Annotated in this window: 58 protein-coding genes and 1 pseudogene (1 of these 59 only partly in view); 38 read left to right on the top strand and 21 right to left on the bottom strand. The window is 28.5% G+C overall.

The window, feature by feature from the left end; genetic code table 11:
* On the top strand, positions 1-559 hold the end of the coding sequence (locus JW646_RS18895) for an argininosuccinate synthase (RefSeq protein ID WP_228416009.1). The gene continues 635 nt to the left of window position 1, outside the view; the window shows 559 of its 1,194 coding nt (coding positions 636-1,194); its start codon lies beyond the left edge, outside the window; it ends in the stop codon at positions 557-559.
* A 68-nt stretch (positions 560-627) separates the two neighbouring features.
* On the opposite strand, the gene JW646_RS18890 is transcribed toward JW646_RS18895, so the two are convergent.
* Entirely contained in the window at positions 628-1,845 is a 1,218-nt protein-coding gene (locus tag JW646_RS18890; RefSeq protein ID WP_228416008.1) for a cation:proton antiporter, read from the bottom strand.
* Between the two features lie 350 nt (positions 1,846-2,195).
* On the opposite strand from JW646_RS18890, the gene JW646_RS18885 reads away from it, so the two are divergent.
* The 11 genes and pseudogenes from JW646_RS18885 (at position 2,196) to JW646_RS18840 (ending at position 11,790) form a co-directional block, all read left to right on the top strand.
* The gene (locus tag JW646_RS18885) at positions 2,196-3,245 is read left to right on the top strand and encodes a BMP family lipoprotein (protein ID WP_228416007.1); all 1,050 of its coding nucleotides are present in this window, start codon (positions 2,196-2,198) and stop codon (positions 3,243-3,245) included.
* Between the two features lie 168 nt (positions 3,246-3,413).
* Positions 3,414-4,436, top strand: coding sequence for a threonine aldolase family protein (locus JW646_RS18880; protein ID WP_228416006.1), 1,023 nt, complete (start codon positions 3,414-3,416; stop codon positions 4,434-4,436).
* Positions 4,437-4,534: 98 nt separating this feature from the next.
* Entirely contained in the window at positions 4,535-5,293 is a 759-nt protein-coding gene (locus JW646_RS18875; protein WP_074916714.1) for an ABC transporter ATP-binding protein, read from the top strand.
* Entirely contained in the window at positions 5,274-6,194 is a 921-nt protein-coding gene (locus tag JW646_RS18870) for a SufB/SufD family protein (protein WP_148556778.1), read from the top strand. The genes JW646_RS18875 and JW646_RS18870 overlap by 20 nt, the downstream gene beginning before the upstream one ends.
* 238 nt (positions 6,195-6,432) lie before the next feature.
* Entirely contained in the window at positions 6,433-6,627 is a 195-nt protein-coding gene (locus JW646_RS18865; protein ID WP_074916710.1) for a hypothetical protein, read from the top strand.
* 218 nt (positions 6,628-6,845) lie between these two features.
* A complete protein-coding gene (gene clpB, locus JW646_RS18860; protein ID WP_228416005.1) occupies positions 6,846-9,440 on the top strand; it encodes an ATP-dependent chaperone ClpB in 2,595 nt (864 codons plus the stop codon).
* A 198-nt stretch (positions 9,441-9,638) separates the two neighbouring features.
* Positions 9,639-10,184: a GNAT family N-acetyltransferase gene (locus JW646_RS18855; protein WP_228416004.1), complete on the top strand. Its 546-nt coding sequence runs from the start codon at positions 9,639-9,641 to the stop codon at positions 10,182-10,184.
* A gap of 43 nt (positions 10,185-10,227) precedes the next feature.
* On the top strand, positions 10,228-10,440 hold the full coding sequence (locus JW646_RS20260; RefSeq protein ID WP_331478040.1) for a hypothetical protein: 213 nt from the start codon (positions 10,228-10,230) through the stop codon (positions 10,438-10,440).
* Between the two features lie 12 nt (positions 10,441-10,452).
* Positions 10,453-10,917, top strand: a pseudogene (locus JW646_RS18850) (VapE domain-containing protein); the annotation flags it as partial.
* 345 nt (positions 10,918-11,262) lie between these two features.
* Positions 11,263-11,439: a hypothetical protein gene (locus JW646_RS18845; protein ID WP_228416003.1), complete on the top strand. Its 177-nt coding sequence runs from the start codon at positions 11,263-11,265 to the stop codon at positions 11,437-11,439.
* 213 nt (positions 11,440-11,652) lie between these two features.
* Complete coding sequence (locus JW646_RS18840; protein ID WP_228416002.1) at positions 11,653-11,790, top strand: hypothetical protein; 138 nt, start codon at positions 11,653-11,655, stop codon at positions 11,788-11,790.
* 212 nt (positions 11,791-12,002) lie between these two features.
* Here JW646_RS18840 and helD read toward each other — a convergent pair whose 3' ends face one another.
* The gene (helD, locus tag JW646_RS18835; protein WP_228416001.1) at positions 12,003-14,240 is read right to left on the bottom strand and encodes an RNA polymerase recycling motor HelD; all 2,238 of its coding nucleotides are present in this window, start codon (positions 14,238-14,240) and stop codon (positions 12,003-12,005) included.
* A gap of 256 nt (positions 14,241-14,496) precedes the next feature.
* On the opposite strand from helD, the gene JW646_RS18830 reads away from it, so the two are divergent.
* The 9 genes from JW646_RS18830 (at position 14,497) to JW646_RS18790 (ending at position 22,169) form a co-directional block, all read left to right on the top strand.
* Positions 14,497-15,138, top strand: coding sequence for a histidine phosphatase family protein (locus JW646_RS18830; protein WP_228416000.1), 642 nt, complete (start codon positions 14,497-14,499; stop codon positions 15,136-15,138).
* A 9-nt stretch (positions 15,139-15,147) separates the two neighbouring features.
* Entirely contained in the window at positions 15,148-16,365 is a 1,218-nt protein-coding gene (locus JW646_RS18825; protein WP_228415999.1) for a BaiN/RdsA family NAD(P)/FAD-dependent oxidoreductase, read from the top strand.
* Between the two features lie 38 nt (positions 16,366-16,403).
* Positions 16,404-17,051 (top strand): (d)CMP kinase, encoded by a 648-nt coding sequence (gene cmk / locus JW646_RS18820; RefSeq protein WP_228415998.1) that lies wholly within the window; start codon positions 16,404-16,406, stop codon positions 17,049-17,051.
* Between the two features lie 13 nt (positions 17,052-17,064).
* Positions 17,065-17,655 (top strand): lysophospholipid acyltransferase family protein, encoded by a 591-nt coding sequence (locus JW646_RS18815; protein ID WP_206923510.1) that lies wholly within the window; start codon positions 17,065-17,067, stop codon positions 17,653-17,655.
* A 10-nt stretch (positions 17,656-17,665) separates the two neighbouring features.
* A complete protein-coding gene (locus tag JW646_RS18810) occupies positions 17,666-18,508 on the top strand; it encodes a 4-hydroxy-3-methylbut-2-enyl diphosphate reductase (protein ID WP_228415996.1) in 843 nt (280 codons plus the stop codon).
* Between the two features lie 95 nt (positions 18,509-18,603).
* Entirely contained in the window at positions 18,604-19,317 is a 714-nt protein-coding gene (locus JW646_RS18805) for a DUF5131 family protein (protein ID WP_228415995.1), read from the top strand.
* 28 nt (positions 19,318-19,345) lie between these two features.
* Complete coding sequence (locus JW646_RS18800) at positions 19,346-20,368, top strand: DmpA family aminopeptidase (RefSeq protein ID WP_228415994.1); 1,023 nt, start codon at positions 19,346-19,348, stop codon at positions 20,366-20,368.
* A gap of 154 nt (positions 20,369-20,522) precedes the next feature.
* Positions 20,523-21,491, top strand: coding sequence for an alpha/beta hydrolase (locus JW646_RS18795; RefSeq protein ID WP_228415993.1), 969 nt, complete (start codon positions 20,523-20,525; stop codon positions 21,489-21,491).
* Positions 21,492-21,623: 132 nt separating this feature from the next.
* On the top strand, positions 21,624-22,169 hold the full coding sequence (locus JW646_RS18790; protein ID WP_228415992.1) for a hypothetical protein: 546 nt from the start codon (positions 21,624-21,626) through the stop codon (positions 22,167-22,169).
* A gap of 173 nt (positions 22,170-22,342) precedes the next feature.
* Here JW646_RS18790 and JW646_RS20205 read toward each other — a convergent pair whose 3' ends face one another.
* Positions 22,343-23,293, bottom strand: a complete 951-nt coding sequence (locus JW646_RS20205; RefSeq protein WP_272491853.1) for a collagen-like domain-containing protein — start codon at positions 23,291-23,293, stop codon at positions 22,343-22,345.
* 247 nt (positions 23,294-23,540) lie between these two features.
* Positions 23,541-25,112 (bottom strand): hypothetical protein, encoded by a 1,572-nt coding sequence (locus JW646_RS18780; RefSeq protein ID WP_228415991.1) that lies wholly within the window; start codon positions 25,110-25,112, stop codon positions 23,541-23,543.
* Positions 25,113-25,386: 274 nt separating this feature from the next.
* On the opposite strand from JW646_RS18780, the gene JW646_RS18775 reads away from it, so the two are divergent.
* Positions 25,387-26,265, top strand: a complete 879-nt coding sequence (locus JW646_RS18775) for a LysR family transcriptional regulator (protein ID WP_228415990.1) — start codon at positions 25,387-25,389, stop codon at positions 26,263-26,265.
* A 25-nt stretch (positions 26,266-26,290) separates the two neighbouring features.
* Here JW646_RS18775 and JW646_RS18770 read toward each other — a convergent pair whose 3' ends face one another.
* Positions 26,291-26,866, bottom strand: coding sequence for a chromate transporter (locus JW646_RS18770; protein WP_074916678.1), 576 nt, complete (start codon positions 26,864-26,866; stop codon positions 26,291-26,293).
* The gene (locus tag JW646_RS18765) at positions 26,857-27,459 is read right to left on the bottom strand and encodes a chromate transporter (protein ID WP_074916676.1); all 603 of its coding nucleotides are present in this window, start codon (positions 27,457-27,459) and stop codon (positions 26,857-26,859) included. Before JW646_RS18765 ends, JW646_RS18770 begins: the two co-directional genes overlap by 10 nt.
* Before the next feature lie 277 nt (positions 27,460-27,736).
* Here JW646_RS18765 and JW646_RS18760 point away from each other — a divergent pair, with 277 nt between their 5' ends.
* Positions 27,737-28,285, top strand: coding sequence for a hypothetical protein (locus JW646_RS18760; RefSeq protein ID WP_228415989.1), 549 nt, complete (start codon positions 27,737-27,739; stop codon positions 28,283-28,285).
* Between the two features lie 126 nt (positions 28,286-28,411).
* Here JW646_RS18760 and JW646_RS18755 read toward each other — a convergent pair whose 3' ends face one another.
* Positions 28,412-29,788 carry a peptide MFS transporter gene (locus JW646_RS18755; protein ID WP_228415988.1) on the bottom strand — a complete coding sequence of 459 codons (1,377 nt, stop codon included), beginning with the start codon at positions 29,786-29,788 and terminating at the stop codon, positions 28,412-28,414.
* 289 nt (positions 29,789-30,077) lie between these two features.
* Here JW646_RS18755 and JW646_RS18750 point away from each other — a divergent pair, with 289 nt between their 5' ends.
* Entirely contained in the window at positions 30,078-31,046 is a 969-nt protein-coding gene (locus JW646_RS18750; protein ID WP_074916670.1) for a magnesium transporter CorA family protein, read from the top strand.
* 624 nt (positions 31,047-31,670) lie between these two features.
* Here JW646_RS18750 and JW646_RS18745 read toward each other — a convergent pair.
* Positions 31,671-32,795, bottom strand: coding sequence for a tyrosine-type recombinase/integrase (locus JW646_RS18745; RefSeq protein ID WP_148556763.1), 1,125 nt, complete (start codon positions 32,793-32,795; stop codon positions 31,671-31,673).
* Between the two features lie 558 nt (positions 32,796-33,353).
* Here JW646_RS18745 and JW646_RS18740 point away from each other — a divergent pair.
* From JW646_RS18740 to JW646_RS18730, 3 genes are all read left to right on the top strand, one after another.
* Positions 33,354-33,686 (top strand): hypothetical protein, encoded by a 333-nt coding sequence (locus tag JW646_RS18740; protein WP_018590959.1) that lies wholly within the window; start codon positions 33,354-33,356, stop codon positions 33,684-33,686.
* 67 nt (positions 33,687-33,753) lie between these two features.
* On the top strand, positions 33,754-34,410 hold the full coding sequence (gene trmB / locus JW646_RS18735) for a tRNA (guanosine(46)-N7)-methyltransferase TrmB (protein WP_148556762.1): 657 nt from the start codon (positions 33,754-33,756) through the stop codon (positions 34,408-34,410).
* A gap of 132 nt (positions 34,411-34,542) precedes the next feature.
* Positions 34,543-35,280 (top strand): hypothetical protein, encoded by a 738-nt coding sequence (locus tag JW646_RS18730; RefSeq protein WP_206923524.1) that lies wholly within the window; start codon positions 34,543-34,545, stop codon positions 35,278-35,280.
* Positions 35,281-35,302: 22 nt separating this feature from the next.
* On the opposite strand, the gene JW646_RS18725 is transcribed toward JW646_RS18730, so the two are convergent.
* Complete coding sequence (locus tag JW646_RS18725; protein ID WP_018590962.1) at positions 35,303-35,569, bottom strand: hypothetical protein; 267 nt, start codon at positions 35,567-35,569, stop codon at positions 35,303-35,305.
* 215 nt (positions 35,570-35,784) lie between these two features.
* Between JW646_RS18725 and JW646_RS18720 the strand changes: the two genes are divergently transcribed.
* Positions 35,785-36,351 carry a hypothetical protein gene (locus JW646_RS18720; protein ID WP_074916662.1) on the top strand — a complete coding sequence of 189 codons (567 nt, stop codon included), beginning with the start codon at positions 35,785-35,787 and terminating at the stop codon, positions 36,349-36,351.
* Positions 36,352-36,399: 48 nt separating this feature from the next.
* Here the strand turns inward: JW646_RS18720 and JW646_RS18715 are convergent, their stop codons facing one another.
* A complete protein-coding gene (locus JW646_RS18715; protein ID WP_074916660.1) occupies positions 36,400-36,729 on the bottom strand; it encodes a PH domain-containing protein in 330 nt (109 codons plus the stop codon).
* Positions 36,730-36,988: 259 nt separating this feature from the next.
* Here JW646_RS18715 and JW646_RS18710 point away from each other — a divergent pair, with 259 nt between their 5' ends.
* From JW646_RS18710 to lexA, 3 genes are all read left to right on the top strand, one after another.
* The gene (locus tag JW646_RS18710; protein ID WP_039677848.1) at positions 36,989-37,249 is read left to right on the top strand and encodes a stage V sporulation protein S; all 261 of its coding nucleotides are present in this window, start codon (positions 36,989-36,991) and stop codon (positions 37,247-37,249) included.
* 462 nt (positions 37,250-37,711) lie between these two features.
* Positions 37,712-38,875: a tyrosine-type recombinase/integrase gene (locus tag JW646_RS18705; RefSeq protein WP_228415987.1), complete on the top strand. Its 1,164-nt coding sequence runs from the start codon at positions 37,712-37,714 to the stop codon at positions 38,873-38,875.
* A gap of 109 nt (positions 38,876-38,984) precedes the next feature.
* Positions 38,985-39,617 carry a transcriptional repressor LexA gene (gene lexA / locus JW646_RS18700; RefSeq protein WP_175487690.1) on the top strand — a complete coding sequence of 211 codons (633 nt, stop codon included), beginning with the start codon at positions 38,985-38,987 and terminating at the stop codon, positions 39,615-39,617.
* A gap of 52 nt (positions 39,618-39,669) precedes the next feature.
* Here the strand turns inward: lexA and deoD are convergent, their stop codons facing one another.
* Entirely contained in the window at positions 39,670-40,389 is a 720-nt protein-coding gene (gene deoD / locus JW646_RS18695) for a purine-nucleoside phosphorylase (RefSeq protein ID WP_148556760.1), read from the bottom strand.
* 149 nt (positions 40,390-40,538) lie between these two features.
* Positions 40,539-41,171 carry a hypothetical protein gene (locus JW646_RS18690; RefSeq protein ID WP_074916589.1) on the bottom strand — a complete coding sequence of 211 codons (633 nt, stop codon included), beginning with the start codon at positions 41,169-41,171 and terminating at the stop codon, positions 40,539-40,541.
* Between the two features lie 150 nt (positions 41,172-41,321).
* On the opposite strand from JW646_RS18690, the gene JW646_RS18685 reads away from it, so the two are divergent.
* On the top strand, positions 41,322-42,275 hold the full coding sequence (locus tag JW646_RS18685; RefSeq protein ID WP_228415986.1) for a glycosyltransferase family 2 protein: 954 nt from the start codon (positions 41,322-41,324) through the stop codon (positions 42,273-42,275).
* Between the two features lie 58 nt (positions 42,276-42,333).
* On the opposite strand, the gene JW646_RS18680 is transcribed toward JW646_RS18685, so the two are convergent.
* Positions 42,334-43,239, bottom strand: a complete 906-nt coding sequence (locus JW646_RS18680; RefSeq protein ID WP_228415985.1) for an alpha/beta hydrolase — start codon at positions 43,237-43,239, stop codon at positions 42,334-42,336.
* A 141-nt stretch (positions 43,240-43,380) separates the two neighbouring features.
* Entirely contained in the window at positions 43,381-43,683 is a 303-nt protein-coding gene (locus JW646_RS18675; protein WP_148556757.1) for a phage holin family protein, read from the bottom strand.
* Positions 43,684-43,879: 196 nt separating this feature from the next.
* Here JW646_RS18675 and JW646_RS20380 point away from each other — a divergent pair, with 196 nt between their 5' ends.
* Positions 43,880-44,173, top strand: a complete 294-nt coding sequence (locus tag JW646_RS20380; protein ID WP_074916583.1) for a DUF1540 domain-containing protein — start codon at positions 43,880-43,882, stop codon at positions 44,171-44,173.
* A gap of 251 nt (positions 44,174-44,424) precedes the next feature.
* Here JW646_RS20380 and JW646_RS18670 read toward each other — a convergent pair whose 3' ends face one another.
* Entirely contained in the window at positions 44,425-44,925 is a 501-nt protein-coding gene (locus JW646_RS18670; protein ID WP_074916581.1) for a cupin domain-containing protein, read from the bottom strand.
* Between the two features lie 315 nt (positions 44,926-45,240).
* On the opposite strand from JW646_RS18670, the gene JW646_RS18665 reads away from it, so the two are divergent.
* Complete coding sequence (locus tag JW646_RS18665; RefSeq protein WP_206923531.1) at positions 45,241-45,990, top strand: ABC transporter ATP-binding protein; 750 nt, start codon at positions 45,241-45,243, stop codon at positions 45,988-45,990.
* Entirely contained in the window at positions 45,980-46,798 is an 819-nt protein-coding gene (locus tag JW646_RS18660; RefSeq protein WP_206923532.1) for an ABC transporter permease, read from the top strand. Before JW646_RS18665 ends, JW646_RS18660 begins: the two co-directional genes overlap by 11 nt.
* 37 nt (positions 46,799-46,835) lie before the next feature.
* On the opposite strand, the gene JW646_RS18655 is transcribed toward JW646_RS18660, so the two are convergent.
* The 4 genes from JW646_RS18655 to JW646_RS18640 form a co-directional block, all read right to left on the bottom strand.
* Positions 46,836-47,795, bottom strand: coding sequence for an ABC transporter permease (locus tag JW646_RS18655; protein ID WP_228415984.1), 960 nt, complete (start codon positions 47,793-47,795; stop codon positions 46,836-46,838).
* Entirely contained in the window at positions 47,795-48,943 is a 1,149-nt protein-coding gene (locus JW646_RS18650; RefSeq protein WP_228415983.1) for an ABC transporter permease, read from the bottom strand. The genes JW646_RS18655 and JW646_RS18650 overlap by 1 nt, the downstream gene beginning before the upstream one ends.
* Entirely contained in the window at positions 48,936-50,480 is a 1,545-nt protein-coding gene (locus tag JW646_RS18645; protein ID WP_228415982.1) for an ABC transporter ATP-binding protein, read from the bottom strand. Before JW646_RS18645 ends, JW646_RS18650 begins: the two co-directional genes overlap by 8 nt.
* 131 nt (positions 50,481-50,611) lie before the next feature.
* Complete coding sequence (locus JW646_RS18640) at positions 50,612-51,691, bottom strand: BMP family lipoprotein (RefSeq protein ID WP_228415981.1); 1,080 nt, start codon at positions 51,689-51,691, stop codon at positions 50,612-50,614.
* A 238-nt stretch (positions 51,692-51,929) separates the two neighbouring features.
* Between JW646_RS18640 and JW646_RS18635 the strand changes: the two genes are divergently transcribed.
* The 3 genes from JW646_RS18635 to JW646_RS18625 all read left to right on the top strand — a co-directional run bounded on the left by JW646_RS18635 (position 51,930) and on the right by JW646_RS18625 (position 54,653).
* A complete protein-coding gene (locus JW646_RS18635; protein ID WP_228415980.1) occupies positions 51,930-52,958 on the top strand; it encodes an LCP family protein in 1,029 nt (342 codons plus the stop codon).
* A 54-nt stretch (positions 52,959-53,012) separates the two neighbouring features.
* On the top strand, positions 53,013-53,990 hold the full coding sequence (locus tag JW646_RS18630; protein ID WP_074916566.1) for an LCP family protein: 978 nt from the start codon (positions 53,013-53,015) through the stop codon (positions 53,988-53,990).
* A gap of 99 nt (positions 53,991-54,089) precedes the next feature.
* Positions 54,090-54,653 carry an ABC transporter substrate-binding protein gene (locus tag JW646_RS18625; RefSeq protein ID WP_331478039.1) on the top strand — a complete coding sequence of 188 codons (564 nt, stop codon included), beginning with the start codon at positions 54,090-54,092 and terminating at the stop codon, positions 54,651-54,653.
* Between the two features lie 509 nt (positions 54,654-55,162).
* Here the strand turns inward: JW646_RS18625 and JW646_RS18620 are convergent.
* Positions 55,163-57,463, bottom strand: a complete 2,301-nt coding sequence (locus JW646_RS18620; RefSeq protein WP_228415979.1) for a hypothetical protein — start codon at positions 57,461-57,463, stop codon at positions 55,163-55,165.
* A complete protein-coding gene (locus JW646_RS18615; RefSeq protein ID WP_228415978.1) occupies positions 57,453-57,665 on the bottom strand; it encodes a hypothetical protein in 213 nt (70 codons plus the stop codon). The genes JW646_RS18620 and JW646_RS18615 overlap by 11 nt, the downstream gene beginning before the upstream one ends.
* Between the last annotated feature and the right edge of the window lie 6 nt (positions 57,666-57,671).

Here is a 57,671-nt window from a genome sequence, read left to right as displayed (position 1 = left end):
TGATACAGCTGAGTATGTAGAGATATATTTTGACAAAGGTATACCTAAGAAAGTTAACAATAAAGAATTATCTCCAGTTGAATTATTAGAAACTTTAGACAAATTAGGATGTAAGCATGGTATAGGTATAGTAGAAATATTAGAAAATAGATTAGTTGGAATGAAATCTAGAGGAATATATGAAACTCCAGGAGGAGAACTTTTATATACTGCACATAACTACCTAGAAAGTGCCACACTAGACAAAGATTCTCTTCATCTAAAACAAAGATTGTCATTAGAGTATGCTGATTTGATATACAATGGTAAATGGTATTCAAAAGCTTGTAGTGCAATAACAGCGTTTATGGACGAAACTCAAGAGAATGTAACAGGATCAGTAAAACTTAAATTGTATAAAGGAAATATAAAACCTGCTGGAATATTTACTGAAAATGCATTATATGATGAAAGTATATCTTCATTTGGCGATAGTGAGTTATACGACCATAAAGATGCTGAAGGTTTTATAAATTTATTTACCCTTCCACTTAAAATCAATGCCATGAAAAATAAGTAATATATATTATAAACAAAAAACTCTACTTAATTTAATAAGTAGAGTTTTCATTTTATTAATCTTTTAAACTAAGATATTGCACTTAACTTCTCTTTATTTTTATTTATTTTATAATTGTATGACATCTTTAATAATATAGGTGATAATATGGTTGTAGCTATCACCACAATTAAAATAGGTGCTAAAACAGTAGTGTTAATTAATCCTGCACTAAAACCTTTATTAGCAACAATTAAAGCAACCTCTCCTCTAGATACCATCCCAAAGCCAACTTGTAATGATTCTCTATTAGAGTAATTAAACAACTTACATCCTAAACCACAACCTACTACTTTTGATAAAACAGCTACAATGGTAAGTATAACGGCAAATAATATTATCATTGGAGTCATTTTAGGTAATACTAGTTTTAAACCTATGCTAGCAAAAAATATTGGAGATAAAAGTGCATAGGATACTGTATCTAGTTTATCTTCAATATAATACTTCTTACTTAATGGTGACAAAGTAAGACCTGCTATAAAAGCACCTGTTATATCTGCCACACCAAAATATGTTTCTGATATATAGGATAAAAGCAAACAAAATGCAAATGCAGCTATTACATAACGCCTTTTATGTTTGGCATCTTTATCAAGCCAATTTTTAAATATAAAATAAAATATACTACTGGCAATTGCAGCAAATATAAAAAAGCAAAATATCTTTAACAAAACTGCAAAAATATTTACATCAGGATTTGCAAAACTAATAACTATTGTAAGTGCAACAATTCCAAGGATATCATCAATAATTGCAGCACCTAATATGGTATTTCCTACTTTTGAATTTAACTTCCCCATCTCCTTCAGTGTCTCAACAGTAATACTAACTGAAGTTGCTGTAAGAATAGTACCTATAAATATATTTTGAAGAAATGCATTTGAATTAGCTTCAAATGGTATTAATCCATTACTATTAAAATACATTGCAACAAAAAATCCACCTGCAAGTGGAACTATAATCCCTAAAATAGCTGTTACTAAAGAAGCTTTTCCAGACTGTTTTAATTCGCTTATATCTGTTTCTAACCCTGCAAAAAACATTAAGAGTATTACTCCTATCTCAGCTAACTGAGTTAAAAACTCCGTTTCATGAACAATATTTAAAACTGCTGGACCTAAAATTAAGCCTGCAAATAAGGCTCCAACTACTTGAGGCATTTGACACCTCCTAGAAATTAAGCCAAATAATTTTGTAGAAATTAGAATTAAAGCAATATCTAATATGTAACTATATGATTCCATAATACGTCCCCTTTTCTAAAATAATTAAATATTAAGTATCCCTCAATATCATCATCTTAGTATATAAAAGGTAATATATCAACATTAATAAATTTTTAACTAATTTGTGATAATTATTTAAAATAATAAACTTAATTTAAAAAATTTAAATTTGTATTTTATAAAATTAAAGTAAGTATAACTTAATTTTGTTAATAATTCTATAAGGATAAGCAAGTGAATAGAGGATTTTTTTTAGTATTATAGGAAATAATAATTTTAGAATTGTAATAAATACTTACATTATTTATAGATAAAAATTTCATATAAAATCTATACTTAATATAATTAAACATAGCGGAGGTAGATTTATGACATTAAAAAAATTAATTATAGTAACTATGGTAACATCTATGTTGACTGCCTGTATGACAGGATGTACAACTAAAAAAGACAATTCTACTACTAATAACAACTCTGAGAAAAAAGAATACACTATATCAATGATTACAGATGTTGCTGGTGTAAATGACCACTCATTTAACCAAAGCGCTTGGGAAGGATTACAAAAAGCAGAAAAAGATTTAGGTGTTAAAGTTAAATATTTGGAATCAAAACAAGATGCAGATTACTCTACGAATGTGGAGACTCTTGTAGATAATGGGACTGATTTAATAATAGGTGTTGGATCAAAACTAGCTCCAACAATTGAACAAGCCGCTAAGGATTATCCTGAACAAAAATTTGTACTTGTTGATGAAACATTTAAAGAAATACCTTCTAATGTGGAATCAATTTTATTTAAGGCTGAACAATCCGCATATTTAGTTGGTTTAATAGCTGGTAAAATGACAAAAACAAATAATGTTGGATTTATTGGTGGCATGGATATGTCTGTTATAAATACATTCAAATACGGTTATATGGCCGGTGTAAAAACAGCAAACTCAAAATGTAAATTACAAAGTCAATATGCAAACTCATTTTCTGATCAAGCAAAAGGAAAAGCAATATCAAACCAAATGATATCAAATGGTGCTGATGTAATATTTATAGCTGGCGGTGATGTGGGAACTGGTGCCATAGAAGCTATCAAAGAATCAAATAAATATGCTATTGGTGTAGATAGAGACCAAAGTGATTTAGCCCCAGACAATGTTTTAACTTCCGCTATAAAAAGAGTAGATATTGGTGTATACGAAACAGCAAAAAGATTTATAGAAAATAAATTTGAAGGCGGAAAAGAAACAACTTATGGACTTAAAGAAAATGCTGTTGGTATACCTGATTCAACATCAAAATTAGTTCCACAAGATGTTTTAGATTATGTTGATGAAGAAATTAAAAAATTAGAAAGTGGAGATGTTGTAGCTCCTAAAAATGAAACTGAGTATAATAAATATCTTAATACTTTAAAATAAATAGGAGTTCCTTAATAAAAAAGAGTAGAGAAATCTACTTTTTTTTATTTTAAAAAACTTAAAATCTATTTAAAACAAGAAATATATATCATTTAAAAAATATGTAGATACAATAAGAAATTTTGTATAATATTAATTATAAGCAATATATTAATTTTGGAGGTATTTATGTACAGTTTTACAAATGATTATAGCGAAGGTGCACACGAAAGTATACTAAAAGCACTTTTAGATAGTAACCTAAAACAAAGTTCAGGCTATGGTCTTGATGAATATAGTGAAAAAGCAAAGGATATACTAAAAAATGTGCTTAAAAATGAGAAAATAGATATTCACTTTATACCAGGTGGTACTCAAGTTAACTTAATATGTATATCTTCTTTCTTAAAACAATACGAAGCTGCCATTGCTGCAGATACAGGACATATTGCAGTACACGAAACGGGAGCAATAGAAGCTTGCGGTCACAAAGTTATTACAGCACCTAGTAATGATGGAAAATTAACAGTAGACAAAATAGAAAAAATATTAAAGATACATACTGATGAGCATATGGTTAAGCCAAAACTAGTATACATATCTAACGCAACAGAGATTGGAACAATATACAAAAAACAAGAATTAATAGATTTATATGCATATTGTAGAGAAAAGAATTTGTTATTCTTTATAGATGGAGCTAGAATGGGTTCAGCAATAACTAGTGAAGAAAATGATTTACAACTTTGTGATTTAGTTAACCTTTGTGATGCATTTTACATAGGTGCAACTAAGAATGGAGCATTATTTGGTGAAGCCCTTGTTATTTGCAATGACTCACTAAAAGAAGATTTTAGATATAATATAAAACAAAAAGGTGCTTTACTTGCAAAGGGAAGACTTCTTGGAATTCAGTTTGTAGAATTGTTTAAAGATGATTTATTCTTCAATTTAGCAAAACATGCCAATGAAATGGCAGCTTTAATTCAAGATGCATTAATTGAAGAAAACTATAAATTATTAATTAAATCACCTACTAATCAAATATTCCCTATACTACCTAATTCATCTATAGAAAAATTAAGAGAGAAGTATTCATTTAATACATGGGAAGAATACGATGAAAATCATACAGTTATCAGACTTGTTACATCATGGGCAACAGAGAAAGATAAAGTATTAGATTTTATAAATGACTTAAAAATTCGATAAACTCATATCGCCAACGAGATGCCTTTGTTACCACTTCAGGCAACTCCGTTGCTCAAAAACTTATAATAATAATCTTAGATTAGAAAGGAATGTTTACAATGCTTGAACTAAAGAATATATCTTTTAAAGTTAAAGCTTTAGATAGTAATGAAGAAATTACCATTTTAGATAATGTAAGCTTTAAAGTTGACTTTGGGAAGATGTTAGTTATAACAGGTCCAAATGGTGGAGGAAAATCCACATTGGCAAAAATAATAATGGGAATAGAAAAACCAAGTAGTGGTCAAATTTTATTTGATGGTATTGATATAACAAATTTAAATATTACAGAAAGAGCAAAATTAGGTATAGGTTATGCCTTCCAACAACCACCTAGATTCAAAGGTGTAACTGTAGAAAAAATGTTACAATTAGCTTCTGGTAAAAATCTATCAGAAGAGTTATGTTGCGAATATTTATCTAAAGTAGGTCTTTGTTCTAGAGAATACTTAAAAAGAGATGTGGACAGCTCTTTATCTGGTGGAGAATTAAAAAGAATAGAGATAGCCTCATTAATGGCAAGAAATTCTATAATATCAATATACGATGAGCCAGAAGCAGGAATTGATTTATGGAGCTTCTCTATGCTTGTAGATACTTTTACAAATTTCAAAAAAAGCAGTAACCAAAGTGTTATCATAATATCTCATCAAGAAAGAATTATAGATTTGGCAGATGAATTAATAATAATTTCTGATGGAAAAATTCAAAATATAGGCACAAAATCTAAAGTTTTACCTTTACTACAAGGTGATATGAAAAATTGTCTATGTCAAATGAAGGAGGTAGCACTTACTCATGAGCGAGTTAATGATTAAAAACCTATTAAAAACTATAGCAGATATAACTGGAGAAGTTGATGGAGCATTCAATCTAAGAAGCAATGGATGTGGTGTAGAGAGAAGATCTAGTGAAAATATTATAATAACTCCTAAGGAAGATAAACCAGGAATTGACATAACAGTTAAACCCAACACTAAAAACGAAACTGTACATATACCTGTAATAATAACAGAAGATAATGTTAATGATTTAGTATATAACGACTTTTATATTGGAGAAAATGCAGATGTAACTATTGTGGCTGGATGTGGTATTCACAATGATGGATGCGGTACTAGTGAGCACGATGGCATACATACTTTCCATATAGGGAAAAATGCTAAAATTAAATATGGAGAAAAACACTATGGTGAGGGAAGTTCTGAGAGCAAAAGAATATTAAACCCAACAACAATAGTACATATGGATGAAGATTCTTATTGTGAAATGAATATGACTCAAATAGAAGGAGTTGATTCAACTAAAAGAGAAACAGAGGCATTTTTAGGAAAAGGAGCAAAGTTAATCATAAATGAAAAATTAATGACTCATGATGATCAAGTTGCTCATTCAAATGTGACATGTAATCTAAATGGAGAAGATTCCATATTACAAATTATATCTCGTTCTGTTGCCAAAGACGAATCTGTTCAGGTATTTCATCCAATAGCCATAGGAAATGATAACTGCAAAGCTCACGTTCAATGTGACTCTATAATTATGGATAAAGCTAAAGTAAGCTCTATTCCAGAAATTCAGGCAAATCATACTGATGCACAAATAGTTCATGAAGCTGCCATTGGTAGAATTAATAATGAACAATTGCTAAAACTTGAAACCTTCGGCTTAAGTGAAGAAGAAGCTGAAGAAGTAATAGTAAATGCATTTTTAAGTTAATATATAAAGAGAAGTAACTAGTTTGCTTCTCTTTTTTATATGATATACATATATTGATCTAATTTATAATAAAAAACTATAAAAAAGTGCTGATTTTTACAAAAAGAACAAACGTTCTTATAACTAAAAAACAGCACTTAAATAATAATATTTTAATTAACTCTCCTTTTTAAATGTAGAATACTAATTATATTTTGGGATAAATTATTAATATAGTATGGATTACAAGGAGGAAAAAATGACTAAAGATAAGCATAAAAGAGAAGACGACAAAACTAGATACAACAGAAATGATAAGAAAAATCCACACTTCAAATTAGAACTTGGTGAAGAGTTAAATTTAGAACCTAGACTTAGACCTTCGAAAACAGGATCAGTAGCTCAAAATACAGCAAAACCTATTAGCTCTCACAAAAAACATCAAGATAAATAAGAACATATTACCTTATCTAAGAAAGAAGTGAAAGCTTCTTTCTTTTTTAACTATTTTGTCATATTCATTTTTAAATGTTTACAAAAATGTATACTAAAAATACTTAAATTTAATGGAAATTTTTCTTTAATAGTTCTATAATATTTTTTGAGGTTAGCTTTATAAATATAGTTGCTTTACTCAAACTTAAATTATGCAATATCAAAGGAGGGATTTTAATGGATATTGAAAGAATGACTGTTAGAGTTCAAAAAAGTTTAAATGAGGCTTACAATGAAGCTGTTAAGCATCACAACCAAATGGTTGATGTAATTCACTTATTTTCAGCTTTAGTAAATCAAGAAGACGGTTTAATTCCTAATATTTTAGAAAAAATGAATATATCTGTTACTGCTCTTAGAAGTAGCATTAATGAAGAATTAGACAAGCTTCCTCAAATTTATGGAGAAGGAATTAATTCTCAAGGTGTAACTGCATCAAGAAATATTGAAGAAGTATTAATAAAAGCAGAAGACATTTCAAAAGACTTTAAAGATTCCTACATAAGTGTGGAACATGTAATGCTTGGTATTATGGAAATGACTTCTATTTCAAACGTAAAAAAAATATTAAATATGTACAATATAAATAAAAATGATTTTCTTCAAGTTTTATCTGCAGTAAGAGGTAGTCAAAGAGTTGAAAGTCAAGATCCAGAAGGAACTTATGATGCTCTAGCTAAATTTGGTACAAACTTAGTAGAACTTGCTAAAAAACATAAACTAGATCCAGTTATAGGTAGAGACGAAGAAATAAGAAGAGTTATAAGAATTTTGTCTAGACGTACTAAAAACAATCCAGTACTTATAGGTGAACCTGGTGTTGGTAAAACTGCTATAGTAGAAGGTTTAGCTGAGCGAATAGTTAGAGGTGACGTGCCAGAAGGACTAAAAGATAAAATAATTTTCTCACTAGATATGGGAGCCTTAATAGCTGGGGCCAAATACAGAGGTGAGTTTGAAGAAAGACTAAAAGCAGTACTCAAAGAAGTACAAAGTGCTGAAGGAAAAATAATATTATTTATAGACGAAATACACACAATAGTTGGTGCTGGCAAAACAGAAGGTTCTATGGATGCAGGTAATTTAATAAAACCTATGCTTGCTCGTGGAGAACTTAACTGTATAGGTGCTACTACTTTTGATGAATACAGAAAATATATTGAAAAGGATAAAGCACTAGAGAGACGTTTCCAACCAGTAATAGCTGATGAACCTACGGTGGAAGATACAATCTCTATCCTTAGGGGTTTAAAAGAAAGATTTGAAATACACCATGGTGTTAGAATTCATGATAGTGCAATAGTTGCTGCAGCCAAACTTTCTAATAGATATATACAAGATAGATTCTTACCAGACAAGGCCATAGACCTAATAGATGAAGCTGGCGCCATGATAAGAAGTGAAATAGATTCTCTTCCTACGGAATTAGATATGGTAAGAAGAAGATTATTTACCCTGGAAACTGAAAGAGAAGCATTATTAAAAGAAAATGATGAAAAAAGTAAGCTAAGACTAGAAGAACTTCAAAGGGAAATTGCTGAACTTAAATCTAAAGATGACGAAATGACAGCTAAATACGAAAAGGAAAAAGGTTCAATCACAGAAATTAAGAATTTAAAATCAAAGCTGGATGCTGCTAAAGGCGATGTGGAAAAATATGAGAGAGAATACGACTTTAATAAAGTTGCTGAAATAAAATACGGCATAATACCTGATTTAGAACAACAAATAAAAGAAGTAGAAGAAAAAATGAAATCAGGATATGATAATGCTCTACTAAAAGAAGAAGTAACAGAAAACGAAATTTCTGATATAGTATCAAAATGGACAGGTATACCTGTTACAAAACTTGTTGAAGGTGAAAGAGAAAAACTTCTTAAATTAGAAGATGTACTTCATGAAAGAGTAATAGGACAAGATGAAGCTGTAACTGCCGTATCCAATGCAGTAATAAGAGCAAGAGCAGGGCTAAAAGACGAAAACAAACCAATTGGTTCATTTATATTCCTTGGACCTACTGGTGTTGGTAAAACAGAACTTGCCAAAACACTAGCTAAAACTTTATTTGACAGCGAAGAAAACATTATAAGAATAGATATGTCTGAATATATGGAAAAACATTCAGTATCTAGACTTGTGGGACCTCCTCCAGGATATGTAGGTTACGAAGAAGGCGGTCAATTAACAGAAGCTGTTAGACGAGCTCCTTATTCTGTTATTCTATTTGACGAAATAGAAAAAGCTCACGAAGATGTTTTCAATATGTTTTTACAAATCCTAGATGATGGTAGACTTACTGATAACAAAGGTAAAACTGTGGACTTTAAAAATACTATAATTATTATGACATCTAATATAGGAAGTAGCTATTTATTAGAAGATGAAGGCAAAATCACAGAAGCTACTAAAGATTTAGTAATGAATGAAATGAAAAGAAGATTCAAACCAGAGTTTTTAAATAGAGTAGATGATATTATTATGTTTAAGGCTCTTGATAAAGAAGAAATAAAAGAAATAATAGATATATTCATTAAGTCTTTAGCTAATAGACTTCGTGATAAAGATATTAAAATAGAAATTACAGACAAAGCAAAAGAGATTATAGTTAAAGAAGGATATGACCCAGTGTATGGTGCAAGACCACTAAAAAGATATATTGGCAATACACTAGAGACTATGATCGCAAGAAGAATGATTGCTGGAGAAATTTATAATGGATGCACTATATTAGTTGATGGTGAAGATAATAATATAACTATAGAAGTTAAATAAAATTCATTTTAATAACTCAAACAATAGAAAGTTGAATAATTTTAATAAAGAATCCAAAGATATATTAACTATCTTTGGATTCTTTATTATGCTATAGAGTTATGACTTTACTTTGATTATAATCTAATGTAACAGCAGCTTCATTAAAATGAATTTCATAAAGAGATAAATAATTATTTTTGTGGGGGATGGTTATAGATGGGTATTTATATTGAAACTGAAAGGCTTATATTAAGAGAATTTGTTGTAAATGATGTTAAAGAGCTACACTCTATTTGCAGTGAACCTTATATATTAAAATGGATGCCTGATTGGGAAAGAACTACGGAAGAAAGAAAAGAATGGATAGGTTGGGTTCAAAATAATTATTTGAAAGCAAGTAAAAATATTGCAAGAATAATGCTTGCTGTTACTCTTAAACACAACAATAAACTTATAGGTATGGTTGGAATTGGTAATAAGGAAGAGGTAAATAATGAGATAGAACTGGCATACTTTATTTCAGAAAAATGCTGTAATCAAGGGTACATAAGTGAAGCTTCAAAAGCTATGATAGAATGGTCGTTTACTAATTTAAAAATGGATTATTTAATTGCTATTGTTGAACCTGATAATATTCCATCTCAAAGAGTAATTGAAAAGTGTGGATTTGCTAAATTGAATACCAAAATGATTTTTAATAGTGGTGACACCGAGGAAAAACAATTTTATTATTATCGCATATATAATAAGCATATTATGTAATGTACGTAAGGCTGTATCATATTAAATGATACGGCTTTTTATATTGAAGATAATTTCTATAAAAATAATTATAAAATGTTGGCTAGCTAAAACAGAGATGAATGAACAAAGTAAGATACAAAATAAGAGCATAACATATAACGATCTAAAATTTTATATAGATGTTGTTGGAATGCTGTCTTGGAAACAAGCTAAATTAGTATGGTCCGAAAGAACTTATCATCCAATAAAAGACTATTTTGGTAAATTAACTTAGGACGGAAAAAAAAGAATAGACACTCTTTTAATTGATTATTTGAGAGCTAATGATAGTGAGTTTGTAAGAGCAGTAACAAGAAAAACTCTTTGTGCAGCAGTGGCTAGAGTATATAAACCAGGAATAAAATTTGACAATATATTAGTTCTTAACGGACCTCAATGCATAGGAAAATCAACACTATTCTCAATTCTAGGAAAAGAGTGGTACTCAGACTCCTTATCTCTAACAGATATGAAAGACAAAACAGCAGCAGAGAAACTCCAAGGCTATTGGATATTGGAGCTGGGAGAACTTGCAGGAATGAAAAAAGTAGAGGTGGAAACAATTAAATCATTTGTAACACGAACAGACGATAAATTCCGCCAAGCCTATGGAATAACTGTGGAAAATCATCCAAGAAGCAATATTATCGTAGGAACAACTAATGCAGAAAGTGGGTTTCTAAGAGATATAATTTATACGGACCTCAAATAACATTTATCAGAAACAATAAGTAAAAGACTTAGTGCTCTTATATTGATAAAATTTGGAGATAAGTACAGCAAGTACAAAATAGTATCAGAAATACTGTACTTATCTGTGTAAGCACAAGCATAAGCTCAAATTTAAGCACAGGCTAAGAATTGGTAATGGACAGTATTTTAACTAATGTTGTACTTAGTGTTTCTATATAGATATAGATATACATTTAATTAATTATTATAAAAAAATATAAAAAATAGGCGCATATGTGTATGCGCGCGCGTATAGGAAATTTTGCATAAAAGCACAACACAAAAGCACTAAATATAAAATAGAAATTTGGAGGAATAATTGTAGGTGGAAATGATAGCGATTGATAAAAATAAAATATTTAAGAATTTAGATTACATAGAGTCGATGAATCAACACGGTGCTTCTCCTAATCTTGATGTATATTGGGAAGAGATTGTAGAAATACTAAGTGAAAATATTGAAGCAACAAGAAAATTTCTAAATGATGATTGTAGTGAATAGCAAATTTTCTATATAGGAGGATGCTTTGAGGAGGTATTTTATAAATTGCAAAATTATGAATTTATAAGTATTATTCAACAACTACAAAAGAAATATCCTAATATAGATATGAGTGAATACATTAAATGGACCAAATATGCAATAGAAGATTAATAAAAGCATTTACTAAAAAACATAGTAGGTGCTTTTTTTATGCTTAAATTTATATAGGAAATGGCTGGTGATAGGGGTGAAGTTCTTGACAGTTTATGTCAAGAACTTGCTAAAGGTGTTGTAGGTAGCAAGTCATGTCATTGGAATGACTTGCTACCTACAATGCCGAGAGTGTCCATAGATTTGTGTAAAATATAATACCATTTTTTCCAACTAAGTCGTCCATTGTTTTACATTTAGATAATTCTTCTTGATAATTAATATTTGGTACTTGAAATTCTTTAATAAAGATTTATTATATAAAGAAACTAATGTCTATGTCCCAGATTATAATTGATATATAGAAATATATGAAAACCTCTATCATAGTAATTCAACATATATGATAGAGGTTTTTAATTTAAAAGTTGCTATTTTAATAAAGAAGTAACTTCTCTTACATAATATAAATTTAATACATGAAGAGCTCTTGTGCAGCAAGTATACAGAAGCAATCTTTCATCTTCACTGTTATAATTTTTATTACTTACATTATATAGAAATACCACATCAAACTCAAGACCTTTAGCCAGATAGGAAGGTATTACAACTATACCATTGGTAAAACTATCATCATCTTTTGTTATAGAACTTACATCTATATCATTTGATTTTAATAATTCATACAAATCTTCAGTTTGGCGGGCTGTTTTTGTGATAATACCAATAGATTCATAATTCTTTTCTTTGTAATTATTTATCTCTTTTATAAGTTCTTTATTCATATCATCTTCATTGTCAAAATTAACAACACTAGGCTCATCACCATGTCTTCCCACATATCCATCACTTAGATTTTTTTGTAGAAGCTTTCTTGAGAATTTAGTAATTTCCTCTGTTGAACGATAAGTTTTTGTTAAGTTTATTATACAAGTATCGTCCTTTGATATATTATAAATATTATTATAACTTCCCACATTCATAAATGAATTAATTGACTGATTTATATCTCCAAGTATAGTCATTTTTGCAGATTTGAAAAGTTGATAAAAAATTTCATATTGCAGTGGAGTATAGTCTTGAGCTTCATCTATAATTACATATTTAATTTGTGAAGTAATTGGAATATCGCCAAGTGCAACTTTTAAGTATAAAAGAGCAACTTGGTCTTCATAGTAAAGATTATTTACATTTAAATTCTCCATTGTGTAAGTTTTTATATGATTTATAAAATCACTATCATATTTATAACTTAATTTATTTAAAGATTTATTTGAATACTTAAATAGATTTCTATAAATACTAACAGGATTAAAATATGTCATTCTTGAAATCTTCTCATAAACATCTTTTAAGTGTTTTCCTACAGTTTCACTACTTTTTTCTTTCATTTCCTGCTTGTCTAGATAATATCCAGTAGAAGCCAGCTCTTCATATATTTCTTTTCTCCAAGCATCTTCATAAGGTTCCATAAGGAATAATATTCTTGATTTTATTCTTTCTAATCTTTTCTTTATTGGTCTATTAGCAAAGTCTTTTAAAAATAAATTTTGTATTTCATTTGCTGAAATTATTAATTTTCCCCTTACAATAATATCTTCAAAATGTCTTTTATTTGTTTCTAAATGATTTATATATTCTTTTAAAATATCAACAAATTCAACTGAGGTTTTAAAGTTAATATTTTTAATTCTATCTTCGTAAGCTGAATTTTTATTACAACCAAGTATATATTCCATCATCTGTGAAGGTGTTTCTTTATTAAATCCATTACCTAGTTTTTCATGCATATAATCCTTAAATGTGGTTTGATACATATTTTCCTCACCAAGTTGAGGTAATACATTTGAGATATAGTCATTAAAAATATTGTTTGGTGAAAATATGATTATATTTTCACATGTTATTTTATCTCTATGTTTATATAATAAATATGCAATTCTATGAAGTGCTACAGAAGTCTTTCCACTTCCAGCAGCTCCTTGAACTACTAAATTTTTATAATCTTCATTACGTATTACTTGATTTTGCTCTTTTTGAATAGTAGTAACAATACCTTTCATTTTATCATCAGAACTTTTGCTTAACAGTTCTTGCAACATTTCATCATCAATACTTAAATTACTGTCAAACATATACTCAATTTTTCCATTATTGATTTTATATTGTCGCTTACTAGTTATTTCTCCAGATATTACACCTTGTGGGCATTCATAGTTTGCCGCTCCAATTTCATAGTCATAAAACATACTTGAAATAGGTGCCCTCCAGTCATACACAAGAAAATCGAAATCTTCATCTGTAAGATTTGATAATCCAATATAACACTTTTCAGCATCTAGTTCATTTTTTTCGAGAAAGTCAATTCGACCGAAATAAGGAGATACAAGCATTTTTTCATACTTTTCTTCAAGTTTTTTATTGAATTCATGACTTCTTTTTTGATTTTTCATAGTATCCATAGCTGATACAAACTCTGAAATTTGATCCAATCCATTTGTTATGGAAACAGATCCTAAATCATTCCATAATTCTCTTTGTGTTTCTTTTGCTTCCATTTGTAATCTATTTTTTGCTTCACGTTTTTCATCAAGTTGTTTTGTAGTCTCTTTAAGGACTTTTTCCAACCATTCATTTTCTAGATTCCATTCATAACTATTTATACTCACTCTACGTCCTCCTTGATTATACAAATCAACTTATTTTAATCTACTATATCAATTATATACAAAATGAAGTATATTCATAGTCTAAAAAAATATCTATATTTATGATATAATTACAGTGGGAAAGTAAATAATATAATTTAATTGTATATAAAAAGGTTAAAATACTAATGAAAGTGTTTTAACCTTTTTTGTCTATTTATGATATAATTAAAATTTAGAATGAATAAATTAATCTTACTTCAATGAGGAGGACAATATGACAAATACTATATATTTAGTTAGACATGGCCAAACACAGTGGAATATAAAAGGAAAAACTCAAGGTCATGGTAATTCAAAATTAACTGAAAAAGGTGTTAATCAAGCTAAAGAACTAGCTGACAGCATGGTTAAATATCCTATTGACTACATATATTCAAGTGATCTTGGTAGAGCAGTAGAAACTGCACAAATAATAAGTGATAAATTTGATTTAGATGTAATAAAAACTTCAGGTCTTAGAGAAATGGGCTTTGGAGAATGGGAAGGTCTTTTAATAAAAGAAATTCAAGAAGATTATAAAGACATATATCATACTTGGAGAAATGAGCCTCACCTTGCACAGATTCCAGGTGGAGAAACTCTTCAAATTATAAAAGAAAGAACAGATAAATTTTTAGATGAGTTAAATGAAAAATACGATGGAAAACATATCGTACTTGTAACTCATTCTGTAACAGCAAGAGTAATACTTCTTTCTGTTTTAAATTCAGGAATGGAAAATATCTATAGAATTAATCAAGGAAATACTGCACTAAATGTTATTGAATTTAGAGACTATGGCCCAGTTGTAATAAAAATGAATGATACAAGCCATATTAAAACTAATCATAAACTAGAAAATAGTGCATTAGAATAGGAGAATATAATGTCAAAAGTAATAGTAGTAGGTGGAGGTCCGTCAGGAATGATGGCAGCACTTGTAGCCTCTAAAAACTCTCATGAAGTTACCTTAATAGAGAGAAATGAGGAACTAGGAAAGAAGCTTAAGCTTACTGGTGGTGGAAGATGTAATATTACAAACAAAAGATACATTGAAGACTTTTTTGATAAAGTTGTGACTAATAAAAAGTTCTTATACAGTGCCCTTTATTCATTTACCAATGAAGACTTATTAAGCTTCTTAGATGAGAGTAACCTTGAGTACAAAGTAGAAGAACATAATGATTATAAAGTTTATACAAAAAGTGATAAGTCAACTGAGCTTATCAATAAATTTAAAGACTTACTAATACAAAATAATATAAAAGTACTATATAATAGCAAGGTAGTAGATTTAATTATAAATGAAAACAATAAAATAGACGGTGTTCTTTTAGATAATAATACAAAAGTCCTTGGAGACAAAGTAATAATATCAACAGGTGGAAAAAGTTATTCTAAAACTGGATCTGATGGCACAATGCACAAAATATTATCAAAACATGGTCATACTGTAACTAATACTTATCCTGCTTTATCTCCTTTAAAAATTAAAGAAGATTGGACAAGAAGATTACAGGGTATATCTTTAAAGGATATAGAAATATCATGTAAAATTAAAAAGAAAAAAATAAGCAAAAGAGGAGATATGCTCTTTGCTCATTTTGGAATAACAGGGCCAGTAGTACTTATTGTATCCTCTTATATTAACAAAAACTTAGAAAATGAATCTGTAGAACTAAACGTTGATGTATTGCCAGATGTAAGTAGAGAAGAAATAAGCAAAATTATAAGAGAGAATCCTAACAAAAACATTGCAAACAACTTAAAATCCATATTACCACTTAACTTTTTAAAGGAAATTTTAGATTTATTAAATCTTAGTGAAACAAAACCTAATGAATTAACTAAAGAAAATGAAAATAAAATTATTGATTATATAAAAAACATGAAGCTAACTACAAATTCAACTTTAGGAATACAAGTTTCTATGGTAACAAGTGGTGGTGTATCTGTTAAAGAAATTAATTCTTCTTCAATGGAGTCTAAAATAATAGAAGACTTATATTTTACAGGAGAAGTAATAGATGTAGATGCAGAAACTGGAGGATATAATCTCCAAATAGCTTTCTCAACAGGTTATTTAGCAGGTATAAGTTTATAGCTTATAAAATACTTTAAAAACAAAATAGGAGAAATAGCATGAATAATTTAGTAATAGCAATAGATGGACCAGCAGGAGCTGGAAAAAGTACAATAGCAAAAATAATAGCAGACAAATTAAACATAAACTACATAGATACAGGTGCTATGTATAGAGCTGTAACTTTAAAATGTTTACAAAATAAAGTAAATATAGAAAATGAGAATGAAGTAATAGAGTTAGCAAAGAAAACAGTAATTGACTTTAAGGACAATAACATCTACTTAGATGGTAAAGTAGTAAATGAAGAAATAAGAACCATAGAAGTAACTAATAACGTCTCTAACGTTGCAAAAATAAAAGAAGTTAGATACTTAATGGTAGACGTACAAAGAGAAATCGGTACAAGAAACTCTGTTATACTTGATGGTAGAGATATAGGTTCATATGTTTTTCCAAATGCCAATTATAAATTCTTCCTTATAGCTACACCAAAAGAAAGAGGAACTAGAAGATACAAAGAATTAGTAGGAAAAGGTGTTGAAGTTAAGCTTCAAGATGTAATAGATGATATAATTAAAAGAGACGAGATAGATTCTTCTAGAGAGTTTGCTCCTCTAGTTAAAGCAGAAGATGCCATAGAAATAGATACTACTGGTAAAAGCATAGACGATGTGGTTGAATCAGTTTTAAATAAAATTAAATAAGGGAGAGATGCATTTGAGTTTTTATAAATTTGTTTTAAGTTTATTTAGATTATATAGTAAAGTATTTTACAAATACGAAGTAATTGGGGCAGAAAATATTCCTGATGAAGGGAATTTAATAATTGCAGCTAATCATAAATCTAATTTAGATCCTATTTTTATAGCAGCTGCTGTGAAAAATAGAACAGTTGCACCTATAGGAAAAAAGGAATTATTCGAAAATAAAATATTAGGTAAAATATTAAGTAATTTAAATGTTATACCTATCGATAGAGAAAATCCTGGTATCTCTACAATAAAGACCATTCTAAAAAAATTAAAAGAAGGTTATGTTATTGGCATATTTCCAGAAGGAACTAGAATAAAAGGAAACGGATTTGGTGATGCCAAAGCTGGTTTAGCTTTATTTGCTGTTAAAGGAAAAGCTAATGTAGTTCCTATATCAATAATATCAAATTATAAGATATTTAATAAAGTAACAATCTACATTGACAAACCAATTTCATTTGAAGAATATTATAAGAAAAAGCTAAGTGCAGAAGATTATGAAAGATTATCTGGAGATGTACTTGAAGTAATTAAAGATAATTATTATAAAAGATAGGAGATTTGTTATGGAGGTTAGAATAGCAGAAAATGCGGGATTTTGTTTTGGTGTTAAAAGAGCTATGAACATGGCTTGGGATGAACTAGAAAACAAAACTAGTGATAATGTATATTCCCTAGGTCCCCTTATTCATAATAAACAAGCCGTAGATAAATATAAAGAAAAGGGACTAATTGAAATGGATTCATTAGATAAAATCCCTAGTGATAGTAAATTAATAATAAGATCTCATGGTGTTGGTAAAAAAATATACACAGAGTCTGAATCAAAAAACATGGATATAGTAGATACAACTTGTCCATTTGTAAAAAAAATACACGACATTGTTAAAGAGTTTTCTCATAAAGGTTATAAAATTATAATAGTCGGTAATTCCACTCATCCAGAAATAATAGGAATTAACGGTTGGTGTGATAACGAAGCAATAATAATAAATAGAGAAGAAGAAATTGATAATATAACATTTAATAATAATGATAGATACTGTGTAGTTAGCCAAACAACTGCTAACTTAGAATCTTTTGATAAAATTGTTTCTAAGTTGAAAAGTAAAATAGAAGACTTAACTGTAAATAATACAATTTGCTTTGCTACAAAGGAAAGACAACTGTCAGCTACTGATTTAGCAAAAGAAGTTGATTGTATGGTAGTTATTGGTGGTAAACATAGTTCTAACACTCAAAAACTAGTAAATATATGTAAGAACATAGTCCCTACTTTTTCCATCGAAACTAAAGAAGAATTAGAAAAAAGTAAGTTAGAAAAATTTAAAGTTGCAGGTGTAACGGCAGGAGCTTCCACACCTGATTGGATAATAGAAGAAGTAATAGAATACCTAAAAGAAATATAGTATAAATAAATCCACTAATTTATTAGTTTTAATAAATTAGTGGATTTTTCATATTATAATGAATATAAATAAGTATTTTTATGGAGGAAATTTATATGCCTATGTGGAATCCTTGGCGTGGTTGTAAAAAATGTAGCGATGGCTGTAAATATTGTTATATTCATAAAGGAGATTATAAAAAAAGTATAAATACTAATAAAATAATCAAAACTAATGATTTTTACAAACCTATAGAAAAATATAAAAATGGAAATTATAAAATAAAATCAGGTACTGTATATCTATGCTTTTCTTCTGATTTTCTAATTGAAGAAGCTGATTCATGGAGAGACGAATGTTGGAAAATGATAAAAGAAAGAAGTGATTTAAAATTCTTGTTTTTAACAAAAAGAATAGACAGGTTTAAAAATTGTATTCCAAAGGACTGGAATGATGGTTATGATAATGTGATTGTATGTTGTACCATAGAAAATCAGAAAAATGCTGATTATAAATTACCTATTTTTAAAGATTTACCCATAAAACATAAATGTATTACAGCTCAACCTTTGCTTGAAAAAATAGATATAGAAAAATATTTAAGCAATATTGAACTTGTTGTAGTAGGAGGCGAATCAGACTATAATGCAAGACCACTAAATTATGACTGGGTACTTCATATTAGAAACCAATGTATAAAATCAAATATTGGCTTTGAGTTTAGGCAGTGTGGAACATATTTTATAAAAGATAAGAAGATGTACAAACTTCAAGTTAAAGATTTGTGCAAACAAGCAAAATTAGCAAACATAAATTATACAAAGAAGTAAAGCAATAAATAATTTAAGGGGTGATTTCATGGGGATAAATAAAAATAGCAATATAAAAATAGGAAAAATTAAAAAAGGCAATAAAAATCTAATTACAGATGTTAATGGAATTAAAGTAGGTCATGTAACATTAAATTCTAAAAATATAAAAACAGGTGTCACTGCCATATTACCACATGAAAACAATATATTTAAAGAAAAAGTAATGGCAGCAAGTTATATAATAAATGGATTTGGTAAAAGTGTTGGCCTTATTCAAATAGACGAACTGGGAACTTTAGAAACGCCAATAATACTTACAAACACACTAAGTGTAGGAACATGCACTACAGCACTGATAAAATATATGTTAAAAAATAATGAGGATATTGGTGTAACTACAGGAACAGTAAACCCTGTGGTTATGGAGTGTAACGATGGATACTTAAATGATATTAGAGGACTGCATATTAAAGAAGAACATGTACAAGAAGCTTTAGAAAATGCAACTGTAGATTTTAAAGAGGGATGCGTTGGCGCTGGTATGGGTATGAGTTGCTATGAATTAAAAGGTGGAATAGGGTCTTCTTCAAGAGTCATTGAACTAGATCATAAAGAATACACAGTAGGTAGCTTAGTTCTTACAAATTTAGGTCTAAAAAAAGATTTAATTTTAGATAATAAGAATATAGGTGAAAATATAAAGATTATGGACAATTATGAAAAAGAAAAGGGCTCTATAATAATTATCATTGCTACAGATATTCCTCTTAGCGAAAGACAGTTAAAAAGAGTAGCCAAGAGAGCAAGTGTGTCTCTTGCTAGAACTGGGTCTTATTTAGGTAATGGCAGCGGAGATATTGTTCTTGCCTTTACTACTGCTAATAAAATACCTCATTATAAAAATAGTGATATTATTTCTATTAATATGATTCATGATAATGAGATAGATAAGGTGTTTAGGGCAGTTGTTGAGTCTGTAGAAGAGTCGATTATAAGTTCTATGCTGCACGCAACTACAGTTGTTGGTAGGGATGGTCATGTTAGAAAAGGCATAAATGAGTATTTATAAAGCTGAAAGGGCGTATCAAAAAAGATACACCCTTAAATTTGATTTTTACTATACAAATAGTATGATAAATCGTATTTTTCCATACAATACATAAAACCAGATGAATAAATGTAAATCAGAAAAATTTTAATTATTCATGAAGGAGGAATTCATAATGAGAGTCACACCAGATATGATAGACAAACAACTTCGTTTAAAAGGTAAAATCATGAATAAATTTGTTCATTACAATAGCCCTAAAGATTTTAAAAATACAAATAAAATAATGGAAAAGTTGTATAAAGGAAAATGCAGTAAAAAAATGATTTGTGAGGAAAAATACATTACCAAAAAAGATGGAGAAGTAATTCGAGTATGTATCTATAAACCGATTAATACTAGACCAAATGCAACAGGTCTTTTGTGGATACACGGTGGAGGATACGCCATGTGTATTCCAGAACAAAATATGTATTATTTTGAAAAATTTACTTCTGTTGCAAATTGTGTAATAGTTGCTCCTGATTATACTCATTCAGTAATAAAACCATACCCAACTGCCTTTTGTGATTGTTATGATGTTCTTTGTTGGATGAAAGCCAATGCAAGTAAACTAGGAATTAGAGATGATCAGTTGTTTGTTGGAGGAGAAAGTTGTGGAGGTGGAATTACTGCTGCCATAAGTCTTTATGCAAGAGATACTAAAGAAGTAAATATAGCTTTCCAAATGCCACTATATCCAATGCTAGATGATAGAATGAATACATATTCAGCTATAAACAACAATGATCCTATGTGGAATTCTGTAAATAACAATTTGGCATGGAGATTGTATCTAGATGATTTATTTGAAAGTAACAACGTACCAAAATATGCAGCTCCAGCTAGAGAAGTTGATTATTCTGATCTTCCTCCTACATTTTCTTTTGTTGGTGATATAGAACCTTTTCATGATGAAACTATTAACTATATTAAAAATCTTAGACAATCTGGAGTAAAAACACATTTTTCTGTGTACAAAGGTTGCTATCATGGTTTTGATACAGTTTGTCCTAAATCTAACAAAGGAAAGTCAGCTATGAATGATATGCTTAGAGTTTTTGAATTTGCAACCAGAAACTATTTTGCAAAACAAGATAATTAAATTATTACACTATACTTCTAATATAAATTAGAAATTTTTTATAAAAACTTGTCAATAAATATCGAAATATGCATATATTGTATTAAGATGTTAATCATCTAATACAAATTTTAAAAAGGAAGGTAATTATTGATGAGATATAAAAAACCAGAATGCTATGACAATGGAAGTTCATGCTGTAAAAAAAATCAAAATGTTTGTTATTATAAATGTGCTAATAAACAAGATTCTTATAATAAGTGTGAATGCATAATAAATAAAACAGAGGAATTAATTGATCAAATAGAAGAAAAAAATGACAAATTAGGAAAAAATTTAGAAGATGGAATTAATGCTGTAAAAGGTATAAGCGATATTATGCCCGATATTACTGATTTAGAGAATGCATTAAATGATATACAAACTGCATTGGATGCTGCTGTTCCAGCATTACAAGCAATAAAAGATGCTGTAGATGCAATAGAAGATCCAAATGGTGGTTTAGATGATTTAGAAAAAGCTCAAGAAAAACAAGAAAAAATTGCTTGTTTAGTAGATGAATTAGAATGTAAATTCGAAGCTACAGTAGAATGTTTAAGTAAAACAAGTTGCAGTAATCCAATACTAGTTCCTGTTGATGATTGTGAAGAAGACTGGGACTGTGGATGCCATAGACCATGTAAACACAAAGATTGCTAATAAATATTAATATAACAGACACCAAATAATATTTTATTTGGTGTCTGTTATATTAATATAATCTACTAATATTCACATAACATTAATTTACAAAATAGAAAGTGTAGATAACATAGTTATAAGCTTAATTATCTACACTTTCAAATATGAAAATTCTAATTTAAAATTTTTTACTACTTTTTATTTTGGTATTTTTTCTTTTTATATTCATAATCAGGTATTGGAGTAGGGACTACAGTTCCAGGAATACCAGATGGTCCTTGTTGTCCTGTTTCACCTTTTGGTCCCTGTGGACCCATTGGACCCATTGGTCCTGCTGGACCTACTGGACCTGCTGGACCTACTGGACCTGCTGGACCAGTCTTTCCTTGTGATCCCATATCTCCTTTATCGCCTTTTGGTCCTTGTGGACCTATATCTCCTTTTTCTCCCTTTGGTCCTTGTGGGCCTGTTTCACCTTTTGTACCCTTACTTGATGTTCCAGGAATACCAGATGGTCCTTGTGGACCTATTTCACCTTTTGGTCCCTGTGGACCCATTGGACCTGATGGACCTGATGGACCTGCTGGACCGGCTGGACCAGTCTTTCCTTGTGATCCCATATCTCCTTTTGGACCTTGTACACCCATGTCACCTTTTGGTCCCTTTGATCCTTTTGGACCCATTGGTCCCATTGGACCTGCTGGACCTGCTGGACCTGCTGGACCTACTGGACCAGTTTTTCCTTGAGCTCCTACGCCACCAGAAAAACTGCATAGTGGGTTTACATAAACTTCTTTACCTAAATCTACATATTGAATAGAACTTAGTTTAATATAGATCGGACCTTTACCAGAGCATGTTTTACCCATAACTGCACACTGATTAACCTGACAAACTTTTAATCTTAATATACAGTCACTGCCTTCTAACTTTAACCCCACAATTTTGCCAATTGAACATTTTAAAATATTAAAAATTTGAAAATCTCCACAATTTACAGGAACAACAAACATAGGGCAAGATGTAGATTCCATTTTACCAGAGCAGTAAACTTTTTTATTTTTACAAGCTTTATCTGCTTTTAGCTCCTGACATGAAGACATGTTGCAAGAATTACACTTATTTACACAATTTTTGTCCATAATAGTACACTCCATGTTGATAATATTTAGTAGAATTTCTACGTATTATATTTATATGATAAAAATCATAAAATGTTTATCATATATACTTAGAGAATTGATCTACATGACTTTTTCACTATGTGAAATAAATGCAAAATCCTATAAGTTTTTTATTTCGTAAGTATACAATTAAAGCATGGATAATTTATTCTTATATCCATGCTTTAATAACTTTGTAGTATAAATTTATATTTTAGTTTATTAATTATTTATCCAATAAATTTCCATAAAGTACAGGATAATAAGCAGTGCTAGTAGTATCTATATCCAAATCTCTGACCTTAACATGGCCTGCACTAGATGAAGTATCAATTGTTTTTCCATTACCAAGATATATGGAAACATGATGTACGTGGTATTTAATATCATCAATAACTTCATTTCTACTACAAGTATCATTATCTCCATTATTATCACAATATGGACTATTTTCAATATTAAAGAAGATTAAATCGCCTGGTTTAAGCTGGCTTGCTGTTATTTCTCCACCTTGTGCTAATACATATTTTGCTTGATTATCAGATCTTAAATTATTTAATCCTGTATATCCTATGGAATTATAGCAATAAGCCGCAAAAGTATTGCATCTTAACAAACCATCAGCAGTAGATCCATAAGGAAGGCCTAACTTAGAAAATCCATTATATAATAAATTTGTTCTTTTATCATTTTCAAAACCAGACTTTATTTTCATACTATTTGCAACACCATTACTACCGAAAGTAAAGTTAATATTACAATAAGTTATTGTTTTATTAGTAGTCATAGCAAAAGTACTTTCATTAAAGTAGTATAAATCTTTATCAAATGATTGAAGACCCCTTAAAGCATTAAAATCTTTATCACTAAAATAATATGTGTTTCCATCTGTTTTCTTAAATCCATTAATAGCTTCACAAGTAGATGTATCAAAATAATATTTTTCCCCACCTATTGTTCTAAGACCTTTTAATGCTTGATGTGATGACTTTAAAAAATAATATTTTTTACCATCTATTGTTCTAAGTCCTGTTAGTGCTTCACCTGATGATTTTGAAAAATAATATTTCTTACCATCTATTGTTCTAAGTCCTGTTAGTGCTTCACCTGATGACTTTGAAAAATAGTATTTTTTACCATCTATTGTTCTAAGTCCTGTTAGTGCTTCACCTGATGATTTTGAAAAATAATATTTCTTACCATCTATTGTCTTAAGTCCTGTCAATACCTCATAAGATGATGTTGAGAAACAATATTTTTTTCCTTCTATATTTTTAAGGCCTGTATATGCCTCACCTGATGATTTTGAAAAATAGTATTTTTTCCTATCTACTGTTCTAAATCCTGTTAATGCCTGATATGATGACTTTGAAAAATAATATTTCTTCCCACCTATTGTTCTAAGTCCTGTCAGTGCCTGGCCTGATGATTTTGAAAAATAATATTTCTTCCTATCTACTGTTTTAAGTCCTGTTAGTGCTTCACCTGATGATTTTGAAAAGTAGTATTTCTTTCTGTCTACTGTTCTAAGCCCTGTTAGTGCTTCACCTGATGATTTTGAGAAGTAATATTTCTTTCCTTGTATTGTTCTAAGTCCCTTTAACTTTTTACCTGTTTTAGGACTATAGTAATAAATTTTACCAGACTTCTTAACAAATCCAGAATATTTTTTTTTAGTTAAAGTCGTAGATCTTTCAGCATAGGAACTATAATTTACATTGGAAAACCCAACGGAAAATAAAGCCATCACTAAAAATAAACTTAAGTAAATCTTTCTTTTATTATTCTTTTTACACATTTAATATCCCCTTTCACATATCTTTATTGCCCCCTTCATACATCATATTTTTCCAAAAATTAACTACGCACACATAAATTATAGTGAAAAATATCATAAATGCAACAATAAAGTTAATTATTTTAAAAAACAAGTAATAATTTGCATCATTCTACAATATAAGACATTTTGTTTCAAATTCATAATTATTAAATAAAAAATTTCTATACAAGTTTTTACGCACAAAGAATTGTAGTATACTTATAATTAAACAGTAGAAAATTAGGAGTATATTATGACAATTAGGCATTTAAGAATTTTTATAACTATAGTGGAGTGTAAAACCATGAGAAAAGCAGCACAAAAACTATACATATCTCAGCCAGCAGTAAGTCAGGCAATATCTGAATTAGAAAAGTATTATGGTATAAAATTATTTGAACGATTGTCTCAAAGATTGTACATAACAGAAGCAGGGGAGACTTTATTATCATATGCTAGACATATTGTAAGTTCCTTTGAAGATATGGAAAGTGCTATGTTTGATGCATCCTCAAAAATGACAATAAAAATTGGAGGAAGTGTATCTATAGGAACTACAATGTTAAGAGATCTCGTAGAAAAATTAGAAAATGAGATTCCTGGAATAGATGTAAGAGTAACAGTAGATAATACTTCTACTATTGAAAAGAAAGTTTGTCTTAGCGAACTTGATTTGGCTATAGTAGAAGGTTGCTTACAAAGTGATGAAATAATACAAATTCCCGTACATAATGATGAGTTGGTAATGGTAGTAGGAAAAGATCATTTATTTTGGGATAAACAGTGTATATCAATTTCACAATTGCAAAACCAAGACGTAATATCTAGAGAAGAAGGTAGTGCAAACAGAAATCAATTTGAGCAATTACTTATAGAAAATAAAATTAAAATCAATAAGAAATGGAGCTGTACAAATACAGAAGCTATAAAAAATTTAGTTAAAGATGGAAAGGGTATAGCAATAATCTCAAAGTTATTAATAAGTAAAGAAATAGAGGAGAATAAGCTTAAAATTGTTAATGTTGATGATATTAAAGTTTATCGTGAAAGCAAATTAATTTATCACAAAAACAAGTACATATCACCTCAGATGAAAAAATTTATTGAAATATGCCAAAATAGGTATGCCTAAAGATTAGGTATACCTATTTTACTTTTTATATGATTGCACTTTGAATTAAATATATTGCAGTTCCAACAACACCACTTCCAAGTATTATAGATATAGCATTTGCTTTATATTTTCTAAGTAGATATAAACATCCAACAAATATTCCTAGTTCTATAATTCTAAAATCACCTAGATTTAAACTTCTTATATCTGAATTAAATAGTGCTAGTAATAATATAGATGCACCTGCAGAGCCTATTAAAGCTACAACTGCAGGTCTAAGTGATGATAATACAGTTTGTACACCAGTGAAATCACGATATTTATAATAAAAATGTGCAAGGGTTAAACAAATTATAAATGATGGTATTATACAACCAAGAGTACAAATTGTTGCTCCAAAAGGACCAGAAAGTCTAGTTCCAACAAATGTAGAAGAGTTAATAGAAATTGGCCCAGGTGTCATTTCTGCAATTGTTATTAAATCCGTAAATTCAGAAAGAGTCATAAGACCATGGACATTGACAATTTGATCTTGAATAAGAGGAATAGCTGCATAACCACCGCCTACACTAAATAACCCTACTTGTAAAAAACTAAAAAATAATTTCATTAACAACATTGTTTTTGTCCTCCATTATGCTTTTTTTCTTTCTTCAAATTAACTATTAAATCAATAATACCTATAGCTAAACATATTAATATAATAATCATTGCACTTATACTAAAGAAATACGTTGCAACAAATGATATTATCATCATAGATATATACATAACTCTTTTTGTATTACAAACGTTTTGAGCTAGATTTATAACAACATCAAATATAACTGCTGCAACACCTGCCCTCATTACCTGAAGCATAATAGCAATATATGTATTAGTTCTAAATTGTGTATAAAATAATGAAATAAGAGATATGATTACCATTGGAGGAATAATTGTTCCAATAATTGCAACTAATGAACCTATAACTCCGTTCATACGATAGCCTATAATAACTGAGGCATTTACAGGAAGGGGACCTGGTGATGATTGTGTAATAGCTGTTATATCTAGCATTTCATCTTCCTCAAGCCACTGTAACTCTTCTACAAATTTTTTCTTCATAAGAGATACTATTACAAATCCTCCGCCAAATGTACAAGCACTAAGGACAAACATTGATTTAAATAAAATCCATAGTCTTTCTGATTTCGACTGTTTTTCATTCATATAATTTACCTTCTTTCCATATTTACTTTTAACTTAATTATATAAAACTAATAATGATGAGTAAAATACATATTAATTATAAAACCGATAATGAATACTTATCATTATTATTAATTAGTTAAATCTTTATAAAATAACAATATAATTAACCTAAATATAGGAATAAAGGGCCTCATGTAGAATTATATAATATAAGCTTAATTTAGATACAGACATTATGACTTCATCTTAATACTTAGATAAATATAAAATAATATAAATTATTTGAGGTGATTATATGCCATGTAAAACTAAAGTTAATGAGGACGAAAAAATAGTATACGAAATTTGTGAAAAACTAAATAAGTTAGTAAAAAAAATAGTATATTTAGATCCAAGCTTTGTATATACAGGTTCAAAAGAGAAGGGCTATTACACCATTTATAATAAGAATAATTATGGTAAGAGCATGGATTTAAGCTTAAATTTCAGACTATATTACCCAGATAAAGAATCTTTCTATTATGATACACAAGCTAAGCATTTAAAAAGCACGGATCTTAATGAATATATCCAAAGTAAATATAATGATAGTAAGTTGATTTATGCTAAAATAGAGTGGTTTTCAGTAAATCCAACTAGTACGGGTACGGGCAGTAGATTAATAGTTCATTTTATTGAAATATTAAAACACATAGAAAATATTGAATTTATCTTACTTTGTCCTAAAAATAATACTGCTAAAAATTTTTGGTCTAGAAATAAATTTGTTGAAGAAGATTATTATATAAAACTTGATAAAAGGGTAAAAAATACTGCTTGTAAAAGATTAGTTTACAAGTTTTAATATTATTTTAGCTTAAATAATAGGATTTAAAATATAAAAAGTGCCTATTTTTAGTCTTCCGAACATTCGTTCTTTTTGATAAAAATAGGCACTTTTATTTGCTTTTTTCAAAATAGTACAATAAATTTATATTATTTCTTTAGCTTCATTATTGCAATCTTCTAATAAAGATATTTTTTTATCTAGTAACCATATAGTTGCACCACATAAAATTACTATTATAGCAACAATACCATAGGCATAAACAAATGAATGGCCAGATAAGATTTCATATAAATAACCATATGTCTTTCCTGCTATGAATCTTGCCAATGGCCATACACCCATCATAAGACCAAGCAATCTAGGAGGAGAAAATTTACTTATAAAGGACTTTCCAAGTGGAGCAAAGACCATCTCTCCAATAGAAATTAATATTCCTACTGCTACTATCCATATTAAGCTAGCTTGGCCATCACCTCTTAATATTTCTGCTGTACACATAAGAATAAATGCAAATCCTAGTAACATCATTCCCATAGCAGTCTTTTTAAAAATACTCATGTCACCTTTTTCTGACTTAGCATTTCTAGACCAAACCGTTGCTAATACTGGTCCTAAAATTATACAGCAAAGTGAATTTAGAGAATCAAACCAAGAAGAAGGAACTCTAAAGTTTCCTATTACCCAGTTAGCTTTATTAGCATAATCAAAATCAGGCCCCCAGTGATATAATATTGGCATAGAAGTTAAATACCAAACAATCCAAAATACTATAGAAAATACACTAAAAAGAACTATAGCTCCAACTTTTTTCTTATCATCTAATGTAAGAGGTCTTCTATAATCTTTTGATACCTTCTTAGTATAAGTTTTGTTTTCATTTGCTTCAAATGGCTTTTTACCTATTTCACCAAATGTGGCTTTCCCTCCAAAGTAAAACCATATAGCAGAAACTAGTAAAAGCAGGGCACATACTAAAAATGTTTTACCAAAACCTATTTTATAAGCTATAAAAGATACTACAAGCGTTCCAAGAAATGAACCCATATTTGCTATAGAATATTGAATACTAAAGGCAGAGTCAAGCTGACTTTTATCTTTAAATAATCTACCACTTATTCCAGCAATATTTCCTTTATATAAACCTGTACCAATAGATACAAGCACTATCATACCACTTAAAAGTTTTGGTGATGACATTACAGATGCTTCATATCCAAGCACATAACCAGCGCCCATGATTAAGGCTCCTAGAATAACACAAAGTCTAGGATTTATCCACCTATCTGCGATAAAGCCTCCTAAAATGGGAGTTAGATAAGTAAAAGCTACTAAATTCGCAGTCATTTTTGCACCATCAGCAGGTGTAAGTCCTAGACCTCCTTTCATGACTTCAGCTGCAATAAATATAGCAATTAGCCATTTAGCTGAATAAAATGCCATACGTTCTAATGCATAGGCTGAAGTACACACATAAAAGCCCATAGGATATTTAATTTTTGATTTCGTTGATATTTGCATATTTCCCCCTTATTTATTACTTTTCACAAAGTTTGTGAAATATGGTTATATTATACAATATAATTGTTTACTTTCCAATAAAACGAATGAGTTATAATGTATATTTAAATTGAAAAGAGTACTATAATAGATAGTATACATTATTGGAATTTTAATTTTGGCTTTCATAAAGTTTACATAATAATATTATAGAAACTTTTTTCTCAAGGAAAGTAAATTTAGTAAACAATAATCAATATAATTTATTAATAGATACAATTTAGATTTCACTAAGGAGAGAAATATATAAATGCATATATTAAACCTAAATACAAAGCAAGTAATAAAAAATATAGATGAAATAAATTTTAATAAAGATTACCATTTTATTGTATGTAATCCTTGGGAGTTAAAATTTTTTAAAGACGCTTTAAAGCTAAATAATGAAGCTTATAAAGACTGTCTTTCTTTTGATGAGAAGGTAAGAGTTAATATTTATGATGAATATATCTTCTTTACTTTTGCTAATTTCCAAGTATATCAAGAAGATATTCTATTTGAGGAAATAAATATATTCTTATCAGAGAAATACATACTAATAGTTCTTAGAAAGAAAAATGATATATATAAAAAAGTAAAACAATTAATGTGTGAGACATTCTACTATAAATCTAATCTTACTTTATCATTATTTATAATATACTCTAGTATTCTTAGGATTATAATTTCTAACCAATTTGAAAATTTAGAAAAAGTAGAAGAGATTATTTTACAATTGGAAGATGATATTATAAATGAAACAGTGGAGAATGTATCTAGTAAAATAAGTCATATAAGAGGTATGTGTAGAAACTGTGTAAAAAATATTAGGCCCTTAACCTATATAATAGACACTTTACTAAAAGATGGTATGGAATTTTTCTCTGATGATGATCATGATAATTCATATTTAGAAAAAGAATACGAGAAACTTTTACAAGGATTAGATTTGTCCATAGATAAGCTTTACAATTTTTCATTAAGCACTAGAGAACTGGCAGATAAACTTTTAGATATCTATTCATCCAAAGTTTCAGAGAGAACAAACAGTCTAATAACTAAGCTTACTATTTTTACAGGAACAGCCGTACCCATAAGTATAATTACAGGAATATATGGTATGAACTTCAAATACATGCCTGAGTTAACTTATGCATATGGTTATAAAATTACAATCTTAATTATTATATTAATAATAATTATTAGTTTTATTATTTTCAAAAGAAAAAAATTTCTATGACATTAAAAGTTACCATAATATTGTTATGGTAACTTTTTTCTAATTAATTTAACATAATTCTTCCTTTTTTTACAAAAACACCTCACAAAGCCATAAGAGTGTTTTTAAGGGGTTTTTATACTTTTTCATGTAAATATATTACATATTCTTTAGAGCCCTCTTAAATCGTCATTAAAAAGGTTAGTTTTTCGTGTAACTAAAGTTAATTTCAAAGTTGTTTACATAACATAATTATGTAAACACAATTCTTCCGATGTATTATCTTATTATGAACATAAACATCTAAGATGAATTATCTCCATAGATCTTTCACTTTAACAAATTTAGAATTTTATAAAAATATTTATCCTTATATATATTTTTAAATTTTAATAAACCTTACTATAATTATTCGTGTTACAAAAAAGTTACCATAATATTATTATGGTAACTTTTCAAATGCCATATTCTACTAAATTTCTAATACTCATCGCGTAAAGCCATATATGACATTTTAAAGAAACAACTGCCTACAATCAACCGTTGGCATTATAAATACATTATACGCACCTTAAAAACCATTATAAAAACTTCGTTTTCTTACTTTTTATTAAATAATGAAAATTCATTTACTATAAAATGAAACTAGCTCATTTTTCTATCTTTATTAAATAGAGTGCTAGAAATTTTATCAGAAGCTTCTTGATCCATTTCTTTAAGAGCGTGAGAATATATATTAAGAGTAGTATTAATGTTGGAATGCCCAACCCTCTCAGAAATAACTTTTATAGGTACCTTTGCATCAATTAATAGAGTGACATGAGAGTGACGTAAATCATGAAATCTTATGTGTTTTAAATTATTCTCTTTTAAAAATATTCTAAATTTCTTACTCAAAACATCTGGGGCTATAGGATTTAAATTTTTATCATAGAATATAAGCTCTCTATGTGACTTTTCGCCTCTTAATTTAGCTGCCAATCTATCTTTTTTTAGCTGTTTTAACATTAAAATTACCTCTTTTGGAGCTGAAATAGTTCTTATAGACGACTCAGTTTTAGGATCTTTAAGTATGACTTGACCATTATTTCTAACTGTTATTTTATCTATTGTAATAGTAAAGTTATTAAAATCCACATTATTCCATGTAAGACCTAGTATTTCTGATATTCTTAGTCCTAATCCTCCTGCCAGTACAATAGGTAATTCCATAGAAGTTCCTTGGGATTTTTCTAGAAGTATTTGCATATCTTGTGCATTGTAAATCTCATTTTTATATTTTCTGTTCTTAGGTACCTCTACAAATTGTACTGGATTTTCTTTAATCAACTTCAATCTATAAGCTCTTTTTAGTGCTAAATTAAGTACATTTAAGTGCACTTTTATAGTCTGTGGTGTTAGTAAATCAAGTAAATCGTCCACATAATTTTGCACATGTATTGGTTTTATTTCGCATAATTTTATATCACCAAGTAGAGGAATTATATATTTTTTACATATTCTAGTGTATATATTATAAGTAGTGATGGATAAATTTATCTTATATTTTTCTAGAAAGTCCAATATGTAATCTTCTAAAATCATTTCATTTGGAACTAATAATTCATCCTTATATATATCTTCTTTTACTTCATTTAATCTCTTATTTGCATCTCTTTTTAGTGGATAAGAACCCATATTTTTTTGCTTCTTTTTATTAGTTTTTTTATCAAAATACTCTAAATAAACTATATAGTTTTTGCTTCTTTTTCTTATAAAAGCTGTACTCATTATTAATCTCCCTGTTTATAATTTGTAAATACTTATAAATATATATTACCATAAATCCCAGAAAAAAAGTAAATATTTTACTGGCATACAACTGACATATATCCATTTACACCCTGCAAAAACATTTTAATTTCAACAATATTTGATTTTCGGCATAAAAGTATATATTTTATGTCTTTAATATTTTAAATAAATGTAACTTATGACCAATAACTAAAAATAAACCTTAATTTATAATATTACTTGCTACACAAATCATACATATATATAGTCTTATATAATTAAAAGCTTATCTATCCTTATCACAACCAATGTATAAACCCACAAAATAATCATATATAATTACTGTTATAAAGGACACAACAAACAGAAAAATAAAAATAATATTAGATTATATTATTAAAGGATTTTGTCAAAAATATAATTTAAATACTATACGTAGTTACATAAAATTTACATATATATTTAAATATTTGAAAGCTTCTTATTTAAATAGTTTGGATTTTATTGTATACTTATATAAGATGATCAAACTAAAAATAGAAAGGTGGATTAAATATGAAAGTATTTGCACCAGAATCAGCTATAAATGCTTTAAAAGAAATAATAGCAGATAACCAAGATAAACCAAATAATGTAAGAGTATACTTTGCAGGTTTCGCTTGCTCAGGTCCAAACTTTGCTTTAGCTCTAGATAGCGAAATAGAAGGCGAAGATGTATCTTGCGACGTAGAAGGAATTCACTTTATAATGAACCAAGACGAATTCTTAACATACGGGAATGTAATCATTCAAGAAATGCCAAACAGAGGATTTGTTGTTATGGTTGAAAATATGCCTTCTAACGGTGGCGGAGGTTGCTCTGGTTGTTCAGGCGGTTGCGACTGTTAATTATTTATATAGAGTACTAGTAAATTATCTAGTACTCTATTATTTTGTACTAAAGGAGTAGAGACAAGTGAGAAGAAGAAAGAAAAAAGGTTCAGACCTAAAATTATTAAGCTACGAAAATTATGTTAAAAATGAAGACATAGAAAGTTTAAAAGGACAGTGGAGTAAAGTATTTGGTAATGACAACGAAATACACGCAGAATTTGGAACAGGTAGAGGTAAATTTATCACTACATTAGCAAAACTAAATCCCAATATAAATTATATTGCAATGGAAATCAAAGAAGAGGTATTATTAAAAGCTGTAGAAAAAGCTGCCGATGATAATTTAACAAATATAACTTTCATTTGGGGCAACGTTAATAGCATCGAAGATTACTTTGATAAAAACGAATTATCAAGAGTGTATATAAATTTCTGTGATCCATGGCCAAAGAAAAGATGGGCAAAGAGAAGACTAACACATACAAACTTTTTACAAAAATATTACCACATTTTAAAAGATGATGGAGAGGTACATTTTAAATCAGATAACGAGAAATTATTCGAATTTACCTTAAATGAATTTTGTAATAATCCATGGAAAATGAAAAATATTTCATTAGACTTAGCAAATAATGAAGATATAGAAAACATAACAACAGAATATGAAGATAAGTTTATATCTCAAGGATTAAAAATATATAGATGTGAAGCACAAAAAGTAGTAAATCCATTAAAATAAAGTTAAAACATAAAAACAAGTAGAAAAATACATTAATATATTGTACGAAAGTAGACATGAAGTACAAGGGAATAAAAACCTTCCATAGAAATTTAGTAATATACTATTATTCTATGGGAGGTTTTTTATTAAATGAAAATTTTAAAATTATGTTCACTATTTATATTATTAATGCTATCTATGGGTTTAGTTCCACTAAAAAATGAAAACATACCTCTTACTAAACAAGAATTAACTGATTTATTTCCAGATAGTGATTTTCGTGATGTAATATACGACTACTTTCCTAACGAAGAAATAACTTTATTAAAGTTAAAATCTTTAGATGGAGAATTTTATGCCAGTAACGAAGGTATAGAAGATTTAACTGGTATATCAACATTAGAAAATATAGATACTTTTGTATTTTGGAACAACCACATTAAAACATTACCTAATGAAATTTTAAATCTAGAAAATGTAAAACACATAAATTTGGAGAATAACTATCTAACAGAAAATAAAGTAATTGATTTGTTGGAAAAGAAAAACGTAGATGTGGATCATGATTTAAATTTTATCCAATCTGAAAAGTCACAATATGAGTTATGTAGCAATAAAACTAAAATAACTCTAGAAAAAAATGAAAAAATAAATATAAGAAGCTTATTGTATAAATCAATAAACAACTACCCAAACTACTGGGAGCCTTCAAAAGATATACCAAAGGATTGTAAGTTATATATACAGACAAATAATCCTGCCCTAACATCCATATCAAATGATAGTAAGATTTCATTTACCAAAGATGGCATCTATTATGTAGTTGTAAGTTTAAACACTAACAAATACACATCTTCAACAGTTGTCATCAAAGCTATCGTAAAATAAAAAGGCTATACGCCTTTTTATTTTAGAATAGATCAGTTTTTCTTCTAGTTATTATTAATCCCCATACAACTACTAAACAGTAAGTTATATATAAAGTCGATTTAGCTTCTTCAACATCTATACTAAAGATTTCTTTAGTATCAGGCAAGACTACTAGAATAGAAGCAATAATAATCAAAACAGGATTAATTATTATTTGTCTTTCAGATCTAAATAATAATATATTACCTGCCCACATCACTGAAAACACAAGAAATAAAACTTTGAATATAAATTCCATATTATTCATTCTTCTAATCTCCCCTCTACTTAGTAATATAGCACATTAACTAAGTGAGTATTTAGTTTTATAAAAAAACGCAAGCAATAAAGATTATATAACTTTTTACCTTAAATATAAAGATATTTTTAATCATTCTTTCATATACTTTTATAATTAATATATTAATATACAGATTTATATATTTATAATAATTTAATAATTTTTAAGAAGGGGATAGTTAGATGAAATTTTATCAATGGTATTCTCAAGCCTGTGGAGGCATTTTAGGAATAGTATCTTGTATCTATTGCTATTTAAGAGGAGATTTACTAATCTATTCTAATTTAAATGGCAATTTTGATATAATTAGCTTTAACGGTATATTAGCAAGTTACATATTATACCCATTATGTTTTTTAACTTTTATTATGGCAATAGTTATGGCATTACCAAACACAAACCATAAAAAAATATTAAACGTTGAAGTAACAAAAATTAATTCTTTTCTAATCTACTTAACTACACTTGTTGGCATACTAGGGTGCAATGTTTATTTTATAATTCCAGCCTTATTACTACTAATAAGAGAGTTCATGTATCCGTTTAAGTACTGCGTATCAAAAATTAACAACACTGAGCAAGATAATCAAGAATTAAACGATACAAAGGAGCAACTTCTAGCTACAAAGACAGAAATGGCAATTAATCTTTTAAATAAAAATGCAAATATTCACTTTATAGCAGAGGTAACAGGTTTATCAGAAGACTTTGTCTCAAATTTAAAAAGAGTAGACCTAACAAAAAAATAGTATAAAAATCACTTAAAATAATTTTCATACTATATTTGTTAATAAAATCTATTTAGAAATATAATTAAGTATATCCTCATATACAGGTTTATCTAACCCCATTATTTTTACAGGATCTCCATTATATTTCATATATAAGTATGTACCATCTTCATTATCTTTAATATTACAAGATGTTATATACTTATATTCATAGGATTGTAGTAAGTGAGGATGATCACCTATCAATTTACAAAATATTAATCTTCTATCCGAAGCTAATAATAAGCCCTCTGTATCAAGTATATCAAAAGTGGTAATACTTTTTAATTTACATTCAGTAAAAAAAGTTAATTTCTCATTTTCTTTTAGAAAATAATTAAAACGACAAAGCTTCATTTAGTTCCTCCTCAAATATTAAATATATTTTTATAACCCCTTTATAATATAGTATATTTTATTTTTCTATCTTGCATCAATAATTAAGTACATAATTAATAAAAACTATTTTATTATAAATAAAGGTATTATTATTATGAATATAGAAATAAATACTTAAGTTAGATTATTTAGTACTTTGAATTATTACTTAAATCATTATACTTATGTAAAATTGAAATTAAAAATTGTTTTAAAACAAATCAAGGAGGATATTGAAATGGAAGTATTAAAAGTTTCATCAAAGTCTAATCCTAATTCTGTAGCTGGAGCTCTAGCAGGAGTACTAAGGGAAAAGGGAAGTGCCGAAATACAAGCAATTGGGGCAGGGGCCCTAAATCAAGCAATAAAATCAATTGCTATTGCAAGAGGTTTTGTTGCACCAAGCGGCCTAGATTTAATCTGTGTGCCTGCATTTACTGATATAGAGATTGATGGCGAACAAAAAACTGCTATAAAGTTAATTATAGAGCCTAGATAGTATAGAATTATTATTAAAAATAATCATGTGGATTAGCTGCATGATTATTTTTTTACATATTTGTAAAGACACCAAATTAGACATTAAAATATAAGATTTAGAAGCTTATATATCAATATCTATGGCAAATATTATTCCAATATATAAAATCATATGTCAAAATGAAAATATCATTAATTTAACTAAAAAGATAATATAAAGTGTTATAATATTTTTTAATATTTATAAATTATACTAATATAATCATTATTAAGATAAAAAGAGTGATATAAGTAACTAGTTTCTAAATGTATATTTAGGGAATAGTTACTTATGATATAGTCTAATAAGTACTCTTTTTGCTATATTTCTTATAATTCATATTTCTTTATTTTTTATGACTATTTTATTGCTTTTTATTGTAACTACACTGCATTTATGGTATTTTCATTAATGAAAATTGTTTTTAAGGTGGTATTTTATATGAGTAAAAAAACGTTGAAAATTAATAACAAATCAGATAAGCCTAATAACATTGTTATAAAGGAACACGAACTTATAGAAAAAAGCATCTCTTTCGAAAATAAGCTCCCACCTTTTATGAAAGATTATTTTATATACTTAAAAGGTTCTGTAGCTGTTTCTACAAGATCTGCTTATTTAGAAGATATTTGCTTTTTCTGCGACTACATAATAAGCGAAACTGACATATCAAGCGCTCAATCAACAAAAGAAATTACACTAGAAGAGTTTAACAACATTAAAGCTAGAGATGTTAACTTATTTTTAGGAGATTATTGCCCTAGATATTATAGAGATAGAAATAATACTACATTAATATATGAGAATAATAACCGTGCTTTAGCTAGAAAAAAATCATCCATCTCTACTCTATTTAAATTTCTATATAGAAATGAACAGTTGGATAACAATATTACAGATGGATTCAACCCTATAAAGCTTCCTAAGCCTCAACCAGATGCCATAAAGAGACTTGATATAGATGAGGTTGCAAGAATGTTAGACGCTGTAGAAAGCGGCCAAGGTCTAACAGATAAGGAATTAATTTATTGGGAGAAAACAAAACTAAGAGATAAGGCTATATTAGCTTTATTTGTTACATATGGTTTAAGATTAAATGAGCTTCGAGAATTAAATATATCTTCCTTTAACTTTTCTAGAGGTGAGTTTAAGATTTATAGAAAAAGAGGAAAAGAAGTTCTAATGCCAATAAACAAAACTTGTGAATATGTGGTAAAAGACTATATTTATAACGAAAGACCAAACAACGAGTTACTAGACGAGGAAGTTAAGGATGCTCTATTTTTATCTTTACAGAAAAAACGTCTAACTCCAAAGTCAATTAGACAATTGGTAAAGAAATATACATCCATATGCATGAATACTAGTAGAGAAAATGGCTATAGTCCTCACAAGCTAAGAGCAACAGCTGCTACCTCTCTTATTCAATCTGGATTTTCAATTTATGATGTAAAAACATTGTTAGACCACGATAATGTCACTACTACACAACTATATGCTGCACATAAAAAGAATATAAAACGAGATATTGTCAATAATTTTGAATGGATAGACGAAAATAGCGATGAATTAGAAGATATGGATGAAAATAGTGATAATTTATAAATAAATAAATTCAAGAACAAACGTTTGTGTCATTAGCTTGTATATGATACAATATAAATATATAGTTATTTAGATAATTATTACATATTAATAAGAAATGAGTGATTTTATGTATATGGATTTAACAAACAAACAGGCAATGATCTTTGAATTTATAAGAGAGCAACAGTTATCTAAAGGTTATCCACCTTCAGTAAGAGAAATTTGTTCTGCAGTTGGCTTAAAATCTACATCAACTGTTCATTCACACCTTAATAAATTAGAAAAATTAGGTTATATAAGGCGAGATCCTACAAAACCAAGAGCAATTGAAATACTAAATGGTAATTCATTAGGCGATGTTACAGGTATGAATCAAGAAATCATTCCTATTCCCGTTGTTGGTCAAATCACAGCTGGAGAGCCTATATTAGCTGAACAAAACATAGAAGAATACATTCCCCTACCTTCAAACTTAATACAAGGTAAAGATAACTTTATATTGAAAGTTAAGGGTGAAAGTATGATAGGCGCAGGTATATTAGACAAAGACTATGTAATAGTTGATAGAAATAATCATGCTTCTAACTCACAAATAGTAGTTGCTTTAATAAATGGCGAATATGCTACTGTAAAGAGATTTTTTAAAGAAGATAGATTAGTTAGGTTACAACCAGAAAATGAATTTATGGATTCAATTATTTTGGATGAAAGAAACATAGAAATTGTAGGTATCGTAAAAGGTGTTTTCAGGACATTATAAAAGTCTTCTACTAAAGTAGAAGACTTTTTCTTTTATAATATTAATATGCTAATTATGCTAAGCTTAATGCTATTTCCATCATTTTAGTAAATGCTACTTGTCTTTCATGAGAAGTAGTGGCTCTGCCTTCAAGAGGACAATCTGAAATAGTAAGTATAGCAAGGGCATTCACTCCTGCTCTAGCAGCATTCATATAAAGTCCTGCAGCTTCCATTTCTACACACATAACTCCCATTTTGGCCCATTTTCTTAAACTTTCTAAACCTTCATCTCCGTAGAATACATCACTTGATAAAATGTTTCCTACATGAACTTCTTTACCTTGTTCTTTTGCAACTTCTACAGCTTTAGAAAGTAATTCATAACTAGCTGTAGGTGTATATGTACCTGGTAGATTATATTGTGATGCAAAGTTTGAGTCTGTACAAGCTCCCATTCCTATAACTATGTCATAAAGGTCTAGCTTATCACTTATTGCTCCAGCTGAACCTATTCTTATTAAATTTTTTACTCCGTAAAAATGGATTAATTCAAATGAGTATATACCTATTGATGGTATCCCCATTCCTGAACCTTGAACTGATATTCTTTTTCCTTTATAGTATCCTGTATAGCCATACATTCCTCTTACAGTATTGTACTCTGTTACATCTTCTAAGAAGTTTTCAGCTATAAATTTAGCTCTTAGCGGATCTCCTGGTAATAAAACTGTTTCAGCTATATCTCCAACTTGCGCCCCTATATGAGGAGTTGGAACTGGTGATTTAGTCATAGTGTTTCCTCCTATTATGTTACATACTCATCATAAGTATATAATATTCTTCTTTATTATATTATACACCCAATTTAAAGAAAACATATAATTAATTTTGTCAATCGTACAAACACTCCAATCTTTAATATAAACAAACATAAGTTTATTTAAACATTACCATTTAAGATTAAGCTTTCAATCATCTCTGATAATTCTTCATCAGAAAATGAATTAAAGGATTTATCATAAAACTCTTTAAAGTATGAGCTTCTAGCAAATATTAAAAAAGATGATTTTTTTATATATCTATTAACTAATTTTGCATCTTCAATTAATAAACTTTCTAGCTTATCTTTATCTCCATACTTCTCTACTCCTGACATTACATCCAAGTAATTTCCGTCATCAAAAGATATTAGTGCTTCTTTATGTAATTCATTTTTAGTTTTACTTATTTGTTTTAAATCACCTGTCTCCAATCTGAAATAACTCCATTCTAAAGCTTCATCATAATAGTGAAAAGAAAGCTTTAGAGGACTTACAATATCAATAGTGTTTTCAGTAATCAATTCTATGCATTTATCTTCTGTAGAAAAATCAACTCCATATATACCTAGTTTACTACCTTCTGGATAAAAAATATTTGCCACCTTGTTACTACACAATGTAAATAATACATTTAAAATATCTATCTCATCGAACCATGTACACTCATTTGGAATAGCAGTTGGAAAAACCTTTATAATCTTCTCCTCCCAATCTTGAACATTCTTACAAGTTCTACTCTCTTCTTTTGCCATTAAAAAACCTCCTTATGTATAAAATTAATAAATTTAAACTATTATAATTATTATGAAAATATATGTTTTTTTATACATTTTAACTAATTATTCTTATTAATTATATGATATACTTCTAATTAGTGATTCTTGCGAAAGGTGGATTTAATTATGTTCAAGCAAGCTAAACCAACTATCAGTATTATACTACCTGTGCATAATACAAGTTCTTATCTCGAGGAATGTTTAAACTCTATACATAATCAAAGTTTTAAAAACTATGAGCTTATTTGTGTTGATGATGGTTCTTTGGATAATTCTTACGAAATATTAAAAAAATACGAAAAGATAATCACAAACTGTAAGGTAATTCACCAAAGCAATCAAGGAGTTGCCAGTGCTCGTAATGAGGGGTTAAGAAATGTAAATGGTGACTACATAGTATTTATTGATAGCGATGACTTTATTGAATACAATTACTTAGAAAGGCTTTATAATGAGAGTTGTAATACAAATGCAGATGTAGTAATTTGCAATTTTTATAGATATTATGATAATTCAAAATTAAAATTGCCAGTAGTTTGTAAAAAAAGCTCTGGGATATACTCTAACTACCATATTTTGAAATCTTTAATACCAGATAACCTTATTCACTCATACTTGTGGAATAAACTATGGAAAAAAGAACTATTTGATAATATAGAGTTTCCAAGTATAAAGTATGAAGATATTTCAATAATGTGTGATTTATTTTATAAGGCAAAAAAAGTATCTATAATTTCTGATAGACTATACTATTATAGAATCAGAAAAACAAGTATTGTAAGAAACTATTCTATTAGCACTCAAAATGATTACGTTAAGGCATATGGCTTTATACGATTATTTTTAAAAGAAAAAAATATATATGATAAGTTTAAATTTTCATTTGCTTTATTATCAATAAAAGTATTTTTTGTAATGTTATTCATTAATATATTTTTGATTAGTGAATATAAAAGTTTAAAAATTACTTTTGAAAATTTTTCCTCATTTTATAATTTTATTTCTTGCGCTAATTCATCAGATTACAATTACTCAATGGAACAAATAATGAATTTAGAAGTGTTACAATCTTCAAATTAAACAACAAAAAGCACAGAATAGATTTTTATTCTGTGCTTTCTTATGAATTAGTAGTTTTTCATTTAATAAATTTAGATATAAAAGTAATTACTTTGTCCCAATACAAGTCACTATCAACTTTTTCACATTTTGCATGACCTGCATTATTGATTATTAACTTATCCTTATAAGCATTACACCCATTATATAATTCTTCCAACATATAAAATGGAACAAACTTATCTTTATCTCCATGTATAAACAGTATAGGTGTTTTTGATTTTTTTATTTGATCAATTGCTGAAGCCTCACTTATAAAATATTTTGCTTTTATTTTTGTTATTATACTACATATATTTAGTAAAGGAAATGATGGCAATTTAAACATGTTTTTTAACTTATATGCTAGTTGTTCTTTTGCACCTGTGTATCCGCAATCTTCAATAATAACCTTTACATTTTTAGGTAACTCTTCCCCACTAACCATCATAACAGTTGCTGCACCCATAGAAATTCCATGTAATAAAATTTGAGCATTTTCGTCTTTATTTAAAATATATTCTATCCATTTTATAATATCTAACCTATCATGCCAACCCATACCTATATAATGACCTTCACTTTTTCCATGACCTCTTAAGTCTGGCACAATGAGATTATATCCTAAAGTGTAATACTTATAAGCTATACTGCTCATATACTCTGCATTTGCTGTATATCCATGAACTGTAATAGCCCATTTGTTACTATTACTTTCCTTTATTTCATATGCATGAAGTCTTATGTTATCAAATGAATTTATGTAGACGCTGCTTTTATCATTAAATTCATTAATCCAAAGATCTTCTTTTCTAAGTTCATTTTTATTATTACTATTAAATATACCTTTTTTTGAACTATTTGGATTTAATGCATAATTATATAATTTATAAGCAATACAAATTAATATTACTAGCACAATTATTAATAAAACTAATATAAACATAACTATATACAAATTCCTTTCTCTTCTTTTCTTTACTTTAAAAATAATATAATAGCATTATATCATATTATATTAGAATATAAACGAATGCAAATTAATATCACACTCGTTTATATTAGCTAATTTTTTATTTTATCTATTCTATTTATCACTATTCTCTTCTTCAATAATATTATCTTCAGCACTATTATTTCCTTGTATTAGATTTTTAAATGCTTGATGTAACCCTGTACTTGATAAACCGCTAACCATACCTGCTAGTGCAATATTAGCATCTATACCCTTATTCATCAATACATTGACTACAAGACCTAATACAGCCATTATCAATGGTATATATTTGTTTGGTATAAAATCCAAGCTAGATTTTATTACATATCCTACACAAAGGCAAATTCCAATAATAACAGGAATTTCAAAACTTGCCAAAAAACTTAAATCCATAATATCCCCTCCTTACTTGTACCTAGACATATTTAACAAGTTAAAATATATCATTTGTATAAATTATTCTAAAAAGTAAGAAAATGTGCTATGGTTTCAGGAATTAAATATACAAAATATCTAAAATTTTACATATATAGAATGAAAATCAAACATTTGTAAATAATAATAAAAAGATAAATGGAGGGAAAATACAATGACATTAAATTGCTATGCTGACAATTGTATTTATAATAATTCAGGGATATGTTATGCTGGAAATATCGACGTTATAGGTTCTGGAGCAGCAACTTCAACAGGAACTAAGTGTGGAACTTTTAATCCAAACAAAAGCGACCTTATGAGCTGCACAAGTAACTCGCTCACAACATCTACAGATATAAAATGTAAAGCTAAAAAGTGTAAATATAACAGTATGGAAACTTGCACAGCTTCTAGTGTACAGATTAACTATAACAATACAAATTGTGATACTTTCATTTCTTATTAAACATAGGATAAACGTAACACTTACATATTAATAATTAGTAAAATTTTTATTCAACCCAAAGAGCACTTAAAGTTCTTCATTAAAAAATACCCTAGGTTTGTTTTTCAGACCTAGGGTATTTTACATTACTTTATTCTCTTGACTCTTTTTAAACTTCTTGAAGTGAAGTTTATCTTTAAAATATACGTAAAAAGATCTTTATAATTCTTTAAACAGTTTTGAGATGACTTTTAAAGAATCACCTTTATTAATTACTTTCTTGTTAATTTAATAATAGCATCTTTATGTTGAGGGTATTTATTTAAAAGATATTCTCTTTCAAATAACTCAAAGTCTTCAAACTGAAATCCAGGGGAAACCATACATCCAACAAGAGCATATCCTGGATTATTCATGGCAGAACCAAATATATAGTTTTTACGAACTAAAACTTGAGGCTTTTCTCCATTTTCAATATCTAGTCCAAGCTTTTCTTCTGTAAGTTCACCTTCTGGAGAAATCATATATATTGTTAATGGAGAACCTGCTTGGTAATACCACATTTCATCAGATTTAAGTCTATGAAAATTTGAAACTTCTCCATCTCTTAATAAAAAGTAAATACTCGACCATAATTTTCTAACACCTTTAAAGTTCACATCTAAGTCATTATCTGTAATAGTTTGTTCGCTAACAAATGTTTCTTTATAAAATCCACCTTCTGGGTGAGAATTCATATTTAGTTTTTCAATAAAATAATCTGCTGTATACATTTCTCAAACTCCTTTTAATTTTCTCTTTTGTTATTAATGTGTAAATTCAATTATAAATTTTTATGATTTGCTAACAATATTATGCACTACTTGACTACGTTTGTATATATATTATAAGCATAAATTTGTAATCATGATCTTTTGACAATTTAAACATGTATGTCACTGTTTTATCTTCTTCTCATTATATTGCAAGTATCACATATTCAGTTTGTGTATAGTTAGGTGATTATTTATTCTCTAAATTTTGGTACAAATACTAACCCCAGTTAATACTATAATGTATAGTCTTTAAACTTCATGGGGGTGACTTAAATGGAGGAAATTATCAAAGTTACTGACCTCTGTAAAAATTTTTATTCAAAAGAAGGAGAACTTCAAGTTCTTCAAAACATTAATTTCTCTCTACAACAAGGAGAAATTTTGTCACTACTGGGGCCTTCTGGCTCTGGGAAATCAACAATATTAAATATTCTTACGAAACTTTTACAACCAACAAGTGGTGATGTTGTTATTGACGGAACAATAGGTTATATGTTCCAAAGAGATCATCTCTTAGAATGGCGCAGCATCATGGACAATATTACTATAGGTCTTGAAATACAAAAAAACAAAGACCCTAAAGCAATAGAAAGAGTTGAAAAATTATTAAAAACTTATGATTTGTGGGATTTTAGAAATATGTATCCTAAAGAATTATCAGGTGGTATGAGACAAAGGGTTGCACTTATTCGTACTTTATCAGTAGACCCTGATGTTCTTTTACTTGACGAACCCTTTTCTGCACTAGATTATCAAACAAGATTACTTGTAAGTGATGACGTTTATAAAATAATAAAAAATGAAAACAAATCCGCTATTTTAGTAACACATGATATAAGTGAAGCTATAGCTATGGGAGATAAGGTAGCAGTACTATCAAAGAGACCTTCTACTATTAAGAGCGAATGCGACATAGACTTAGGACTTGGAGAATCTAGAACACCATTTGAGTGTCGTAAAGTCCCTAAATTTCAAACTTACTTTGACTTATTATGGAAGGAGCTAGATAACAATGAGGTTTAATGATAAATCTATTGAATACGAAAAATACTTAAAAGATGTTAAAATGAGAAAAATCAAGATATTAGTAATACAAATTGTTTTACTAATAGGTTTCTTTATTCTTTGGGAAGTATTAGCTAACAATAATATTATTAGTACTTTTTTATTTAGTAAACCTTCTGATATTTATAATCTATTTATATCTTATGTTTCCAGCGGAGTATTAATTAAACATATCGGTATATCAGTTTATGAAACAGTTCTCGGTTTAGTAATTGGTAGTACCTTAGGTATAATTATAGCCATTATGCTATGGTGGTCAGATACATTAGCTAAAATTTCAGACCCATTCTTAGTAGTTCTTAATGCATTACCTAAAACAGCCCTTGCTCCTATTATAATCGTATGGGTAGGCGCAGGTGTTGAAGGTATCGTAGTTACAGCAGTTGCTATTTCCATTGTTATTACTATATTATCTGCATATAATTATTTTAAAAATATGGACGAAGAAAAAATTAAAATGTTAAAAAGTTTCGGAGCTACAAAGAGTCAAATTCTATTTAAGCTTATTTTGCCTGGTAATATAGGAAATTTAATAAATTTAACTAAAATAAATATTGGTATGGCTTGGGTAGGTGTTATAGTCGGCGAATTTTTAGTATCAAGATATGGTATAGGTTATTTAATTGTATATGGAAGCCAAGTATTTAAACTAGACGTAGTAATGATGGGTGTATTTGTACTTGCAGTTTGTGCTTGGGCTATGTATGAAATTGTTAATCTAATAGAAAAATTTTATTATTATAGACAAAGAAAAATTAAAGGATAAAAAAAGTATTGCTTTTTAAGCAATACTTTTTCTTTATCTATCTACTTCCCTTATCATAAGGCTTTGCCACTGCCCTTGGTGCTTGTGATGATTTTGACGTAAAGGCTAGTACTATTAAAGTTGCCATAAAAGGAATCATTTTGTATACATCACTAGGTATGTTTAAACTTGATAGTAAAGGTATAACTGAATACGCTGATGCGATAGTCTTCATTAAACCAAAGAAAAATGCTGCAAATAATACTTTTAAAGGTTTCCATTGACCAAAAATCATAACAGCCAGTGCTAAAAATCCATATCCAGAAACTGTAGCATTAAAATTTGTAGAAGTTGGTATTACAAATACTAAACCTCCAAGCCCTGCAAGACCACCAGAAATTAATACTCCTGCATAACGCATTTTATAAACATTTATCCCTACAGAATCAGCTGCATGAGGATGCTCTCCACAAGCTCTAAGTCTAAGCCCAAATTTTGTTTTATATAATACTATAATAGCTATTACTAAAATTGCTAAGCCAATATATGTAGTTATATAGCAATTCTTAAACAACAAATCTCCTAGTATTGGTATATCTCCTAATATAGGAACTGAAGGAATTCTAAAAGTATTATCAAATGTAATTTGTTGTACTCCATTTGTCTGAATCATTCTAGCTTCATAAATAGCAAAAGCTGGTGCAAACATGTTTAAAGCCGTTCCACCTATAATTTGGTCTGCTTTCATATTTATTGCTGAGTAAGCAAGTAACAGTGAAAATATTATACCTGTTATTATTGCAATAAGTATTGCCATTATTAATAGTAATTGACCACTCATTTTATCTTGCATTTTATTTATAAATAAAATACTTGTAAAAGCACCCATTATCATAATTCCATCTAAGGCTATATTTGTAACTCCACCTCGTTCAGTAAATACTCCTCCAAGTGCAACTATTAATAAAGGTATGGAAAAAAACATTGTTTGTTGTACTATCAAAAATAGTATATCCATTACTCTTCACTCCCTTCAGCAGCTTCTATAATTTCTTTTTTAAAATCTTTCTTTTTCAATATTTTAGGTAATATTGATTTGAAAAATAATGCAAAAGCACTAAAGTAAATAATACAAGCTACAATTATATCAATTACTTCCGGCATAAAGTTAAGTGTTTGCAGATAATTTCCACCTAAAGTTAAGTAAGAAATAAATATTGCAGAAAATATTATACCTATAGGATTTGATAAAGCAAGTAGGGCAACTGGTATTCCATTAAATCCTTCTATAGCTAAAACATCTACAACTTTAATATGTCTACCATTTGCTCCTGATAAATAAAGCAATCCTCCGCCAAGTCCTGATAAAGCTCCTGATATTACCATAGATAAAATAATATTTCTCTTTTCATTTATTCCCGCATATTTACTTGCACTTGAATTAAATCCACAAGCCTTTAACTCATATCCAAATATAGTCTTATTTAAGATGACATAAATTAAAATAGCCACAATAATAGCAATTACGATTCCTCCATTTACTGTAGAAATATCTTTATAGGTGCCTGTAACGTTGACAAAAACATTGTCTAACCCCCATTTGGGTAAATCCGCACTTTCTAAACAATTTTGAGACATGGACTTGTTAGAATCATATATATATAGTTTAACTAGCATATTACATAAATACATTCCAATATAATTCATCATAATAGTTGAAATGACTTCATGCACATTATAATAAGCTTTTAATATACCAGGAATCAACGCCCAAAGTCCTCCTACAACTGCTGCAGCCAGCAGTGCTACTATCCAATGAAATGGGGCTGGTAAAAAAGTACACTTAACCCCTACAAGTACTGCTGCAAATGCGCCCATTATAAATTGCCCTGGGGCACCTATGTTAAATAGTCCTGTTTTAAATGCAAATCCTACTGAAAGACCAGTTAGTATTAATGGTGTGGCAAAATAAAGAACTTGTCCAACACCTTTTGCTCCTGTACTAAATCCACCTTCCAAAATTATGCCAAATCCTCTTACAGCTTGTGATGGATTACTTACTAATAAAACAATAAATCCAAAAGCAAGTCCTATTAATATGGCAAATATAGAAGACATTGCACTATTGAACCCATCACTTCGTATTAGTTTATTTAATTTATTCATGGGCGCTCACCTCACTTGTAATTTGTGTTTTAGATCCAGCCATATATAAACCTAATTCTTGAACTGTTACTTCTTCAGGTTTTAAGTCTGCAACAATTTTCCCTTCATAAATTACCAGTATTCTATCACTTAAATTCATTACTTCATCAAGTTCAAGTGATACAAGTAAAATAGCTTTTCCTCTGTCTCTTTCCTCTATCAACTGATTATGTATATACTCTATTGCTCCCACATCTAAGCCTCTAGTAGGCTGTACTGCAATTAATATTTCTGGATCTAAATCAACTTCTCTAGCTATAATTGCCTTTTGTTGGTTACCTCCAGACATACTTCTCGCAGTAGTTTTATTACCTTTACCACTTCTTATATCATATTGATTGATTAATTTATTTGTATATTCATCAACACTTCTAAAATTTATAAATCCTTTATTTTGATAGTCTTTCGTAAAGTATCTTTTTAACATAAGATTTTCACCTAAGGAATACTCTAAAATCAGACCATCTTTATGTCTATCTTCAGGTATATGAGCCATACCTTTAATATTTCTTTTTCTAACGCTTTCATTAGTAATATCACACCCATTTAAAGAAATACTTCCACTACTTATACAACCAAGTCCTGTTATAGCATATACTAATTCTGATTGGCCATTTCCATCAATTCCTGCAATGCAAACTATCTCTCCTTTTTTAACATTAAAGGATACATTGTCAATCAACATCTTACTATTACCTTTTGAATTAACTGATAAGTTTTTTACTTCCAAGGCAGTTTCACCAATTTGTGGTATACTTTTATCTATTTCTAAATTTACCTTACGCCCTACCATCATTTCAGAAAGTTCTTCTTTTGTAACCTCACTAACTTTAACTGTATCAATGTACTTTCCTTTTCTAAGAACTGTACATCTATCTGACACTGCTTTTATTTCATTTAATTTATGAGTAATAAATAAAATGGATTTTCCTTCCTTAGCCAAGCTTTTCATTATTTTCATTAATTCTTCTATTTCTTGAGGAGTAAGTACTGCAGTTGGTTCATCAAATATCAAAATTTCATTATCTCTATATAACATTTTCAATATTTCTACACGTTGCTGCATTCCTACAGTTATATCCTCTATCACTGCATCTGGCTCAACCATTAATCCATATTTTTCCGATAAGTCTATAACCCTTTTTCTAGCATCCTCCATTTTTAACATCCCATGACTAGTAGTTTCTACCCCTAGAATTATATTTTGTAATACAGTAAAATTATGAACCAACTTAAAGTGTTGATGTACCATTCCAATGCCTAGTTCATTTGCATCATTTGGATCCTTAATATTTACAACCTCTCCATTTTTTTTAATTACACCTTTTTCTGGTTGGTATAAACCGAACAGTACACTCATTAGTGTAGATTTTCCTGCTCCATTTTCACCCAATAAAGCATGTATTTCTCCTTTTTTTAGTTGTAAAGTAATATTGTCATTAGCTATTATTCCAGGAAATTCTTTAGTTATATTTAGCATTTCTATTATATGTTCCATAGATATCTCCTTACTAATTATTTGTTTATTATAATTATACAAGAAAAAAAGTTTATTTACAATTTATGGAAATTATTCAATAAAAAAATCAGCTCCTAGGAACTGATTTTTTACTTATTTATAAAATATATTTATTTTACTACTTTTACAGATACAACACTAACATTTAAATCTGTTGCTTTTTGAATATCGTCTTTTTGAAGTTTTATTTTGCCATCTGCTAAGTTTTTGTAAACTTTATCATAATCTGTTTTAGTGAATTTTTCAAACTTAGAAGTTTCCATAGGAAGCATAACGCCATCTTTGTCTGCACCAAGAACTAAAGATTGCCCTCCTGGGAACTTGTTATTATAATATGCATCTAATGTTTGTTCAACAGCTGATGATAAACCTTTCATTGCAGAAGTTATTACTGTATTAGACTCACTACTTTGGTCAACGTCAACACCTATAACTTTCTTGCCTTCTATTGATTCAGCTGCTGACATTACAGAGTTTCCTACAGCACCACCAGCTGCAAATATTACTTCAGTTCCATCAGTATACCAAGATGAAGCTAATGTTTGTACTTCTGGTGTAGCATCAAATCCACCAGTATAATGGTATTTAATATCTACTTTATCTAATTTTAACTCTTTTGCTGCAGCGTCAGCACCTTGTACAAAACCGTATCCAAAACGAGTTACAGCAGGTACTGCCATTCCACCCATAAATCCAAGTTTTGTATAACCTTCTTTAACAGCTGCATAACCTGCTAAATAACCAGACTGCTCTTCTGCAAATACTATACCTACAGTATTTTTATTTGTTTTGTAATCTTTCATATCTTTATCATGTGGATTACCATCTATTAATATAAAGTGTACATCTGGGTATTTGTCTTGAGCTATGTATATAGGCTCTTCAAATAGAAATCCTGGAGTAACTACTACTTTTGCACCACCCTTAACAGCTAACTCTATAGCTGCTAAATATGCATCTGTAGATTGTTCTGTTGGTTTATAATACTCATGAGAAATATTATGTTCTTTAGCATAAGCTTCTATCCCCTCCCAAGTACCTTGGTTAAATGACTTGTCGTCAATTGTTCCTATATCAGTTATCATTGCAATTTCTTTACCCTCACTACTAGTTTCATTTGACGATGAACTACACGCAACTAAACCAAGTCCTAGGACACAAGATAGTAAAATAGATAAGATCTTTTTCATTCCTTAAATTACCCCCTCTTATTTTTTTGACTTATAGTCAATATAATTATATTCCATTTTTTACCATTTAGAAAGGGGTTACTAATATTTTGTTAAATAACTTTTATTTATATAATAAAAATTTAAAAGGTCTAAAAAAGTAGTTTATTGGAAAAAAATTCAATTATTTCTTGCCCTAACATACTTGTGTTGGTATAATTCTTACTATAAATAAATATAATCAGATTGGGTGATGGAAATGTCAAAATGCAAAAAGAAAATGCCAGGATACAAAAAAATTATTATTTGTATAATATCCCTTATTGTCATAATACCAGTGTCAGTATATGGATATTTACAATACAAACTGAAAGATGTAACAGTATCATCAACTTACAAATCTAAAATTAAAGAAGTTGATGGTATTACTAATATTTTATTACTTGGAACAGATGGTAGAAAAGATGAAACTGCTTTTAGAACAGATTCTATGATTATTCTTACTCTTGATAATAACAATAAAAATATTAAACTTACTTCTTTAGCAAGAGATACTTATGTCAATATACCAGGTAGAGATAAAGGTAAATTGAATACTGCATATTTTTGGGGAAAAGAAAGTCTTTTGTTTGAAACAATTGAAAATGAATTTGGTATAGGTCTAGATAAATATGTAATTGTGGACTTTACTTCTTTAATGGACATTATTTATGCTCTAGATGGAGTAGAATTAGATGTTAAAGAGTCAGAAATAAAGGAAATTAATAAATTTATTCCTGAGTGCTATAAGTTCTGTAAAAATCCTAATAAGGGAGAAATGAAACTAATAGAATCATCAGGTAAACAAACATTAAATGGTTATCAAGCTTTATCTTACAGCCGTATTAGAAAAGCTGATAGTGCTATACTTAGAGATGGCAGACAAAGAAAAGTTATTAATGCCGTTATGAAAAAATACCAAGATGTATCTTTTACAAAATATCCACAGCTAATAGATGCTCTAACACCATATATTAAAACAAATTTAACATCTAACGAAATTGCTAGTCTTGCACTTACAGGACACAATATTTTAGCAGGAAAGTCACTTAAAGAAACTTTAAGAGAAGGGGAATTCCCTATTACAGATGAAATACATTCAAAAGGTGGAATATATGGCCATTCAGGTTGGGTATGGGTATATGATACTAATTCCACATGTGTATTAAGAGATTTTATATACAAAAACATAGAAATGAAAGATAATGAATATTTACTTAACAATGATAACATCTCTTTAAATTATTAAAATTTTATATTCAAATTCTATTTGAAACTTTGAATATTTAAAAGGAGTGTAAATATGTCTCGTGGGAAAAAAATTGTCATAGCTTTAGTTTTAGTACTTTTATTATTGCCCATGGCTGTTTTTGGGTTTCTTTATTACAAAATAAATAATATAGATACTAATGAACAAGTCGATGGAGTTACCAACATATTATTACTGGGAACTGATGGTAGAGAAAATGAAAGCGCCTATAGATCTGACTGCATGATGATACTTACTATTGATAATACACATAAAAGTGTAAAGTTAACTTCTTTAGCCCGTGATACATATGTTGAAATACCCGGGGAAGGTATGGGCAAGCTTAATGCATCATACTTTTGGGGTAAAGAGCAGTTATTGTTTAAAACTATAAAAAATGAATTTGGAATAGAGATTGATAAATTTATCCAAATAGACTTTGAAGGGTTGATGGATGTAATAACAAAACTTGGAGGAGTGGAAGTAGATATTTCTAAAAAAGAAATGAAAGCTGTAAATAAATTAATACCTTCCACATATGAGTCTTATAACAATCCTGATAAGGGTGAAATGAAATTAATTTCAGGTTCTGGTGTACAAACATTAACTGGTTATCAGGCTATATCTTATTGTAGAATTAGAGATATAGACAGTGCCATTTACAGAGATGGCAGACAAAGAAAAGTTATTATGGGGGTAGCATCAAAATTAAAAGGTCTTTCTTTATCTGAATATCCAAAATTAATAAAATTTTTACTTCCTTGTGTAAGTACTAATATGGGATCTATTGAATTATTAAATCTTGGAACATCAGCTTATAATATTTTATCTAAAGATGGTACAATTAAACAGGGACAATTCCCTATTATAGATGAAGTACACTCTAAAGGTGGGAAACATAAAAATGCTGGCTGGGTTTGGTTATATGATAAAAACTCAGTAGTAGTTTTGAAACAATTTATTTTTGATGATATACCTATGGAAAACAATAAATATTTAAGCGAAAAAAATAAAATAGAACTAAATAATTAAATTTTAGAGAACATATATAATATATGTTCTCTTTTTTGTAACATAAAGATAACCTATTAAATATAATATATTATCGTTAATTTATAGGGGGATATATATATGCATAAAAAGATTATTGCTCTGGCAAGTGCTCTTTCTTTAGGGGCCTGCTGTCTCACTGGCTGTGCTTCAAATAACCAATCTACAAAGGATAAAAAGCTAGATAAGGTTACTGTAGCAGAAGTAACTCACTCTGTTTTCTATGCACCTCAATATGCAGCAATTACACAAGGATTTTTTGAAGAAGAAGGAATTGAAATAGATTTAATAGATGCACAAGGTGCTGACAAAACTATGGCAGCTTTAATTTCTGGGGAAGCTGATATAGGTCTTATGGGTCCTGAAGCTTCTATATACGTGTATAAACAAGGTAGCGATGATTATGCTATTAACTTTGCGCAATTAACAAAGAGAGACGGAAGTTTCATAGTATCTAGAGAAAAAAATGATAATTTCACTTATAAAGATTTAGCAGGAAAAGAAATTTTAGGTGGAAGAGCTGGTGGAGTTCCTCTAATGACATTGGAATACTTGCTAAAAAGTCAAGGCTTAACTATTGGGGAAAAAGCATCAAAAGACCAAGTTAATGTTAGAACGGATGTTCAATATAGTGTACTACTATAACAGTTAGGAATTATATAGTATAAATAGATAAATATATATTAAATGTAAAAATTAAGTTAAATAGGAATATTTTAATATAAGAAAATCATACACTGTATTAGTGCATTATCTAAACGCAGTGGTCTACAGCTCGCTGGAGATAGTTAGTGCACGGTTTAATACGGTTAGTGATTTTGGGAGAGTATATGCTTTTATGTATATGCTCTCTTTTTATGTAATTGTTATATAAAATTGTATAATTGTTGCATAAAAAGAAGCTAGATACCGTTAATCTAGCTTTTAAATAGTTTCTATATTAATTTATAAGATAATCATTAAAATCATTTATATCAAATCCAAGTTTTTCTATATACTCTATATCCATTAATGTAACTACATAATTTTCAAGATAATCACATATAGATTCATATATACTTTTATACTTTCTGAAGTATCAATATCAGTAATAAAACTAAATAAATCAAAACCTAAATCATATAAAAATGTTTTCATGTGATGCCCTCCTAAATTCAACTCGGTAATTTACATATAAAACTTGAATAACCCTTCTCTTCATTCTTAATTAAACAAAGCGCATTGTATCTATCTAATTCAGTTAAATCTGTTTCTGTATATCCATCTTTTTCAAAGTAATGTGATAATTCTTTAAATGCTTTTACGTCACATCCTTGTAATAATAAATAACTGGACCCACTTGCTAATACACTACTTTTGCATTTTGGTGTTAGTTGGTCCAAATAATGCAATGCTAGTGTTGGTGTTAATTTAAATTTTCTGCACTCAACTAATATATTTTGCATAAGTAGCTGACAATTATAACATTGGTGTATTTCGTCAAAGAATAGTTCTGTATGAGTGCTGCTATCTATTTGTTTACTAATCCAAATTTTATTTAAAAAGAATGTTGCTATAACATTTCTTATCATTCTAGATTTAAAATATTGCTCAGGTATTTTGATTAAGATTACTTTATTCTCTTTGAGGGCTTTTACAAAGTCTATATTATTATCAGCTTTTTTATTAAAAGCTAACTTAGTAAATAAATTAGTTTTAAGCCATGCTACCCTATCTAAAATCCCATCTATTTTACTGTCATAATTTTCTATTTTGCCGTTACTATTCTTTTTATCTAAGTCTCTTAAGTCATCTATTTCATCACTTAACAGTAATTGACCTTCTCTATTTATTTTATCTATTATTATCTCTCTATTATCATGCGACTTCATTATATTTATTATTTCTTTAAAACTAGCATTAGGATTTTTATAATATACAACAGTAGCTGCTGCATAAAAATATCTAAGCATTCTAGGAGTTAATTTACTAGTATCATCATTTATACTATCTAATAATAATTGCATCTGCTCTGCTTTCTGCATTGAAATATTAACCTTATAATAAATATCATCGTCCTCGTTAAAAGTAAGTTCATTATAATTGAATGCTTGAAGTTGATTAGGATCATTGAAGTTAATTTCTATAATTTTATCTTTTGGAGCTATAGCTTTAATACTATCTGCCACTTGGCACTTATCTATATAATCTATATCTACTAGACCGCGGTCAGCTTTTATTATATCTTTTGCTAAACTATTAGCCATAAAATATGATTTACCACTTCCCATAGATCCAAGTATAACCCTACCTAGTCTTTTTATTTGATCATCTTTACTAAAGTATATTTCTTGTGCATTTTCTTTATTTTTTACTTTCCCTATTCTCACCTCTCCATTTTCTAAACAAGCTGGAGCTTTTAACTCTAAACATTTATTATGTTCTATCATATCAAATTGTTTTATTACTTCTGTTGAAGGCATATTTATAAAATTACTATCTTCTTCTATCGTTGTTTTATTTACAGTAGTATGATTTATAATTGTACGTTTTATATCTATATTTTTAGTAATTTCAGTTACTATTAACTCATTATTATCACTTATACTCTTGAAAGTATTAGCTAAAGTGTTAGATAATTCAATTTCACGCTCTTTTTTATTAGATTTCGCAAAAATTATAGTCTGATTTTTACATATAGCCTTCTCACCTTTTCTTTTAGTGCTATAAGAGATTTCAATCTTCAATGGATTAAGTACTAGTTGATTGTTTTGCTTTGTGTTAAAAAAGCTATTTAGAAGGCCGTTTATGAAGTCAATTAAATTTTTTATTATAACAATTGAATAATCTTTATAATTTTTAGATTTTTTTAGATTTTCCCCATTTTTAAATCTTGCAATTGCATTCTTATAAGTTTTGGACTTAAAATAGTTACTTTCTTTATCGGAGGTAGGAATAAAATTATAAAATATTCCTACACTTTCATTTTGTTCTAACATATCCACTATGGACATATTCGCATTAAGTAGATCATTGTTTCTTTTATCTACGGCCAACGATAAACTATCATCATATTTATAATGCAAATCAAACTTACTGCAACTATTAATATCTATAGGAATATTATCAACTTCTTTTATTTCTATGTTTTTCCATATCTCTTTGAATTTAGTTTTGAATTGATTTTGAAATATCTTAGGTATAATAAAATAGAATTGCACCTTATCTTTTGTGATGTGTATATAGAAGCTCGCCTTAGGCCTTTCTTCTATGATTAATCTTTTACTAGCTTGACATATATATTTATTAGTCTTTTTGAACATCTTATTTACTAATGATGCTATTTGTTCCGTATTTGTATTTCTATTTGATTTGGTTACGATAAGTTGCAAGTAGACATATTCGCATTTTTTATATTCAAAGTAATCACTTACCTTCATAGACTTAGCTTTTCTATAAATTACATTATCTAACACTCAACATCACCTTACTTATTATTTGAATGATAACATATATAGCCGGGCACATTAATCCCCAGTTCTTGCCTTTCTTCCAACCGAAAACATATAATACTAATGCTACTAATCCTGCTACTACTAACCAATCATAAGATACTATAGATAAAGTTTCTAAACATTCACTTGTAAACTGAAATAAAAAATCTTGCATTTTTTCCATAATACA

It is taken from the genome of Terrisporobacter hibernicus, assembly GCF_020809405.1.
Taxonomy (GTDB): Bacteria; Bacillota; Clostridia; order Peptostreptococcales; family Peptostreptococcaceae; genus Terrisporobacter; species Terrisporobacter petrolearius.
Note: the sequence above shows the minus strand (reverse complement) of the source record. Positions and strands in the feature narration are given on the sequence as shown.

What these genes read in the sequence shown, in the direction of transcription:
- JW646_RS18890 (WP_228416008.1), bottom strand. Translation starts at nt 1,845, where the DNA reads ATGGAATCATATAGTTACATATTAGATATTGCTTTAATTCTAATTTCT.
- JW646_RS18885 (WP_228416007.1), top strand. Translation starts at nt 2,196, where the DNA reads ATGACATTAAAAAAATTAATTATAGTAACTATGGTAACATCTATGTTG.
- JW646_RS18880 (WP_228416006.1), top strand. Translation starts at nt 3,414, where the DNA reads ATGTACAGTTTTACAAATGATTATAGCGAAGGTGCACACGAAAGTATA.
- JW646_RS18875 (WP_074916714.1), top strand. Translation starts at nt 4,535, where the DNA reads ATGCTTGAACTAAAGAATATATCTTTTAAAGTTAAAGCTTTAGATAGT.
- JW646_RS18870 (WP_148556778.1), top strand. Translation starts at nt 5,274, where the DNA reads ATGAGCGAGTTAATGATTAAAAACCTATTAAAAACTATAGCAGATATA.
- JW646_RS18865 (WP_074916710.1), top strand. Translation starts at nt 6,433, where the DNA reads ATGACTAAAGATAAGCATAAAAGAGAAGACGACAAAACTAGATACAAC.
- clpB (WP_228416005.1), top strand. Translation starts at nt 6,846, where the DNA reads ATGGATATTGAAAGAATGACTGTTAGAGTTCAAAAAAGTTTAAATGAG.
- JW646_RS18855 (WP_228416004.1), top strand. Translation starts at nt 9,639, where the DNA reads ATGGGTATTTATATTGAAACTGAAAGGCTTATATTAAGAGAATTTGTT.
- JW646_RS18840 (WP_228416002.1), top strand. Translation starts at nt 11,653, where the DNA reads ATGGCTGGTGATAGGGGTGAAGTTCTTGACAGTTTATGTCAAGAACTT.
- JW646_RS18830 (WP_228416000.1), top strand. Translation starts at nt 14,497, where the DNA reads ATGACAAATACTATATATTTAGTTAGACATGGCCAAACACAGTGGAAT.
- JW646_RS18825 (WP_228415999.1), top strand. Translation starts at nt 15,148, where the DNA reads ATGTCAAAAGTAATAGTAGTAGGTGGAGGTCCGTCAGGAATGATGGCA.
- cmk (WP_228415998.1), top strand. Translation starts at nt 16,404, where the DNA reads ATGAATAATTTAGTAATAGCAATAGATGGACCAGCAGGAGCTGGAAAA.
- JW646_RS18810 (WP_228415996.1), top strand. Translation starts at nt 17,666, where the DNA reads ATGGAGGTTAGAATAGCAGAAAATGCGGGATTTTGTTTTGGTGTTAAA.
- JW646_RS18805 (WP_228415995.1), top strand. Translation starts at nt 18,604, where the DNA reads ATGCCTATGTGGAATCCTTGGCGTGGTTGTAAAAAATGTAGCGATGGC.
- JW646_RS18800 (WP_228415994.1), top strand. Translation starts at nt 19,346, where the DNA reads ATGGGGATAAATAAAAATAGCAATATAAAAATAGGAAAAATTAAAAAA.
- JW646_RS18795 (WP_228415993.1), top strand. Translation starts at nt 20,523, where the DNA reads ATGAGAGTCACACCAGATATGATAGACAAACAACTTCGTTTAAAAGGT.
- JW646_RS18790 (WP_228415992.1), top strand. Translation starts at nt 21,624, where the DNA reads ATGAGATATAAAAAACCAGAATGCTATGACAATGGAAGTTCATGCTGT.
- JW646_RS20205 (WP_272491853.1), bottom strand. Translation starts at nt 23,293, where the DNA reads ATGGACAAAAATTGTGTAAATAAGTGTAATTCTTGCAACATGTCTTCA.
- JW646_RS18780 (WP_228415991.1), bottom strand. Translation starts at nt 25,112, where the DNA reads ATGTGTAAAAAGAATAATAAAAGAAAGATTTACTTAAGTTTATTTTTA.
- JW646_RS18775 (WP_228415990.1), top strand. Translation starts at nt 25,387, where the DNA reads ATGACAATTAGGCATTTAAGAATTTTTATAACTATAGTGGAGTGTAAA.
- JW646_RS18770 (WP_074916678.1), bottom strand. Translation starts at nt 26,866, where the DNA reads ATGTTGTTAATGAAATTATTTTTTAGTTTTTTACAAGTAGGGTTATTT.
- JW646_RS18765 (WP_074916676.1), bottom strand. Translation starts at nt 27,459, where the DNA reads ATGAATGAAAAACAGTCGAAATCAGAAAGACTATGGATTTTATTTAAA.
- JW646_RS18760 (WP_228415989.1), top strand. Translation starts at nt 27,737, where the DNA reads ATGCCATGTAAAACTAAAGTTAATGAGGACGAAAAAATAGTATACGAA.
- JW646_RS18755 (WP_228415988.1), bottom strand. Translation starts at nt 29,788, where the DNA reads ATGCAAATATCAACGAAATCAAAAATTAAATATCCTATGGGCTTTTAT.
- JW646_RS18750 (WP_074916670.1), top strand. Translation starts at nt 30,078, where the DNA reads ATGCATATATTAAACCTAAATACAAAGCAAGTAATAAAAAATATAGAT.
- JW646_RS18745 (WP_148556763.1), bottom strand. Translation starts at nt 32,795, where the DNA reads ATGAGTACAGCTTTTATAAGAAAAAGAAGCAAAAACTATATAGTTTAT.
- JW646_RS18740 (WP_018590959.1), top strand. Translation starts at nt 33,354, where the DNA reads ATGAAAGTATTTGCACCAGAATCAGCTATAAATGCTTTAAAAGAAATA.
- JW646_RS18730 (WP_206923524.1), top strand. Translation starts at nt 34,543, where the DNA reads ATGAAAATTTTAAAATTATGTTCACTATTTATATTATTAATGCTATCT.
- JW646_RS18725 (WP_018590962.1), bottom strand. Translation starts at nt 35,569, where the DNA reads ATGAATAATATGGAATTTATATTCAAAGTTTTATTTCTTGTGTTTTCA.
- JW646_RS18720 (WP_074916662.1), top strand. Translation starts at nt 35,785, where the DNA reads ATGAAATTTTATCAATGGTATTCTCAAGCCTGTGGAGGCATTTTAGGA.
- JW646_RS18715 (WP_074916660.1), bottom strand. Translation starts at nt 36,729, where the DNA reads ATGAAGCTTTGTCGTTTTAATTATTTTCTAAAAGAAAATGAGAAATTA.
- JW646_RS18710 (WP_039677848.1), top strand. Translation starts at nt 36,989, where the DNA reads ATGGAAGTATTAAAAGTTTCATCAAAGTCTAATCCTAATTCTGTAGCT.
- JW646_RS18705 (WP_228415987.1), top strand. Translation starts at nt 37,712, where the DNA reads ATGAGTAAAAAAACGTTGAAAATTAATAACAAATCAGATAAGCCTAAT.
- lexA (WP_175487690.1), top strand. Translation starts at nt 38,985, where the DNA reads ATGTATATGGATTTAACAAACAAACAGGCAATGATCTTTGAATTTATA.
- deoD (WP_148556760.1), bottom strand. Translation starts at nt 40,389, where the DNA reads ATGACTAAATCACCAGTTCCAACTCCTCATATAGGGGCGCAAGTTGGA.
- JW646_RS18690 (WP_074916589.1), bottom strand. Translation starts at nt 41,171, where the DNA reads ATGGCAAAAGAAGAGAGTAGAACTTGTAAGAATGTTCAAGATTGGGAG.
- JW646_RS18685 (WP_228415986.1), top strand. Translation starts at nt 41,322, where the DNA reads ATGTTCAAGCAAGCTAAACCAACTATCAGTATTATACTACCTGTGCAT.
- JW646_RS18680 (WP_228415985.1), bottom strand. Translation starts at nt 43,239, where the DNA reads ATGTTTATATTAGTTTTATTAATAATTGTGCTAGTAATATTAATTTGT.
- JW646_RS18675 (WP_148556757.1), bottom strand. Translation starts at nt 43,683, where the DNA reads ATGGATTTAAGTTTTTTGGCAAGTTTTGAAATTCCTGTTATTATTGGA.
- JW646_RS20380 (WP_074916583.1), top strand. Translation starts at nt 43,880, where the DNA reads ATGACATTAAATTGCTATGCTGACAATTGTATTTATAATAATTCAGGG.
- JW646_RS18670 (WP_074916581.1), bottom strand. Translation starts at nt 44,925, where the DNA reads ATGTATACAGCAGATTATTTTATTGAAAAACTAAATATGAATTCTCAC.
- JW646_RS18665 (WP_206923531.1), top strand. Translation starts at nt 45,241, where the DNA reads ATGGAGGAAATTATCAAAGTTACTGACCTCTGTAAAAATTTTTATTCA.
- JW646_RS18660 (WP_206923532.1), top strand. Translation starts at nt 45,980, where the DNA reads ATGAGGTTTAATGATAAATCTATTGAATACGAAAAATACTTAAAAGAT.
- JW646_RS18655 (WP_228415984.1), bottom strand. Translation starts at nt 47,795, where the DNA reads ATGGATATACTATTTTTGATAGTACAACAAACAATGTTTTTTTCCATA.
- JW646_RS18650 (WP_228415983.1), bottom strand. Translation starts at nt 48,943, where the DNA reads ATGAATAAATTAAATAAACTAATACGAAGTGATGGGTTCAATAGTGCA.
- JW646_RS18645 (WP_228415982.1), bottom strand. Translation starts at nt 50,480, where the DNA reads ATGGAACATATAATAGAAATGCTAAATATAACTAAAGAATTTCCTGGA.
- JW646_RS18640 (WP_228415981.1), bottom strand. Translation starts at nt 51,691, where the DNA reads ATGAAAAAGATCTTATCTATTTTACTATCTTGTGTCCTAGGACTTGGT.
- JW646_RS18635 (WP_228415980.1), top strand. Translation starts at nt 51,930, where the DNA reads ATGTCAAAATGCAAAAAGAAAATGCCAGGATACAAAAAAATTATTATT.
- JW646_RS18630 (WP_074916566.1), top strand. Translation starts at nt 53,013, where the DNA reads ATGTCTCGTGGGAAAAAAATTGTCATAGCTTTAGTTTTAGTACTTTTA.
- JW646_RS18625 (WP_331478039.1), top strand. Translation starts at nt 54,090, where the DNA reads ATGCATAAAAAGATTATTGCTCTGGCAAGTGCTCTTTCTTTAGGGGCC.
- JW646_RS18615 (WP_228415978.1), bottom strand. Translation starts at nt 57,665, where the DNA reads ATGGAAAAAATGCAAGATTTTTTATTTCAGTTTACAAGTGAATGTTTA.